This window comes from Acetivibrio cellulolyticus CD2 (genome assembly GCF_000179595.2).
In the GTDB taxonomy this organism is placed as follows: Bacteria; Bacillota; Clostridia; order Acetivibrionales; family Acetivibrionaceae; genus Acetivibrio; species Acetivibrio cellulolyticus.
In genome coordinates, this window is record NZ_JH556659.1 from 732584 (window position 1) to 790254 (window position 57671).

A 57671-nucleotide genomic window follows, 5' to 3' on the forward strand; every position below is an offset into this window, starting at 1 on the left:
GAAATTTTATCAAAAAAGCCATAGGAAACCAAATATTTTTTGATTAAATTTACTCTATATCACCACGTTTGAAGCTGCTTTCCGGTGTGCTTGTTTTTGCTCAATTGAAAGTCCAGTTAATAACCAATAGAGTTCCCTAGTACCCACCTGAATTGTCTCTTTAGAGTTATCTGAAGGCCATTTAAACGTTCCCTTTTCAAGTCGTCGGAAGTATAGCCAAAATCCGTTATGATCCCAATGTAATATTTTTATCATTGTCCTGTTTTTATTGCAAAACACAAAAAGATTCGATGAAAATGGGTCGAGAGAAAAACATTGCTGAACTATTGCTGCCAAACCGTCGATAGAGCGTCTCATATCAGTACTTCCAATAGCAAGATATACTTTTTCTGTTCCACTTATGCTCAACATATTGCCTCCAAGGATTTAACTATAGTTTGCAAAAGTCTTTCGTCATATCCGTTCTCAATTTCAATTATAGCTTTACCTATTCTTATGTTGAGTTTTGATGTCATCATTGGTTCAAACTGAATTGGCATCCAGTTTGTTTTGTTAATTTCTTCCTTGTTTTGATTATCTCTTCTATATTTTCTATATTGGAAATTGAATGCTTTGATTTTCAACCCCTTTTCCCTACACCACTGAGCCTGGGTTTTTCCGCTTTTTTCGAATTCTCTAATTAACTTTTCCCATTCTTTATATAACATAAGACGCCTCCTGGTTTTTGGTGTATTATCTCATGCTAACAAATTGATTAACAGATGGGTTGTATTGTACGCTTACATAGGTATCCACAAATGGCCGATGTATATCTCGACTTTAAGTCAATACTCAAAAATTGCGAAATGAGAACAATACGGCTAATGGCATTTTTATTGGAAAATAAAATTAAAAGTAAAGAGAAATATATATATAAATATGAAGAGGAATTTTTATATGAAGACTCTGAAATTCTAATTAAAAATGGAATTGAGGTTGTTGATTTATTATTACCCTACATTCCTACAGAAAAGGACAAAAGACTACCATCTAGTGATTGGTCTGGAATATATTTTCATAAAAGAGGTCTTGAAAGGGCTTGTGTTCAAATAATTAAGAAAGCCAACGCAGCAATAATTGCCTTAAAACCAGAAACATTTTTGGAACGCTATAAAGAATTCATGGGTAAAGGTAATGATTTATTTAATGAAATTATATTGGATGGATTATATCGATTACCGGAGATATATAGTGATGTAGTAATTACGTATTTATGCAGTGACTTTGATAGCAATATATTTGACAAGACAAGTGGCAATAATGATGAATTATTTCTTACTAAACAGATATTAGGGAAGCATTCTATATACTGTAGTGACAATATTTTTGCTAAGCTAGAAAAGACGGTTTTAAGTTATCTATCACCAAAGGCTAAAGATAGATATCAACGTAGAATTAATTACAATAGAGAAAGAAATGACTCTAAAGTATATTGGAGTTTTTGGGGTGATTTGCAGAAAGAAATTCTAGAAGTTCTTCCATGTAATCGATTAAGCAATAAAGCAAAAGATTTGATACGTGTTTTAAATCGTAAATTCCCTGAAGGAACAACTTTATATAAATATTCAGATGTACATGGTGGATGGGTGAAATCACCTATTGCGGAGAAAAAGCTAAATAACAAAAAGTGGCTTGAGATTTTAACTAACAAAAAGCTTAATAATAAAAATCATTCCCGTTGGGAAGAGGTTCCAGGTGGATTAATTGATAGCTCTATTGAAGAATTTACAAGAAGTTTTAGTGATGTTGTTTCCGAAGAACCGATAAGAATGATAAATCTAGTTCTTTCAAATAAGGATGAAATCTTAGATGTATATATTGATTCCTTATTTAGTGGTGTGGCATATAGTAAGGCTTTGGATAATGTACCGAAAGAGTTGCTAGAAACAATGATTTTAACGTATCCATATGATTATACTTCACACAGAGCAGATTACTTTTGCTCAATTATCGAAAATAGTAAAAATGAGGAATGGCCACAGAAGGTATTGGATATTCTTAAGGATATTGCGATTAACCATAAAAATCCGGAACTCGGTAAACCAAACGTAACGAATAGTGAAGATAAAGAAATGCACAGTTTTGACATGCTACAAAGTAATGCAATAAACTGTGTAAGGGGGAATGCTGCTCAATCGATAGCTAAGCTATTATGGAAAGACAGTGCTCTGTTTGAACAGTTTAAAGATACTATTGAAAAATTGACATTTGATGAAAACCCGGCAGTAAAATTGGCAAGTCTATTCGCATTATGGCCTTCGTATAACATTGAAAGAGACTGGTCGTCAGAAAAGATTTTAAACCTATATGAACAAGATTTTAGGTTAGCAGGTTTCCGTGATACAAAAAATATGCTCTTTTTATTGTATCCTGAATATCATGAACGTATATTAAAAATTATAAAGGATTGTTTCGAGTCCGAAGATAAAGAACTAATTAAAATGGGGGCTTATTGTCTATCGGAAATGTTTATTCTGAAAAATGAATTTGCAGATATAATGGATAATGTGGATACAATGAGTGAAATACAAGCCGAAGCAGTTCTTGATATGGCTATTATCTATTTTAATAAAGATGAATTTAACTCATTAGCTAAAAAAATTATACGTAAATTTAAGACAAGTACTTTAGATTTAGAAATGCCTATCTCAAGATTATTTTATGATAATCTTATTGATTTAGAGAGAGATAGGGATTTTTTAATTGAAATAATGAGTTCGGGTTTAAGCCGCAGAACATTGCATGCATTTGTACATTATCTTGAAGAAGAATCAAAGTCAGTGGTTGATTACAAAGATATTATACTATCTATGAGTTATCATTTAATTAAAGATAGATGTGAAAGAGACGAAGGTATTTGGATAATAGAAGATGAAATTTCTAAGTTGATAATTGGATTATATGATGAGACATGTGAATCGACATTGCCCGAGATTAGAAGTATAGCAGAAGAATGTCTAGATATATGGGATTTGATGTTTGAAAAGCAAATTGGGCCAATAAGACAGTTGAGTAAGAAGTTGATGGAAAGGTAGTTTCAAATTCGTTTATTGAACCGATATGGTCTCGATGGAAGTCTGCTTAAGACCAAGCGGATATTAAGGAGGATATTATGGAATATTTAAAACATGAAGAAATATGCTATTGTACATTATTTGATATTAAACTTTCGCAAGATGAACTTGAGGTGTTTGAAAGCTGTATGCGGTTTGTTAAGGAACATTGTAATCAGGAAGAAATCTATAAATTAACTGGTTGTACAGAAGATGAGTTTTGTGAAGGGCATTCTGAATTAAGGGAACTAATTATAAAATATGTGAGAAGTGAGATTTTACCAGACAGATATAATGAAAATAATGGTTGAGTAGTTCACTTGATTTTGAGTAGTTTGACAGTTAACATGAAGTAATAATTTCATCATTTTGTCACGAAAATAAAAAACAATAGTGGAAAAACAAAAATTATCGGTAAACAACCGGGAATTTTTGCTTTATAAAAAAGGTCCGAAGGGAAACTTCTCGTACACCTATGAAATGTATGACAACGGGACAATAAAGAAAACCACAATTACAGATGAGAAAGGAAATTATGTTGAGAGCCAGTATGATGAGAAGGGTAATATAGATACTATATCCGACTTTTCGAATCCATCGTTGAAATTGGTGGACAATGATTACGACACAAATGGAAGGCTTTCACAGACAAAGGATGGAGAAGGCGGAACTACCATTTTAGGATATGATTCTGGTAACAGAATTGGAACGGTTACAGACCAGATGAATAAAAAAATCCTTCAATTCCACTACGATTCTGTTACCGGAAACTTAGACACTCAAACAGATGCACTCGGTGTTGTGACCAGTTTTAAGGAATACGATGCAAATGGAAGATGGGGCAAAGCAGAGTTTACAAGAACTATAAGTGAAGGAATTACCGAAATTGTATCCACCAGCAACATTTATGACAACATGGGGCGTGTAACTGAGAATACTGATGGAGTGGGTAGAGTTTCAAAAGCATACTACAATGGGATCGGTAAAATAGGAACGTACACAGATAAGTACAAAAATACTTTAAGCTATCAGTACGATTGTCTGGGTAATTTGACACAAGTAGATTATCCCGACAAATCAAGTGAAAAGTATACTCATGAAGATGAGGAATTTTGGGCAAAAGATATTTATTACGGTCATGAATCGTATTGGTGGGTAAAAGAAGGAAATGAACAGATACAACCTAAACATTTAGAAGGCTGAGTAACTTCTTCAAGATGTTACACAAAATGTATTACATCAAAAAGCATTGGCTTCTGACCTAGAAATTCTAAAGGCTATTACTTATTACAACAATAACGATAATTTTATGACTATCGATTCATAATTGCATGTTGTTGAAATTAATTAATCACTCTTTATTCACTATGATAATTCTTTAAGTACAAAAAAACCGCGGTAGGTTATACATTAAGGGATAAAACAACTAGAGAGATTTTATAGTGTGGAGAGACCACTAATCCAAAGGGAAGGTATTCCTGGTAAGAACGTAAATATAGATAATGTATTTCTACTTATGATTGAAAACAAAACGCTTGTCAAGATTGTATTTTATTACATAACCAATTGTAAGTCCTATTATAGCTCCAACATATTTAGCTGAATCAGTTCCAAAAAAGGAATCGAAAGAAATTTCAAAAGCCCAGTATATTAGTGTAGTAAATATGCCCATAAAAGAATATAACAAAAATTTGCCTGTATTTTCCGCATTGCTTTTAGTCTCAAAGTTGAATATATACTTTTTATCGAGGACGTATTTTATTACTAATCCGACTAATGTCCCAAAAAGTATTGCCGTTATAAGAAGCAGGTCAATTTTGAAAATACCTAAAAAACTAAACTCTTCAAAGCCTTTAAGAAATCCTAGAGACGTAAGAAGCATTAGAACCAATCGCTGAGTTGATAAATTACCTATAGTAGATATGCCTGCAAACAGAGCATATTTTATTGTCAGTTTAATCAAATAGTATCCCGCCAATCCTTCATTAATAAATACACAATATGATTTTAGGCTGTGCAAATATATTTGTCAATTAAAATCAAAATTTCGGCAACATTTAGACTATTTGATCTTCGGACACTGTATAGTAAATATCTCAAAAAAAGGCAGTTCACCAGGAACTACCTTTTTGAAAAAGCTTCTATCAGCTTTCTGCCGGGAATTTGGTTATTATACCAAGCAATCTCTGTCTCATCAATCCGAAATCTATGGAATTAATTGCCCCATCATTGTTTACATCAGCGGCTTTTGCACCATATGTATAATCAAAACTTGTTTTCATTCCAAGCAGATATTGGCGGAGTAAACCAAAGTCTATAGAATCAAGAGCACCGCTGCCGTTTATATCACCATAAACAAAACTTGGAGAACTTGGAGTAGGAGTTACAGTGGAATTCTCGTAAATGCTTAGGATTACTTTGGCCCATTGTTCTCTCATTGCGTTATATCCTTCGGTTGATGGGTGTACATTATCACTGGAGATAAGGGTTGGGTTGTTTTGAAAGAAAGTATAGAAATCAGGCCCTTTAATTATCTCGGGATAAGCCAGATATAACTCCTCAATCTTAGCGTTGTATGAAGGAAGGTTTTGGGATATAGCTGTTAGGTTGGACCATGGGATTTTTGCAACTACAGGAACTTTTCCAGCGCTAATTATTGCATTTACAATAGTTACCATGTTCTTGTAATAGTTATCCGCACCGGTTTGATTACCCCAAGCATCATTTGTACCGAATGCAACTCCAACATACTTTCCAGGGAATACAGAGAGCCATGCATCTATACTGGCTGAACCGTGCCTACTCAAAATACTTCCTGTACCGCCGCATTCAACGACAGGAAAGTGAGCTGAGTTAGTAGAATTAACAATTTGTGCAATTGTTCCTTTTCCGTTTCCGTTAAGTGCCGTTCCACCAGCTGTTATTGAATCACCATAGATAATCCAGTCATCTTGTGTTCCAAGGCTGGCATTATGTATATCCATATTTATATTTACGCTGTTGGTAAGTGAATCTGTTATATTAATTCGTATCCAATTATAACCTGTAAAGTCAACTAAATGCTGACGTGAATGATAATTGTTATTTGATACGGTTGCCAAAACAGTCCAGCCAGAAGTAGGAGCACTACTACTGCCACCGGAAGCTGAATTAGCTTCAATAGTATAGTTTTTTGGTTTGTGATATGAGGATGTATTAACTTGTGTGGTATCGTAATCATAGGTATCAGTATTATACCATACTACTATTATCTGCTTGCGTTGATCAACAGGTACACTGGATAGATCGTATGCCAACCAACTGGTACCACCGCCGTACCATGCAGTACCATAGTTATTGTCGTTGGCGTTTGAGGCTACACCAACTGAACCAAAAGCGGGAACGCCTCGACTTATTGGCAGCATTGCAGGAAAACTTGAAGCAGCATAGGTCAGTTTAGATGGGAATAAATAAAATAAAGTACAAAGGACTATTGAAAATGCAAGCAGTATAGATAGCCTCTTTATATTTTGTGACTTGTACATTAAAACCCCTCCGTTAAAAATTATTACTAGTATTGTTTATTAAAATGCAAAGTAATATTTCAGTTATTCCTTAACATCAAATTACTTTGCTTTAAAGTTGTAAGTAATTTGATGTAATATTAATAATATTATACTACTTTTACATTACGCTATCTAGTACAATAATTATTTCTATCAAATATGTAGCTTAGGGCAAGGGAATAAACATATTTGACTAATATTATTTAGTGGATATTTGTAATGTTAAAAGTGTTATGATGATTACAAAAAAGTCAGCCCAATATAAGTTGCCTTAAAAAACTAAGTCGCAAAAAAATAATACCTTAAATATACGCGTATTAATAAAGTTCTTTCATGTGGCACAAAATAATGAAGAATTTTTTAGTAAGTATAATCTTCAATTATTTAAAAAAGCCTGAAGGGTGATTTAATTATGTATATGCTAAGAAGACTATGGATTCCTGAGATGTATCAGGGAAAATATAAGAAAAGGGATTATTTTGAAGGATGGTATTATAAACTGATAAGTAAATCTCAGAGCAATGTACTTGCAATTATACCGGGAGTATCTTATGGTAAGAGCAAAGACAGTTCACATGCGTTTATACAGGTAATTGATGCTATAAACTGCAAAGTGGAATATTACAAATTTGATATTTCTAGCTTCGGATATAGTGAAAACCGTTTTGAGATATTTATTGAAGATAATTTCTTTAGCAGGGAAAGGCTGTGTTTACATTTAAGTAACGACAAAACCTGTATAAATGGTAATCTTGAGTTTAGGAATATTGTTTTGCTGCCCAAAAAACTTATGAGTCCAGGAATAATGGGTCCGTTTTCTTTTGTGCCTTTTATGGAATGCTATCATGGAACTGTGAATATTCATCATGATATTTCGGGATGTATTAATTGTAATGGCGAGCGGGTAGCTTTTGATGAAGGTTACGGATATATAGAAAAGGATTGGGGAAGTTCATTTCCGAAAGAGTGGATATGGCTTCAATGTAATCATTTTAATACGGAGAACACTTCGATTATGTTTTCTATTGCCAGAATTCCATGGATTAAAAGCTTTTTTATTGGATTTATAGCTTTTTTGAGAATAAAAGAAGAAATTTACAGATTTGCTACTTATACAGGTGCTAAGATCGAACTTTTGAAATATAAGGAGCAGCAATTGAAAATTATAATTAAGGATAGAAAAAAATCTCTTTATATTGAGGCGCAACACTCAAAGGGAGGCACTTTGAGAGCACCAAAAAATGGACTTATGGAAAGAAATATTCTTGAAAGCATCTGTGCAAATATAAACATTAAACTCTTTGACAATTATAATAACCTAGTTATTCAAAGTGAGGGATCAAACGCAGGGATGGAAATTGAAGGAGATATTTTGAATTTTATGGACAAAACAAATAAGCTATAGCAAAATGCCACAGCTTATTTGTTAAATGAACACAATCAGGTTTCAATATCATTTTTCTCAGTGGAAGATACCTGCTTTGACTTTTTTATTTTGCTTCTAAAAAACCTTTTGTATATAAAATAACCTGCAAAGAATACTATTGCCAGAAAGAATAGAACCGGAAATGCAGCTGCAATAAACATCAATACATTGGCAAGGAAAGCTACAACCCCACTAAGACTGCCTAAAAAGTTGTTTTTCAATTGACTAAAGTAAGAGGTTTTTGTATGTGAAAGTGATTGGGGAAGTTTTTCATTCATATTAATAGTTATTGTTGATAACTTAACCAAATCAGAGAGCTTGTTTAGAGTTCCGGTTAGTTGTTCAATCTCATGTCGTATTTCTGTTAATCTGCTTTCGGTTTTAAAAATGGTATCAGGGTCTTGGATTTTCTTCAGGTATTCTTCAAGTCTGCTTTCCTCATATCTTAGAAGTCTTAGCCTTGATTCAACATCAAAGAACTGTTCTGTTACATCATCAGTTTTGATATTTTCATCAGTCAAAAGGCCTAAGCCTTTTATATCTTTTAGAACAGTATTGAATTTGTCGGCGTCTACTCTTACAATTATGACTCCGTTTGTAACTAGAAATTCCTTATTATCTACATATTGTTTTACCTTGTTTATCTTTGATTCCTGAACATATCCTACGTTTCCAATTATGAACTCGATTTTACCATAAGCTGCGTCAAAATTATCAACTTCGACTGTTATATTTGCGTTACGGATTATTTTTCTTTGGCTTAATATCGAGTTGTTGACAGCTTTACTAGTTTCACCTGTTCCTGTAAATGCGGTTGAATTATTTGTATCTGCTGTTGAAGCATTTGACTGCTCTCCATCAGCTTTAGTATTTTTGCCTAATTCGACTGACAGGTCCGATTCTTTTGAGAATTCCCTTTTAACGTTAGTATCCTCATACGGAGCTTCTGCTTTTATATTTGCGTTTTTTTCATTTGAACTGCACCCAACCATTGAAATGAGCAGAAGTAAGCCCAAAAGAGTGGAAAAGCACTTTAAAATATTCCTTTTCATTGTAAAAATCAACCTCCTTAAAAAATGACTTGTATTGTATATAGCTAATTTGACGAGAATTTTTATAAAATGTTCCAACTTGTTTGATAATTATAATAATTAGCGACAAGAGAATTTGACTTGTAGAGACACAAATTATCCTTCTAGCAACGAATTACTATACATAATTTCTTTAAATAAAAAGATTTTCTATTTGTATAATGGTTAAATGAAGAAATTAACATTTTCAATCAAGTGGAATACATAGAATGTAATTAAATGTATAGTTTGTTTTTTTGATTGTAATTTTTATTTATTAGTTATTGATTATAAATTATATGAAATAGTATAATAATTCTTTGAGTAACAATTCAGTTATGGGAGGAAATATATGAGATGGTTTTATGATGTTAAGAAAAGAAAAACAATAATAGGAGTTTTTATTTTTGTCTTATTTGTGTGTACCACTTCATTATATGTGAAATTAAACATTATAAGTAATGCAAAGGAATCAAGTACTTCTGATGCTACCCAAACAGCATCTGTACCCGAACTAACAATGACACCACAGGCCCCTGAAGTTACAGAAACACCTACAGTAACACCTTTAGCGACGCCTACGATTATACTTACACTTACACCTACAATTACAGCTACACCCACAACAATACCCACTAATACACCTACGCCTGTAGCAACACTAACATATAAGCCTACTCCTACACCATCTATAAAGAGGCCTACTCCAACACCAAGTTTGAAGTTAACGCCTAAAATAACATTGATAAATAAGACGAGTACACCTAGAAAAACCTCAACACCTAAACCTCTAAGTACTCCATCAAAAGTTGTAAGTAATAAAATTGTCTTAAGATATAAGAATGGTAACACTAGCGCTAATAGTGACAGTATATATCCAATGTTTAAGATTGTTAACAGTGGGAAACAAAGTATCAAGCTATCCAATGTAAAAATCAGATACTATTATACAAAAGAGGAAAATAAAACTGAAACTTTCTGGTGTGATTCCTTTTCAAAGGGTGCTACTAATGTATACGGAAATTTTGTTTCATTAAGTAATAAAAAGAGTACTGCGGACAGATACTTAGAGATAGGTTTTAGCGAAGCAGCGGGCGAACTTAAAGCAGGTGAAAGTGCTGAAGTATCAGTTGGCTTTGCGAAGAATGACTGGAGCGAATATAATCAAAAAAATGACTATTCATATTCTGCTTCAACAACATATTTTGAGTGGAACAAAGTAACACTATATGTGTCTGGTAAATTGGCATTTGGAAGAGAACCGTAAATTTTGATTGAAAATTTGTTCAGCTCTAAGGGTTTTGCTTTTAAATTCATTAAACAAAAATGAAAAAAATGTTTGAACACAGGTATTGTTGGATAGAATATACTAGTGCGAAATAACAGAATTATGTTCGAAACACCAAAGTAAAATTCTACATTTAAAAGGGAGAATGTACAATGAAGGAATATTTGGAAATTGAAAATGTATTTGCCAGAGAAATACTTGATTCAAGGGGAAATCCCACAGTTGAAGTGGAAGTTGTGACAGAGGGTGGATTTTTAGGAAGAGCTGCTGTCCCTTCAGGAGCTTCCACAGGTGCTTTTGAGGCAGTAGAACTCAGAGATGATGACAAAAATAGATACCTTGGGAAAGGGGTATTGAAGGCTGTTGAAAATGTCAACAAGAAGATAGCTCCTGAGGTTGAAGGAATGAACGTTTTTGATCAGGTAGCGATTGACAATTTGATGATTAGCCTTGATGGAACTCCAAATAAATCAAAGCTTGGAGCAAATGCCATATTGGGCGTTTCACTTGCTGTAGCAAAAGCGGCAGCGGAGGCATTAGGTGTAAGCTTGTATCAGTATATTGGTGGAATAAACTCAAAGACGCTCCCTGTACCAATGATGAATATCATTAATGGAGGGAAGCATGCAGATAACAGTGTAAACATTCAGGAATTTATGATAATGCCTGTAGGAGCCAACAGTTTTAGAGCCGCTCTTCAGATGTGTGCGGAAGTTTTTCATAACCTTAAAAAAGTTTTAAAGGACAAAGGTTATAGTACTGCTGTCGGTGATGAAGGCGGATTTGCTCCTAATCTAAAAACAGATGAGGAAGCTATACAGGTTATACTGGAGGCGGTTGAGAAGGCAGGATATAAACCGGGTAATGATTTTAGAATTGCTATAGATGCTGCTGCGACAGAAATGTATCAGGAGGATGGAACATATTTGTTCTGGAAAACGGGAATAAGAAAGACCCGGGAAGAAATGGTGAACTTTTGGGAAGAACTTGCCAACAAATACCCTATAATTTCACTTGAGGATGGTGTTTCCGAAGAGGATTGGGATGGTTGGAAATTACTGACTGAGAAGATAGGAAATAAGATACAGCTTGTAGGTGATGATCTTTTTGTTACCAATACAGCTAGATTAAAAAAGGGTATTGACATGGGTGTAGCAAATTCAATACTTATTAAGGTAAATCAGATTGGTACCCTGACAGAGACTTTAGATGCAATAGAGATGGCCAACAGGGCTGGTTACACAGCAGTTGTATCTCACAGGTCAGGTGAAACTGAAGATTCTACTATTGCAGATATAGCTGTAGCTACTAATGCAGGCCAGATAAAAACTGGCGCTCCATCAAGAAGTGATCGTGTTGCAAAATACAATCAACTGCTGAGAATAGAAGAAGAATTAGGTGGTTCAAGCAAATATTTAGGGATTAATGCGTGGTTTAATTTGAAAAATAAATAATATATTATGAAAATTATTAATGTTAAGCTTGTATTTTGATTTACTGTATGCTAAAATTAGTATGTTAATTTCTTAGGAGGTGTCTTTTAGCATGCAAATAGCGGTTAATATATTACATGTGCTGTTTTGTATCTCATTGATTGTAATAGTATTATTGCAGTCAGGTAAACAAGCAGGGTTGTCAGGGGCAATAGCTGGTGGAGCTGAAACTTTCTTTGGTAAGAATAAGGGAAGAACTATAGACGCACTTTTGGGTAAGTGGACTGCTGTAGCAGCAATAGGATTTCTTATAACTTCAATAGCTTTACAAATTATGATTAATGCCTAATGTTAATAGATAAAACTGTGGAAACCCACAGTTTTATTTTATGTGCTTGAAGGTTTTTTGGTAGGTAATAATTACCTGATAAAGGTTAGTTAGTGGATAATTCTTAGAAAAGGTTGCCTTTATGAAAATGAAAGCGCTAAATAACATATTTCGCACTTATTTTCCTACACTTCTATTCTCAAATTTTAAATTTTAAACTTTTTGAAAGACTTCATTTTTTCTTGTAATTATAGTTTTATTTTAGTAATATATATGTGAGACAACTTTAATTTAGTTGTTCAGTTATACCTATGGAGTCTGAACCTGTGTTTTAACAATGGTTTTATTTTCGTGTTTAATAAGCATATAAATTGGAGGTAATGGTTCCCATGGAAAGAGAGCAAGCACTTGAGGAATTAAAAGGACGGTTAAAGAGTGAGAACTTAATCAAGCATTCTCTCTCGGTTGAAGCTATTATGAAGGAATTGGCTTTCTATTTTAAAGAAGATATTGATAAATGGGGAATGGCTGGATTACTGCATGACATTGATTACGATAAAACAGGTGGAGAACCTTCGAAGCATGGTCTGGTTAGCGCTGAAATTTTGGAAACACTTGAGGTTGAAAGTTCTATTGTCTATGCTATCAAAGCGCACAATGATTATCATGGAATTGAAAGAAAGAGAAAGATTGATAAGGCACTTTACTGCGCTAGTCCCATGTCAGTTTTGATGACTGCATGTATAGCGGCTCTTCCTTCAAAGGAATTGGAAGATTTGACTGTAGAATTTGTTATGGATAGAATAAGTGAAGATGGATTTATCAAAGATACAGAGCTGGATAAAATTAAGTCCTGTGAGCAATTGGGTATATCACTTGAAGAGTTTGTTGAGGCTTCAATAAAAGCTATAAGAAGTATATAGGATAAAATGATATTATAGTGTTTTGTTCTTGATTTATAATTAATTTGAGTATTGTTTCATTTTTATGTTAATAATAAATATATTGAATTGTATAGACCAAGTTTAGTAAGATAAATTATCTTTTATTAATCTTGGTTTTTTTATTAGAATGATCATCGTTATTATTATAATAAGGAGGAAAATGTTGCTATAACACGCAGCAGATATATGTAATATGGCTGACAGAAAAGAACGCATTTTGGAATTTATGAGGGAGGATGCTTATAAACCTTTGTTATTTGGTGAGTTGATAACAGTTCTGGACGTACCTAAAACTGATATAGAACTGTTTAAAAATGTTATGGACGAATTGGAAACAGAGGGGAAAATATTTAAGACTCATAAGGACAGGTATGGAGTACCTGAAAGGATGAACCTTATAGTTGGAAGGCTTCAGGGAAATGAGAGAGGATACGGATTTGTTATTCCCGATGATGAAGATATAAAAGACGTATTTGTCTCGGCAGACTCGCTCAATGGCGCTATGAACAATGATAGAGTTATTGCCAGAATTAATAAAAAAGTAATCGGGGATAAAAGGGCAGAGGGAGAAATTATTAGAATAATTGAGAGAGCCAACAAGACAGTTGTTGGAACTTTTGAAAGCAGTAAGTACTTTGGGTTTGTTGTGCCTGACGATAGAAGAATATCAGCAGATATCTTCATACCAAAGGATGAAGTAAATGGTGCAAAGTCAGGTCAGAAAGTTATTACAGAAATACTTTTATGGCCGGGGAAAAGAAGAAATGCGGAGGGTAAAATAATCGAGATAATAGGTGATAGGAATGAGCCTGGGGCAGATATTCTATCAATAATTAAGTTGCACAACCTCGTAGAGGAGTTTCCGGAAAGTGTTATTAGACAGGCAGAGTCAATAGGTCAGACAGTAACTGAGGAAATGTCTAAAGGGAGACGTGATTTAAGAGGCTTACGCATGGTTACCATTGACGGAGAGGATGCAAAAGACCTTGATGATGCTGTATCTGTTGAGAAACTCAAAAATGGCAACTACAAGCTTGGTGTCCATATTGCTGATGTAAGCCATTATGTTACCGAAGACTCACCCCTTGATAGGGAAGCTTTGAAAAGAGGTACCAGTGTTTATCTGGTTGACAGAGTTATACCTATGTTGCCTAAAGCGCTTTCAAATGGTATTTGCAGCCTCAATCCGCAGATAGACAGGCTTAGCTTTACTGTTATGATGGAGATTGATTCAACAGGTAAAGTGGTAGATCATGAAATATTTGAAAGTGTAATCAATACTAATGAGAGAATGACATACACTAATGTATATAAAATTCTTGTTGAAAAGGACAAAGAGTTGTTAGAACGGTATGATTACCTTATAGATGATTTCAAAGCGATGGAAGAACTGGCAATGATACTTAGAAATAAAAGGATGCAAAGAGGCGCTATTGATTTCGATTTTGAAGAAGCTAAGATTTTGCTTGATGAGAAGGGAAAACCTATTCAAATTAAAAGGTATGAGATAACTATAGCAAATAAAATAATTGAGGAATTCATGCTTGCGTGCAACGAAACGGTTGCAGAGCATTTCTTCTGGGCAAATGTACCTTTTGTATACAGGGTGCATGAAGATCCGGACACCGATAAAATCGAAAATTTCAGTGAATTTGTACACAATCTTGGATATACCTTAAAGGGGATTAATAAAATACACCCAAAGGCACTTCAGGATTTACTTCAGAAAGTTAAAAATACCAGGGAGGAACGCATAATAAGCACTGTTATGCTAAGATCGCTCCAAAAGGCAAAATACACTCATTTGAATCAAGGACATTTTGGATTGGCAGCAAAATATTATTGCCATTTTACATCACCTATAAGGAGATATCCCGACCTGATTATTCATCGTATTATGAAGGAATATTTGAAAGGTCAGATGGATGCAAAAAGAGAAGGAGAATTAATTGATTCACTGCCTGAAATTGCCAGGATGTGTTCTCAGAGGGAAAGAGTTGCCGAAGAGGCTGAGAGAGACACAGAAGACCTTAAAAAAGTAGAATATATGAAGCAATATGAGGGACAGGTTTTCGAAGGTATCATATCTAGCGTTACATCCTTTGGTATGTTTGTAGAGCTTGACAATACTATAGAAGGCCTTATAAGAATGAGCAATATGGAAGACGATTATTATACTTTTAACGATAAGCAGTATTGCCTTATCGGCGAAAGGACGCGTAAAGTTTACAGGATAGGTGATGTTATTAAAGTGGTACTTGCAAGAGCAGATGTTGCAGCTAGAAGGATTGAGTTTACTATTATACAGGGTGAAGATGTGGAAGACGGGGAAATTGACAGAGAAGTTGGAGCAATACCTGAAGAAAAACCAAAGCGTAATCGAAAAGGGAAAGCAGACAAAGATGTTTTGTTGCATATACAGGGAAAAAAGAAAGATAAGCCCAAGAAGAGAATAGAAAAGTCTGGCAAGAAAAAGGAAAAGTCTGAAAAGAAGACAATTAAGTCCGGAAAGAAAAGGGAAAAATCAAGCAGACAGAATAAGGAATAAATGAGATACCTATAAAATATAAAAAAGATGGAGTGAGTAAATATTTTACTTGTAAGTGCTTGCTTATTAGGAATAAATTGCAAGTATAATGGAGGAAACAACTATAATAGCGACATTATTGAGCTTATGACGAAATACAAACTTATACCGGTTTGCCCGGAACAGTTGGGTGGATGTGCCACTCCAAGGTTACCTGCGGAGATACTGGATGGTGAAGGGCAAGATGTGCTTGAAGGAATGGCTAAGGTGATTAGAAAAGATGGAGTTGATATTTCAGGAGAGTTCAAAAAGGGTGCTGAAGAAGTCCTTAAAATTGCACAACTGCTGAATGTTGACCTGGCTATACTAAAAGCGAGAAGTCCTTCTTGCGGAGCAGGAAATATTTATGATGGAACTTTTTCGGGAAAGCTAAAAAAGGGGAATGGTGTTACTGCAGAGATTCTGAAAAGTAATGGGATCAAAGTGATAACTGAAGAAGAAATCAAAACTTCAGAGGTATTTAGGGCTACTTGATTTTAGGACATTACTTTAGAAATTATATAACAAAATCTTATGGGTATTTAGTGTATTTTGTTATATAATTTCCAAAATTAAAGACCCTGGAATTTGAATTTCCAGGGTCTTGGGTGGCTTGATTTATACTATAAAGTTTTTAATTTCTTCGAAGAACTTATCACAATCGTCTAAATGTACATCAACTTTTATAGGTTTGCTTAAATCTAAGCTAAAGATACCCATGATAGATTTTGCATCAACTACATAACGGCCTGAAGTCAAATCGATGTCGAAGTCATATTTATTTACTATATTTACAAAATCCTTAACATCGGTAATTGATTTTAAAGAAATATTAAATGATTTCATGCGAATTCCTCCTTTTTTGTGTTTTCAAATGTCTTTCAATCCTTTATTATATATATTATCTTGTTTATAGTTGCAAGTCAATTGTGATATTGCTAAAATTTTCTTAGTATTTTGTGAGATATGTGAAAACATATTATACAAAGTTATCTTGTATAATATAACTTATATACAAAGGAACATTATTTTGTAATATTTAAATTAGTGATTATAATAAAAATTTGCAAAACAGTAGAAATAAATAATTTATTTAGCCTTGGGGGATATAATGAAAAAAGCTGCATTTTATACATTGGGATGTAAAGTTAATCAATATGAGACGGAAGCAATTTTGGAGATGTTTAGGAATAATGGTTATGAAATAGTTGACTTTGAAGAATTTGCAGATGTCTATGTAATTAATACATGTACGGTTACAAATCTTAGCGACAGAAAGTCAAGACAAATGATTAGAAGAGCTAAAAAAAACAATGAAGACTCAATTGTTGTGGTTGCAGGGTGTTATGCTCAGACGTCTCCGGATGAAGTTTTGAGTATACCTGGAGTAAACCTGGTTATTGGGACAAAAGATAAGGGAAAAATCATTGAAAATATTAAGAGCATTGAAGAAGGAAGGAATAAAGTCAATTTAGTCCAGGATATAATGAAAACAAGAGAGTTTGAAGAGCTGGGTGTTGAAGTATATAAGGAGCGTACAAGAGCATTTATTAAAATTCAGGAGGGATGCAGCCAGTTTTGCTCATATTGCATTATACCTTATGCAAGAGGACCAATTAGAAGCCGTCCGGTTGAATATGTTCTTGACGAAGTAAGAAAGCTTGCTTTGAACGGATATAAGGAAATAGTGCTTACTGGTATACATATTGCCTCTTACGGAAAAGATATTAAAACTACCTCACTTATAGATATTATCAAGAAAGTTCATGAAATTGACGGAGTGGAAAGAGTAAGGCTCGGATCAATTGAACCTACAACTATAACCCATGAATTTGTAAATGAGATAGGTAAATTAGAAAAAGTATGTCCTCATTTCCATATATCGTTACAGAGTGGATGTGACAGCACACTAAAGCGAATGAACAGAAGATATACAACTGAGGAGTACCGATCATCTATAGCGCTTTTAAGAAGTGGTATAAAGGATGTGGCGGTAACAACGGATGTTATGGTAGGTTTCCCTGGAGAAACTGATGAAGAGTTTAATGAGACAGTCAAATTTTTGAATGAGATATCTTTTTCTGCTATGCATGTGTTTAAGTATTCCCAAAGAAAAGGAACACCTGCGGCTGAATTTAGCAACCAGATATCACCAAAAAAGAAGGATGAACGTAGTGAGGTGTTAATTGAGCTGTCTTCAAAGAAAACTAAGGAGTTTAATAAGAGATTTGAAGGAAGAAAAATGGAAGTATTGTTTGAACAGGAAGTAAAGTCAGAAAGTGGATTAATTGAGGGTTTAACACCTAATTATATAAGGGTCCTATGTGAAGGTGAACCAGATTTGAATGGAAAAATACTTAAAGTGAAGTTAAATGAAGCTGTTGAAGACTATATTACGGGGCAAATCGAAAATGATGGTAACAAGTAGAGATAATTGCATATTCAAGTAAGACAAATGAAATTTAGCATAGATAATGCAGATTAATCGAATTTGAAATGTATTGCATAAATTATCCTATTGTATTACTATATATATAGGGGCTTTTTACTTAAATATTCTAAGTAGGTAATTTAAACTATCAATGTCCCATCCTTTTACGCAGGAGAGTGATTAGTTATGGCAAACAGCGAGACCATGATGTTTAATGTGGAGAATGAAAAGGTTAATGAGGCAAGGGAGGTTCTTTTCTCTGTCTTTAAGGCTCTTAAAGAGAAAGGTTATAATCCGATTAATCAAATTGTGGGCTATATTCTTTCAGGTGATCCTACTTATATAACTAATCATAAAGATGCTAGAAGTATTATAAGAAGATTAGAGCGGGATGAACTACTTGAAGAAATTCTTAAGTTTTACTTAGAAGAGAATAGTAAAAAGAGCTCCGTATAAAATATACGGGGTTTTTTAATATTTTTTTAGTTTTGTATTTTTATGCAAAACTTTTTTGGTTTTTTAAGGTATTTGTATAACTTATTTGAATGGTTGGTGTAGATTTTGAAATATGAAATTCTTGGTAATACAGGTATTGAAGTATCCAGGTTGTGCTTTGGAGGGTTGATTATCGGACCTCTTCAAGCAAATCTACCTTTGGATGAGGGAACTAATGTAATATTATCTGCGCTAGATCAGGGTGTAAATTTCATAGATACTGCAGAGCTTTATGGCACATATGGTTATATTAGGGAAGCAATAAAGAAAGCTAAATCCAAACCTGTCATAGCTACAAAATCTTATGCTTATTCCGCTGAAGGCGCCAGAGATAGTCTGGAAAAAGCCAGAAGGGAATTGGATATTGATGTTATAGACATTTTTATGCTTCATGAGCAGGAAAGCAGAATGACTCTTAGAGGACACCGTGAAGCATTGGAATACTATTTTTCCATGAAAGAAAAAGGAATTATAAGGGCTGTTGGAGTGTCGACACATAATGTGGAAGTTGTCGAGGCTTGTGCAGATATGCCTGGAATAGAAGTTATCCACCCTATTATTAATAAAAGTGGAATTGGAATAGGTGATGGGACAATAGTAGAGATGTTGTCTGCGGTTAAAAGAGCTTATGATAATGGTAAAGGTATATACGGAATGAAACCGCTTGGTGGAGGAAATCTATTGAATTCTTACAGTGAGTGTATGGATTTTGTCTTAAATATTCCATATATACACTCGGTAGCTGTTGGAATGCAATCTGTTGAAGAGGTTATAATGAATGTGTGCGTATTTAACAATGAACCAATTCCTGAGAGTATAAGATCTATAGCTGCTGGTAGAAAGAAACACCTACATATAGATTACTGGTGTGAAGGCTGTGGAAAATGTACCGAAATGTGTGGCCAAAATGCTCTCTATATACAGGATAATAAAGCAAAGGTTGCAGATGAAAAATGCCTTTTGTGCGGATATTGTGCAAGTGTATGTCCTTGCTTTGCTATAAAGGTTTGTTGATTAGGAATAATGAAAATATAACACAATCCAAATAATATAAATTAATGTACTTAAGTAATATGGAGGGTTTTATGAGAATAATCGGGATAGACTATGGAGACAGTCGGATAGGAATAGCTGTTAGTGACCCGCTTGGTTGGACAGCACAGGGTATTGAAACAATTAGCTGGAAGAATGATATTGAAGAGCCGATTAAAAGAATTGTAGAGTTAGTAAATCTTTATGAAGCAAAAAAATTGATTGTAGGCTTTCCGAAGAACATGAATGGAACCATTGGACCTAGAGGAGAGAAAACGAACGATTTTATTGAACTTATAACTGCAAGAATTGAAGGTATTCAAATAATCAAGTGGGATGAGCGGCTTAGTACTGTTTCTGCGAATAGGACAATGCACGAACTGGGGGTCAAAAAGTCAAAAAAGAAGCATGTGGTTGACCAGATCGCTGCAGTTTATATTTTACAAGGGTATCTAGATAGCACTGCACTTAAATAATACAACCTTGAGAAGTGATTTTATTAGGCATAGATGAATATTACTTAGGATTTTTCACGTAGCTTTGATGATCCAAAATAAAAGAAATATTTATGCTGTTTTGTATCGGTTTTTTATGTAATTGGGAATATAATAAGATTATTAGATAAAAATAGTACTGATATGTTTTTTTGAGATTTAAATAAAATATATACTTATTACTGTGAAAGTGATGGAATTTTTTATTCTGTATGTTATAATTAATACCTATAATGGCAAACGGGAGGTAAAAAGATATGTCTGAAGAAAGAGATGATATAGTTATTTTGGTAGATGAGAATGGTGAAGAGGTTGAATTTGAACACCTTGATACTATTGAACTTAATGGGAATGAATATGTAGTCCTTCTTCCTGTTGATATGAGCGAAGAAGAAAAGGCTATTGATGAAGTAGTAATACTTAAGATTGAACATGGGGAAGAGGAAGACAGTTTTGTAAGTGTTGATGACGATGATGAACTTGACGCGGTGTTCGAAGAGTTTAGAGTCAGAATGGAAGATGAGTTTGATTTCGAAGAACAATAAAGTGCTTTTATAGAAAATAAGAATAATAAGCAAAAAAGAGACTCCCTGTATCCAGAATATGGGGAGTTTTACATTTTGTTATAAAATTTTCTGAATCCATAGAGGATTTTTTTAAGCTATGTAGAAATATTTAGATTAAACTAAGAATAACGGGGGATTGTAATGATAAAAAAATCAATTCAAAAGGGTAATGCAGTGTTAGTGATGATATTAATTTTATCTCAGGTATTGTTGTTAGGGGGATGTGGTAAAGATAAAACAACAAATGCACGCATTGATAATACGGGAATTGTGGCAACACCCATAAATTCTACTCCTCCTGAGGATAATATTAATTCGGACCAGATAGGTGAAGATACAAGTGCTTCTAAAAAGGGTTTGACGGATGCAAACTTCACTCTTCCTGTGGAAGGTATGAGGCCTTATGCGGTTATGATTGATAATGAAGGGACAAGACCTTTGCCTCAAGGTGGAATTTATCTTGCTCAGATTGTATATGAGATAATAGTTGAAGGTGGTACAACAAGGTTAATGCCCGTTTTTTGGGGCAAGGATCCTACTATGATAGGTCCGGTTAGAAGTTCAAGGCACTATTTTCTGGATTATGTAATGGAGCATGATGCAATATATGTTCATTTTGGATACAGCCCTATGGCGCTACAGGATATAAAGAAGTTCAAAATTAATAATATAAACGGTGTAGCCAATGGCGGAGAAGTATTTTGGGATTTAACCAAGGATAGGAAGAACTGGCAGGATTCTTATACTTCAATGGAAAAAGTAAAAAGCTATGTAGGAAGAGTTAAATATAGAACTGAGACCGATAAAGGGCTTGTTTTCAAATTTTCTGACAAGGATTCCGACTTTGCAGGTGGCAGCAAGGCTGTAAATATCAATATCAGGTATACGTCAAGCTATACATGCGCTTATAAATATGATGAGGTCAAAAAGCTGTATTTGAGATATAGACAAGCAGATCCACATATGGAGAGGATAACAGGTGAGCAGCTTACTGCTAAGAATATTATAATACAAAAAGTGTCAAATCACCTGATTAAAGGAGATAACGCGGGACGGCAGGAGGTAAATACTGTCGGAAGCGGTGACGGGTACTATATTTCAAATGGTAAATACATAGATATTAAGTGGTCTAAGAAATCCAGAACTGAGCAGACAAAATACACTGATAGCAATGAAAATAGTATAATTCTTAATCCGGGTCAGACATGGGTCCAGATTACGCCTGCAAATGGTAAGGTTACTATTGAGTAGGGTTAAAAATTGCATTTTTTTCTTGTAGGAATTATTTTTGAGGGAATAAAATATAAGAAAAGTATTGAAAAAGGCTTATTAGACTCAATAACAATGGTTTTGAATCTAATAAGCTGTTTTGTATAATTACATAATATTACATATTACGTAAAACTTCTATCAATAAATTTGCCTATATGTAAAGAAGTTTCAAAAGTTGTAAATGTATAGCGAATTGCAACTTATAAAGCACGAAAAATAATTTAGTTTCTATAATAAATAAGTTTTTTATTGCTAAAAAGTGATCAATTGGTTATTATATGTATATATAATAAAAAACAAAATAGGTCTTAAATTTTAATGTAAGGTAAAAATATATACTTGTATTTGTTGATATAGGTTACATAAAGTTTGGCATTAAATTACTTAAGCTATAGCTGGAGGATGAATTGAGTATAAAGATAAGCGATAAAATTTTGCAAAATGTAGAAAAACCTTCAAGATATATTGGAAACGAGTGGAATAGTGTTCATAAGAGTCTATCGGAGATTGAGGCGAGATTCGCTTTTTGTTTTCCTGATGTTTATGAAGTAGGCATGTCTCATCTTGGTATGAAGATTTTATATCATCTTCTTAATAAGCGCAAGGACACTTATTGCGAGAGGGTATTTGCTCCATGGGTAGACATGGAAGAGAAGATGAGAGAGAATAATATAGCTCTCTTTTCCCTTGAGTCTCATGATCCAATAAAGGTTTTTGATATTGTCGGTTTTACATTACAGTATGAAATGAGCTATACAAATATCATAAATATGTTGGATTTGGCGCAGATTCCTGTTTTGAGCAGTGATAGGACAAATAAACATCCATTTGTATGTGCTGGAGGACCATGTGCTTATAACCCTGAACCATTGGCAGATTTTATAGACTTTTTCATGATGGGTGAGGGAGAAGAGATAATTAATGAGGTTATGGATGTCTATGTTGATTGGAAACGGCAGAATTTACCAAGAGAGAGGTTCTTGGAATCCATATCTCAAATAGAAGGTATTTATATTCCTTCTTTTTATGAAGTAAAGTATAATGATGATAAAACTATTTTTAGCATCAAACCTATAAATGAGAAGTATCCTGAAAAAATCAGGAAGAGGATTATAAAAGATCTTGATAAGGCTTATTTTCCAGATAAAATAGTTGTCCCATATACTGGCATTGTACATGACAGAATTATGCTTGAATTGTTCAGGGGATGTACCAGAGGATGCAGGTTTTGTCAGGCAGGATATATATACAGGCCTGTAAGAGAAAGGTCTCATCAAAGACTTTTGGAGCATGCCGGAAATTTGGTGAATAACACTGGTTATGAAGAGATTTCTCTTACTTCTTTAAGTACTAGTGACTACAGCTCGCTCAAAGATCTTACTGAGGGTCTTATTGGTGAAATGGAGCAGAGAAAGGTAAACCTTTCATTGCCCTCTTTGAGGATTGATTCTTTTTCTTTGGATCTTATGGAAAAAGCTCAGAAAGTTAGAAAGAGTGGTTTGACGTTTGCTCCTGAAGCTGGAAGCCAGAGACTACGGGATGTAATTAATAAAGGTGTTACAGAACAGGATTTGGTAAACTCGGTAAAAACAGCTTTTAATGGCGGTTGGAGTGGAGTAAAGCTTTACTTTATGCTTGGACTCCCTACTGAGACTTTTGAAGATATTAATGGTATTGCAGATCTTGGATATAAAGTAGTGGATGCTTATATGGGAACCTCGAAGGAAAACAGGGGTAAAGGGCTCAGCATTGCTCTTAGTACATCCTCTTTTGTACCAAAACCTTTTACACCTTTTCAATGGGAGCCTCAGGACGATATTGAAACGCTAAGGGAAAAGCAGAAATTTTTACAGGGTAAAATTAAAAGCAAGTATATAAAATACAGTTGGCATGATCCTGAATTGAGCCTGCTTGAAGCAGTTTTTGCAAGGGGCGACAGGAGAGTAGGCAAAGTCCTTATGGAAGCTTTCAATAAGGGTTGTAAATTTGACAGTTGGGGTGAACATTTTAAGTTTGCCAAATGGATGGAAGCGTTTAATGAATGTGGTATTGAGCCTCATTTCTACGCTAACAGGAAGAGGGAATTTGACGAAGTATTGCCATGGGATCACATTGATATAGGTGTTTCCAAGGATCATTTGGTTAGAGAAAACAAAAAAGCATATAATGAAGAACTTACTCCAAACTGCAGGGTGGACTGCTCTGGATGTGGAGCAACAGTTTTTGGTGGAGGTATTTGTTTTGATTAATATCAGGGCAAGGTTTATAAGGGGAGAAGAAGTAAAATATATTTCTCATCTGGATATGATGAAGATGTTTGAGAGAGCCTTAAGGCGTTCTCGTATACCTATTTACTATTCACAGGGATTTAACCCCCACCCTCAAATTGTATTCGGACTTCCTTTGTCTGTAGGAGTGACAAGTGATGCAGAATATGTGGATTTTGAGCTTAGTGATGATATGGAGCCCAAACAGTTTGTTGAGGCTTTAAATAAACAAATGCCGGAAGGGCTAAAACTTACTGAGGCTAAAGTAAGGACTACAAAGTCCAATATAATGGCGTCTATTTCAAAAGCAACATACGAAGTGTTGGTTACAATAGCACAGAATCCAGAAATAGAGGAAGTTCGGGAGAATATCCTTACTTTTTTGGAAAACAAAGAGATATTTATTAAGAAGGAAAGTAAGGGTAAAGTAAGAAATGTTGATATAAGACCTATGATTCATAAATTCAGTGCACAGAATATTGGAAATAAGGAGATTTCAACAGAAGCGACAAAGGATGTTCAGGATTCTACGAATATTGCTCTTTTAGAGTATATAGATAAACTTAATGGTTTTAATGATTTACTGATAAATAAAGAAGTAAATGTGTATTATGGTTTTTCTTTACTTCTAAGTGCAGGAAGTATGGCAAATCTAAAGCCGGAATTTGTTTTACAGTCATTTGGTGAAGCAGCGGGTTTGGATTTGAATGTTTTAAAGGTACATCGATCAGGTCTTTTTATTGATAAAGGGGATAAAATACTAAACCCTCTTGATAACGCATTATTAGCTATATGAGGTGGTAATATGGTTAGTGAGATAATTGTAGATGTGGGTCTTAACGAGAAAAGAGTGGCACTTTTAGAAGACAAAGAGCTTGTTGAAGTATTTATCGAAAGAAATGATTCTGAAAGGCTAGCGGGGAATATATACAGGGGTAAAGTAAGTAGTGTCCTACCGGGGATGCAGGCTGCTTTTATCGATATCGGGTATGAAAAGAATGCTTTTTTGTACGTTGGAGATGCTGTGTCACAAAAGGAATTCTCCGAAGACGAAGAAGAAATGTACAACGATATGAAAAGCTATAACATTGAAGAGTTATTAAGACCTGGCCAGGAAATAACGGTGCAGGTGACTAAAGAACCTATTGGCACGAAAGGTCCCAGGGTGACTACTCATATTACTCTTCCAGGAAGACAGCTTGTACTCCTTCCTAATGCTGACTATATAGGCATTTCAAGAAGAATAGAAGACGAAGAGGAAAGGGTAAAGCTTAAAAAGATTGCGGAAAAGGTAAAACCTAAAAATATGGGTTTGATCGTCCGAACCGTTTCTGAGGGAAAAAGGGAAGAAGACTTTAAAAATGATATAAACTTTTTGGTTAAGCTATGGGAGAAGATAAAGAAAAGTGAGCAAAGTGGTCCTGTGCCCAGATGTATTCACAGGGATTTGAATATTGTTTACAGAGCTGTGCGTGATATGTTTACCTGGAATATTGACAAGTTTATTATTAATGACAGGCAGGAATATAATAAGGTTCTTGAACTCGTCGAAATGTCATCGCCGGCACTGAAACTTAGAGTGGAATGCTTTAATAAAAATATTGATTTATATGAACACTTCCAGATAGATTCGATGATAGCAAAGGCACTTTCTAAAAAGGTATGGCTAAAGTGCGGAGGGTATCTTATTATCGAGCGGACTGAAGCACTTACTGTTGTAGATGTAAATACAGGAAAGTATGTAGGAAACAATAACCTTGAAGAAACAGTCTTAAGAACAAACATTGATGCTGCCAAAGAAATTGCAAAGCAGCTAAGGCTTAGGGATATTGGCGGCATAATAATAATTGACTTTATTGATATGCACGAGCCCGAGCACCAGAAGCAAATTATTGAGACGCTCCGTCAAGCACTTAAAAAGGATCGCACAAAGACTACAGTTGTTGGAATGACAGGTCTTGGGCTCATAGAGATGACTAGAAAGAAGGTAAGGACTAGCCTCTACTGTATTATGTGATTGCCAGAGTTGTGAAGGAACTGGTAAGGTACTTTCGCCAGAGTCGGTAGCAAGAAATGTTGAGAAAGAGATTAGCAAGTATTTCACAAAAACTATAGCAAACGCGATTCAGGTTGATGTCCATCAGTCGGTTGCCAAGGTATTGCTAGGTGAAAACGGGGATAATCTTAAGAGAATTGAAAGCACGTTTAATAAGAGGATAGTGGTAAAAGGGTCTGAAGAAGTTAAAAATCAAGAAATGAAAATAAAGGAGATTGACATAGACTCTTTATTATGATAGAATTGCGTGGTAGCCGCACGGTGTAGGCTTTAAAATGCAGTGAATGGGTGATTTGAGGAATTTGCGAAGCAAAAGTCCTTAAATTAAGCGGAGTTGAATACCTCCGAATTTTCCGTTGTTACTGCTGCCTTCTCTGGCGAGACTGGGTAGGGAGGTGTATAGTATGTACGCAATTATCGAGACAGGTGGAAAACAGTACAAGGTTCAAGAGGGTGAAGTAGTTTTCATTGAGAAATTGACTCAGGAAGAAGGTTCTTCAGTTACTTTTGACAAGGTTGTAGCAGTTTCAAATGGAGATAAGGTGGATTTTGGAGCTCCTTATATTTCAAAGGTAACTGTTCAGGCTAAAGTGCTGAACCATGGTAAAGATAAGAAGGTCATTATTTTCAAGTATAAGCCTAAAAAAGGCTATAGAAGAAAGAATGGTCACAGACAACCTTATACAAAAGTACAAATTGAAAAGATTAATGCATAAGGTAATGATTGACAGATGATTAATATCAATATAGTAAGAGATGAAAGTGGATTTATATGGCAGTATATAGTGGAAGGACATGCTGAATTTGCCGATCCAGGGAAGGATATAATATGTTCTGCTGTATCGGCTATAGCGTATAATGGTATAAATGCACTTGATGAATTGGTTGGAATAAAGAATTATGGTATTGAGAGTGGATACATGATTTGTTCAGTTCCAACTGATATTCCTGAGGATCTCAAGGAAAAAGTCAGGATAATACTTGAAACCATAGTTGTAGGTTTCAAACAATTACAATTATCCTATGAAGATTATGTGTCGGTGTTAGATGAGGAGGTGTAACCGATGATAAGAGTTGATTTGCAACTTTTTGCGCATAAAAAAGGTATGGGAAGCTCCAGAAACGGCCGTGATAGTGAATCTAAAAGGCTTGGAGTTAAAAAAGGTGATGGACAACCGGTTTTAGCTGGTAACATCATTGTAAGACAAAGAGGAACAAAGATCCATCCAGGTGTTAATGTAGGAATAGGCAGTGATGATACACTGTTTGCATTAACTGAAGGTAAGGTTAAGTTCTCAAGATTGGGTAAGGACAGAAAGCAGGTAAGTGTTGTTACAGCATAAGTGATTAAAAACTTTTAAGAATTTTAATTCTTGAGGTTTTAGAATAGTAGCTTATTAACAGCAAAAAATAAAAATCCCGGTAAATACCGGGATTTTAATTTTATTTATGAGTAATACTATATAGTGAAAAAACCATTGTGACTATGGAGTTGAAATTAATGTTTATTGATAGTGCAAAGATTTATATTAAAGCTGGAGACGGCGGAAATGGCGCAGTATCGTTTCACAGGGAGAAATACATAGCAAAAGGCGGTCCTGATGGAGGAGATGGCGGAAAAGGCGGGGATGTAATATTCATCGCAGATGAAGGCCTTAGGACGCTGCAGGATTTTCGCTATAAAAGGAAGTATAAGGCGGAATCGGGCCAGAACGGAGGAGCAGGGAACTGTTCTGGGCGTGGTGCGGAAGATTTGGTAATAAAAGTTCCTGTCGGTACACTTATAAAGGAAGAGGAGACAGGACGTATTATTGCTGATCTTGTTACTCCTGGAAAGAAAGTTGTCGTAGCAAAAGGTGGAAAAGGCGGTGCAGGCAACCAGCACTTTGCAACTTCTACAAGGCAGGTTCCGAATTTTGCTAAGAGTGGAGACCCGGGAGAAGAGATTTTTGCTATGCTTGAACTAAAGCTTTTGGCTGATGTTGGGCTTATAGGATTTCCAAACGTCGGAAAGTCTACCATTCTTTCTATGGTTTCTGCTGCTGAGCCTAAGATCGCAAACTATCATTTTACAACCATAGAACCAAACCTTGGAGTGGTAAGAATAGATGAAGGTAAAAGTTTTGTCTTGGCGGACATACCGGGATTAATTGAGGGAGCTCATGAAGGAACTGGCTTAGGACATCAGTTCCTAAAACATGTAGAAAGAACCAGAATGCTTATTCATGTGGTTGATATTTCAGGCTCGGAAGGTAGAGATCCTTTAAAAGACTTTGAGATTATTAATAGTGAACTGAAGCAGTATAACCCAAAACTTTTCGAAAAGCCACAGATAATTGCTGCCAATAAGATGGATGTGACCGGGGCTGAAGAAAATCTCAAGGCATTTAATGACAAGTTGGAATCAGAAGGATATAAGATATTTCCTATCTCTGCTGCAACTAGTGAAGGACTTAAAGAGTTATTGTATTATGTTTCTCAAAAACTTGATGAGATACCCGACACTATTTTATCAGATGATACAGAGGAAGAAGTAGTTTATACAGCAGGGGAAGAAGAACCATTTCAAATTCATAAGGAAGATGAGGCTTTTGTTGTTGAAGGAAACTGGGTTCGTAAATTAGTCAATTCGACTAACTTTAATAACTATGAATCCCTCCAGTATTTCCAGAGAACAATCAAAAGAAAAGGTATTGTTGAAGCTCTAGAGAATATGGGAGTTAATGAAGGTGATACGGTAAAGATGTACGACCTTGAATTTGAGTACTATAGGTAACTTCTTTTATGCTATACCTTAGTAGGGCAGCAGAATATTTGCTAAGTGAATATGGGCAAAAAGAACTACTGGACAAACATACTTTTTGTGTTGTAAAATATATATATAACAAACTGTATTATAAAACGGAGGGGCAATAGTAAGGGTTATGGAGTGCATTAAATGTGAAAATTGTAAAACCGGCAGTGCAGCATATTTTTGTCCAATGAAAAATGATTTTGTACTGAATGAGGAAGCAACATCACAAGTTATTGAGAAGAGCAGAACAGGATGGAAAAAAGGTCAACCTAATTATGAAGTTCATAGAAGGAAAAGCCGAAAGGAAGTTGAAGTGTGAATGTATGAGGGGATAGATGATTCTATCCCTATTATTTATTGTGAAAGTATAGTAATATATTAAGAACTATTTTGATAAATTATTATACTGTAATATTTTAAAGGAGAATGAATTAAATGCTAACAGGTAAACAACGTAGTTATTTGAGAAGTCTGGCCAACAATATTGATCCAATATTTCAGGTTGGTAAAGGCGGAATTAATGATAATATGGTAAAACAGTTTAATGATGCACTTGAAGCCAGAGAGCTTATTAAAGTTTCGGTGCTTAAGAATTCAGTGGATGATACCAGGGAAGTGTGTAATGAGGCAGCTAATCTTACTGATTCTGAGGTAGTTCAGGTTATTGGAAATAAATTTGTATTATACAAAGAGTCAAAAGAGAATAAAGTTTTAGTACTACCATAAGAAAAAGAGTTTTAATCTCTTTTTCTTATCAAACTTTCAAGTATTTCACTATATATTTGATGTGAATATTTCTTCCAGTTTTCGCAGATAGTACGGCAATCACTTTTTGTGCCAACAGATATTTCTAAATCTATAAGTGAAAAATTGTCTTCACGGACCTGACATTTAACAATAAATTCACTTTCACTTTCTGGTGTGTAGTCTGCTTTCACCAGAGTTTCGGTTTTTATTCTTTTTCTTATATCAGTAATGCTTCTATCAATGCAGTTTTTAATTCCAATTGGTATGTGATTTGTAAAGTAACTCAATGTTTGTTTGCCTGAAGCTGTTATGGAATAATAAGTTTTATTGTCTACAACTTCAGATGACAGATATTCAACATCGCATAACTCATTTAGAAACTGTTGAAAAATAAAATAGTTCATAAATTGATTTTCAAGGATTATTTTTGTAATTTGCAAATTGCTTATTGGCATATTTGCTATATCAATAATATAAAGAAGAATGAGCTTGTTTTCAGCAAGTTCTTTATTGTTTAGCGCACTCATAGTTTACCTCCACCATTCCAAAAATCTACTGGTAATTATTATACCACAGTTTGATTGTTATTAGCTATATTGCCCATGATACTTTTGGAAAAACCTATCCTTTTAAATTTTTACCGGGTGTGCTAATATATATCATAATACTTGAATTGTCATTTAAATGAGGAGTTGGGAATTTGGAGTTTATTAGTGAAATTGAAAATAAATTAAAAGAAATGGGTGCCTCATTAGTTGGATTTTCCAATGTGAGCGATAATCTTCCAGAAAATTTAAAAAAGTTGAATTATGCTATAACAATTGGAATAAGACTCTCTGATTTTATTATTGATGAGATAACAGATAAACCGACCTTTACGTATTTTCATCATTACAGGACTGTAAATGCTCTAATTGATCAGATTACACTTCGAGGACTTCTTATGATACAGGAAAGAGGTTATAAGGTTTTAGCTGTTCCTGCTTCTCAAACTGTCAATGATTCTGAAGATAAATATTCAGGTATTTTTCCTCATAAAACAGCAGCGGTAAAAGCTGGTTTGGGATGGATCGGTAAAAACGGACTTTTTATAAGTTCGCAGTATGGGCCAAGAGTTAGATTAGGAACTATACTGACAGATATGGAGTTACCCTGCAGCAACTCTATTGTTGCTGGACGATGTGATGATTGTAATAGGTGCGTTAAAAGCTGCCCTGCTATGGCTTTAAGCGGCAACTGTTGGTCTGAAGGGTGTAGTAGGGGAGATATCATTGATGCAAAGGCATGCAGCGATTATATGAACTCAAAGTTTAAACATATCGGCAGGGGTTCTGTATGTGGTATATGTATGAAGGTTTGCCCTGGCAGATACCAACAATAAAGATATTTGATATAAAAGAGTTATTGGATTTTATTTAGAGTAATGCATAGGAGATAACACTAAATGAAAAAGGTTCTTTTAATAAATGATAGTAAGCTCCAAAATCAGATCATGAAAGATATGCTAAGCTCGTTTGATTACGAGGTTTGCATTACGGATGAATATAATGCAATAGTTACTGTTCATGACTTTCGTCCGGATTTAATAATTGCCAATTATATTATGAAGGAGACTACTGGTGATCAACTTTTGTCAGTTATAAAGATACAGTACCCTGAAATAAAATGTGTCATATCATCCAGTAATTCTATTGATATTAATGAATTTAACAGAAAGAAAATTAATGCTATAATTAGAACTCCAATAGATAAGAACGAGTTAAAAATGGCTTTAGAGAGTATTGATCCGGATATTTCTAAAAAAGTGGATGATGCTGATAATTATGAAGTAAAAAAATATTGCAGTAAATGTGGGCGCTTTATAGATTTTAATTTGAATGCGGAGAATTTTTTCTGCCAGTATTGTGGTCGACCAATATAGATGGTTGTTGGTAGATTATACGAATAACTGAAATGTTTCTTCGGATTTGTGTATAATTTAATAGTAGAAGCAAAAAATAGGTGAATATCTTGGCAGATTTTACAATATAACAATATAGCCATAAAAACTCACTTGATTTTTTATGTAATATGATTTAGGCTTATATTTGGTTATTTAAATATTAAATTTATTTGTGAGGGGTTTTTGGTATGAATGTTTCACTCGAAAGGATTAAAACCAATCCATTTGCGGATATAAAAAAACAATTTAATTTGTTTGATTTTATCTACATTATTTTTTTTGCAGGAGCTATTTTATGTAAGGCTGTGTTTATGCAGTTCCAGGCGCATATTAGTTTTAGGCCGCTTTTTTCTAAAATTAATATGTTTATGACCCTGTCAAGCATAGGCTTTGTTTTGATACTTTTTTCTATTTTGTTTATTTTTTATTCAAGGAATAAAGTCTTATTTCTTATAGCCAACATATTTTTATCAGTGTTTTTGTTTGCAGATGCAATGTATTTTCGTTATTACAACACAATCATTTCAGTTCCTGTAATATCTAATGCCAGATACTTAGGCGAAGTCGGGGGCAGTGCTGTCAGTTTGCTAAGAAAAAGTGATATTTTATATTTTTTTGATTTGCCTCTGTTTTTATTGTACCCGATAATTTTTAGGAAGAAAGCGCTTAAGAGTTCAATTTTCAGTAGATTGATAATTTCGATAGTTGCATTTGCCTTAGGTGTTACAAGTTTTGCAATTGCCAGAAATCAAAATGATTCGTCCGTTTACGATAATAACTATATGGTAAAGAATTTAGGTATCGGATACTTTCACTACTTTGATACAAAGAGGTTTTTAGCTGAAAACTTAAGGGATAAGAGCTTAAGTAGTCAGGAAAAACAGGATATAAAAGAACATCTGGAAAGAAAGAGCGAAAATTCAAGTGGTAGTAATTACAATGGCATAGCAAAGGGGAAGAATTTAATTGTTGTGCAGGTTGAAGCATTACAGCAGTTTGTTGTTGGATTGAAGATAAATGGAAAAGAAGTAACTCCTAACTTAAACAAGTTGGTTGGTGAAAGTGCATACTTCAATAATATTTATGTACAAGTTGCAGGAGGTAACACTTCTGACGCTGAATTTATGACAAACAACTCATTATATGCGGCAAAGGAAGGTACTGCATATTTTAGATTTGCAACAAATGACTATTATTCATTGCCAAAAGCACTGAAGGATTCGGGTTATAGTTCTTATGCTGCACACGCCTATACGCCTAGCTTTTGGAATAGAACTGAAATGTATAAAGCGATTGGTTTTGATAAGTTCATAAGTTCTAATGATTTTGTAATGGATGAATATATTGGTTGGGGTGGATGGGCATTAAGTGATGATTCATTTTATAGACAGACCTTAGGCGCTATTGACAAAAGCAAGCCATTTTATTCGTTTCTTATAACTCTTTCAAGTCACCATCCATATTCATATTTTGATGATAAGAAAACATTTGATGTTGGAGCGTATGATAAAACTTACCTCGGCAACTACTTGAAAGCTCAAAATTATGCTGATGCTGCTCTTGGGCGTTTTATTGAGAAACTTAAGGAGCAGGGGCTTTATGACAACAGCCTGCTGGTGATTTATGGGGATCACTATGGACTTCCTAAAGCACAGGCAGGGGAAGACTTGATCAAGCTGCTTAATGTAAGTAATAGTAAGCTGGATTGGGGAAAACTTCAAAAGGTGCCGGTGTTTATGCATTGCTCAGGATTGAAAAGCGGGGTTGTTGAAAAAACAGGCGGACAGGTTGATATATATCCTACAATAATGAACCTCATGGGACTAGATCACTATTATGGACTTGGAAAGGATTTATTTAATTGTAACGAAGGATATGCAGTTTTAAGAAACAGTTCGGTTGTAACTGGCGATTTCTTTTATTTCAGTGATGAGAACAAAGTATATGATTTTAAAAGCGGTCAGCAATTGAATAAAGCGTCTTATGATAAAAAAATTGGCGAATATCAGGAAGACTTGAGAATATCTGATTTAATTCTGGAAAAGAATGCTTATGGGAAAATGAAATTCGATAGATAGGTAAAAGTCTGCAAGCCCTTTAAGAGTTTGCAGACTTTTTTGATTTGAGGGATTTGATAAGTAAATGTCCCTGATATTTTATTGAAAAATGCAAACAAGGTGAAATTTACATTTGAAATTTATATATAAATAAATATAATTGAATTATGGGAACCTATGAATGAGAAGAAAAATACCAATAGCTTTATAATAGAATTAGTTAAAAACTAAATTCATAATTCACAGCATTAAGCTGGTGGTGTGGAGCATATCGTTATTACTTGATAAACATTTTTATTAAGTCATTTCATTGGATGAAGGCTACTCTAAATATTCGTTTTTCTTCTATATAGGTTCTGCATTACATAAGTAAAAAATAGCCTTTTTAAAATATCATGTTTCTAGAAAATAATGTATAGAAAGAGGATTTTGGATTGGTTATTATTTCTAATTCTTATAGACGAATGGAGCGATATTAATGACTTCAATATTTAAAGCAAACATTGCAAAAAGTGCAGCAGTAACTGTATTAGCGTTGTCTATATTTTTAACCGGATGTTCAAATAGTCCAAAAGTAGAGAATACTAAAACTCCGGAAGCATCATCTCAACCTTCTGCAATATCAGATGGAAACATAGCTTCTTCTCCAACACCTGCTAAGGTCGAACCTACTCCAGCACCTTCGATTGACCTTCAGGTTGTAAAGCCGGATGAATCAGGTAAGATAATGGTTGTAATGTTCCACAATTTTGTAGAGTCTTTTGAACCATCTAAATATGACAAAGGTGAATATACCACTACATTTGATGCATTCAGGAAGCTTTTACCCAGCCTTTATGAAGAAGGTTACAGGCTAATTAGCATGACTGACTATCTGAGTAATAACATCTCGGTGCCGGCAGGGTGTATACCGATGGTATTTACTTTTGATGATGGTACGCAAGGCCAGTTCAACCTCGTAAATGAAAGTGGCAATCTTGTGGTAAACAAGAACTCAGCAGTAGGTATTATTGAGGAATTTAACAAGACACATCCTGATTTTGGTGTTAGCGGTACTTTCTATGTAAACCTTGGAGATAATACTTTTAATGGAGAAGGTACTTTAGCACAAAGATTAAAATACCTTACTGACAAAGGTTTTGAAATTGGCAATCATACTTATACGCATATAAACCTCAAAGAGGCAAAAGATGCTAATCAGATTCAAAAGGAAATTGGCCTTAACCAAAAGACTATGTATGAACTAATACCGGAGTACAAGATGAATACTTTTTCATTGCCATACGGAGCACCTTCAAAAAATCTAAAAGAATATGTACAAAAAGGTGAGTACGAAGGAACAAAATATGAGAACTTCGGAATAATGGAAGTGGGATGGGATCCAACATATTCGCCTGTAAGCAAATCGTTTAATCCGCTTTCGATTCATCGGGTGAGAGCTTCGGGAATTAATCCTGTAGATGCTGATCTGGCCTGGTGGATTAAAAATCTTTCAAGGGAAGGTCAGTATATTAGCGATGGCAACTCTGATACAGTAACTGTACCTAAGTCCAAGGAAGAAAATGTAGATAATAGTAAGCTCCAAGGGAAAAAAATTGTGGTATATTAGTAATGAATATATAATAATACAGACTATTATGTAGCACTGACCTAAAAAGTCAGTGCTATTTTTCGTGATCAATAAGTACAACATACAAGTTGTCAACATCCCTTTATTAATTTGCTATAACATAATATTTACTAATTATAATAATACATGTTTGTTTTAATTTGCATAATTTACTATATTATAATATAATTAATGTGTATTTCTATTTGTACATTGTTTTATAACAGTATATTGATAGGGAGTGTTTTGAATGACTAAGGTTTGTTCTAGCTTTGATTCCAGTAAAGCCAAAAGAAAAGAACTGACGGATGCAGAGGTAAAAAGAAAAGCAGTAAAGTTGGTTATTTCTCATATGAAAAAGAAGATATCTCAAGAATTTATTGGCTCTGAACATGTGAACGAGTGGATAGGAGATATGGATAAACTGTTGGATAGTTCTGAATTTAACCTTTCGGAGTATATTCAAATGAGAAGAAGCTTGAATGATGTGATTGAGAGAACCATGGATGAAAGCATGCGTTTTAAGCTTAGAGACTCATGGTGTAGTTTTGGTCGCGCACTCGATAAAAAAGTAAAACTATAGGTATTTTAATTTGCAGGTATTTAAACAAGCTCCGTAAAGGGGCTTTGTTTATGTGCAGCTATATGAGTGTGGAAGATTGGTATTCAATTAATGGAGATATGATTCATTGATTGCAACTTAGTGTTTTAAAAGGAAATATTATACATTTAGAGGGAAATGATATATTATATCTTTGGGGCAGAAAATTGCTCTATAACAACATTAAGTTAAGTGAGGTAATAGGCTATGTTTTTAAAGAGGAAAGAGAAAAACACGCATAATGATGTAGTAGCAAAAATAAGAGGAGAAATAATACAAAGTCTTAAGAAAAAGGGAATTAGTTTTTCTGAGATTGATGTGGATTTTAGGCAGGAAAATGTAAGTTTAAAGCTATCAATAAATGAAAAATAGTTTTACTTTGACCATAGAGGATTTTACGCTGCCTTTTCACAAATTTATTAAATAAAAAATAGCTATGACATAATAAATATCAATATGCCATAGCTATTTTAAACCATTCATTACTTCAAATTTTGCGACTTTATAAACTCTCTGCCGCTTTGGATAGCAGCAAGTACTCTTTCTTTAGCAGGACCTCCAGGAAGATTCCTTCCTGATACGCAGGTTTCAAGACTTATTTCTTTATAGACATCTTCACCTATTAAATCAGAAAAGCCCTTAAACTCTTCCATAGTAAGCTCATCAATAGCTTTGTTGTTTCCTATGCAATAAAGCACCATTTTGCCTATTATTTCATGGGCATTTCTAAACGGAATACCTTTTTTTACTAGATAGTCTGCTATGTCGGTGGCATTGGTAAAACCACCTTGTGCCGCCTTGTACATATTTTCTCTTCTTACCTTCATTGTTGCTATCATATTAGTGAAAACAGGTAAACAAAGTTTAACTGTATCAACCGAATCAAAAATGGATTCCTTGTCTTCCTGCATATCCTTGTTGTATGCTAAAGGCAGTGATTTCATAACAGTCAAAAGCCCAATAAGACTTCCATAGACTCTTCCTGTTTTGCCCCTTACAAGCTCTGCTACATCAGGATTTTTTTTCTGAGGCATTATGCTACTGCCGGTACTGTAAGCATCATCCATCTCAACAAACGCGAATTCATGTGAGGACCACATGATAAGCTCTTCACTGAATCTACTGAGGTGCATCATAATAATTGAGAGACATGATGCAAGTTCAATGGCAAAATCTCTATCACTAACTCCATCAAGACTGTTTTCAGTTATATCGTCAAATCCAAGTTCATCTGCAACCATATGCCTGTCAAGAGGATATGTGGTTGATGCAAGTGCCCCAGAGCCGAGCGGCATCACATTAATCCTCTTGTAACAGTCATCGAGTCTACATAAATCGCGCTTGAACATCTGAAAGTATGCCATCATATGATGGGCGAGGGTAATAGGTTGAGCCCTCTGAAGATGGGTATACCCAGGTAGTATTACATCCAGGTTTTTTTCAGATATATCCATCAGCGTATTTTCCAGTGAAACAAGTATTTTTTTAATTTCAATTACTTCGTCCTTAAGATACATTCTGATATCGAGGGCAACCTGATCATTACGGCTTCTGCCGGTATGAAGCCTTTTCCCTACATCGCCGATTCTTGTAATCAGGATCTTTTCTATATTCATATGTATATCTTCAGCGTCTATTTCAAACTCCACCTGACCGTTTTCAATATCCTTTAAAATTTCTTTTAAAGTAGCCTGAATCAAATCAGAGTCTTCCTGAGAAATTATTTTGCATTTTCCAAGCATCTTCGCATGAGCAATACTGCCAAGTATATCCTGCTTATACATGCGGCTGTCAAACCTTATTGATGAATTAAAATCATCAACCGATTTGTCAGTGCTTTTTTCAAATCTACCGCCCCAGAGCTTCATTTTATCACCTTACTTGTTCTTATTTTTTTCTTTCATAAGAGCACTAACTTTCATAGGTAATCCGAAGAGATTGATAAATCCTTCAGCATCTTTTTGGTTGTAAACAGCGTCTCTTCCAAAAGTTGAAAGCTCTTCGCTGTAAAGTGAGTAATCGGATTTTGCACCTGCACTCATAAGATTACCTTTATAAAGCTTCATTCTTACTGTACCTGTCACATTTTCCTGTGTAACATCAACAAAAGCAGATAATGCTTCACGAAGAGGTGTATACCATTGTCCAAAGTATACTAATTCAGCAAATCTTTGAGAAACAATATCTTTGTAGTGAAGTGTATCTCTGTCAAGGCACAATAACTCAAGTTCTCTGTGAGCAGCATAAAGTATAGTACCGCCAGGAGTTTCATAAACGCCTCTCGATTTCATACCAACAAGTCTGTTCTCAACCATGTCAACAATTCCTACACCATTTTCTCCACCAATTTTGTTTAACACAGCGATTAACTCAACTGGGCCATATTCAACACCATTAACCTTTTTAGGAATACCTTTTTCAAAGTATATTTCAACATAAGTAGGCTTGTCTGGAGCCTTCTCAGGGGATACCATAAGTTTTAACAGCTTATCGTATTGCGGTTCGTTCCATGGATCTTCAAGGTCTGAACCTTCGTGGCTCAAGTGCCATAAGTTTCTGTCCATACTGTAGTTGTCTTTTTTGGAAACAGGAATTGGAATATTTCTTGCTTCAGCATATTCAATTGCATCTTCTCTTGATTTGATATCCCATATTCTCCAAGGTGCAATTATCTTAAGGTGTGGTGCCAATGCTTTAACTGTAAGCTCAAATCTAACCTGGTCATTTCCTTTACCTGTTGCACCGTGACAAATGGCAGTTGCGCCTTCTCTTTCAGCTATTTCAACCATTCTTTTTGCTATTATAGGTCTTGCAAAGGATGTACCTAAAAGGTATTTACCCTCGTAGATAGCCCCAGCCTTTAGTGTTGGGAAAATAAAATCCTTAACAAAAACTTCATTTAAGTCTTCAATATAAATTTTGCTTGCACCTGTTTTAATAGCTTTTTCGTTTAATGGATCAAGTTCTTCTCCTTGACCAACATCAGCTGCCATCGCAATAACTTCATAGTCATAGTTTTCTTTAAGCCAGGGAATAATTATCGATGTATCCAATCCTCCTGAATATGCCAGGATTACTTTTTCCTTTTGACTCATATTAATACCTCCTCAAATATGTTAGAATATTTAATAAATATGATTATATATTTTTCTAATAAATATAATGGAATATATTATACAATAAGATGTATAAATATGCAACAAAACATATAATTATTCATATAACAATTGTTTTATATTTTTTTATGGGATGTGGGCAAATGATAATATTAGGAATCGATCCTGGGTTTGCAATAACCGGTTATGGTGTAGTAAAATATGAGGGGAACAAATTTTCGGTTGTTGATTATGGAGCAATTACGACTGAGAGTTCTATGGAGTTTCCGAAGAGGCTGTTGTATCTTCACGATTCTCTTAAGGAATTGATCAGCAGGCATAAACCTGATGCTATTTCAATAGAGGAATTGTTCTTCAATAAAAATATTAAAACGGCACTTACTGTTGGACATGGAAGGGGAGTAGCGGTATTAGCGGCTGCAGAGAGTGGTATAGATGTTTATGAATATACACCTCTTCAGGTAAAACAGTCAGTGGTTGGTTACGGAAGGGCAGAAAAAGCGCAGGTTCAGCAAATGATAAAGGTTATCCTAAACCTTCCTAAAATACCAAAGCCAGATGATGTGGCAGATGCATTGGCTATTGCAATATGCCATGGGCATTCTCACAGGATGGCTGGACTAACTAAATATTGAATTTTTCTTATAGCTTTGTGTTATGAAGTTATACTATAAGAAAAAGCGGGAATTAACCCAGTAGGTTTATGGGTGGTAATATCAGAAGTCTCATTACGAAAAAACGGAGGGAAAACTATTGTTTGCATACATTAGAGGAAAACTTGAATACAAGCATAATGAATATATTGTTGTTGAAGCGAATGGAGTGGGATATAAGATTTACACTTCCTTATCAACAATTCAAAACGTTGAATCGATAGGAAGTGAAGTAAAGATATATACACACCTTTATGTGCGTGAAGATATTATGAGCCTTTACGGTTTTTTGACTCAAGAGGAGATGGGAATGTTTGAGCTGCTTTTGGGGGTTTCAGGCGTTGGGCCTAAGGCTGCTATTTCTGTAATATCTTCTATGTCGCCATCTAAATTTGGCCTTTCGGTTATTACTGATGACTATAAGTCACTTACGAAAGCTCAGGGAATTGGCAACAAAATGGCGCAGAGGATAATTCTCGAGCTTAAGGATAAGATAGATAAAACAGATATGGTTACTTCTTTTAATGGCAAGGATGGAGCTATACCTGCAAATAATGACAACTCAAGAGTTTCAGAAGCAATAAGTGCGCTGGTTGTTTTGGGTTATACTGCTACTGAAGCTAGTAAGGCTGTAGCTTCAGTATATTCAGATGATATGGATCTGGAATGTATTATAAAGAGTGCGCTTAAAGGGCTTGCCAGAAGTTAAGGTTTCTATTTGATTTTCCTTTAGAGAAGCAGGTAAAGGTAGTTTTGTTCGGATTTAAGGAATTTTGCGGAGCAAAAATCCTAAAATCGAGAGGGGCTAAATGCCCCCGAGATTTTGATTAAGTTTTGGAGGAAAATAATATGGAAGATAGACTTATAGGTTGTAATGTAAATGAAGAAGATGTTGATGAATCAAGTCTTAGACCAAGAAGGCTAAATGAATATATTGGCCAGAAAAAAGTTAAGGAAAATCTGGTCGTATTTATAGAAGCAGCAAAGAAGAGGAAGGAAGCCCTAGACCATGTATTGCTATACGGTCCTCCAGGATTGGGAAAAACAACGCTTGCCAGTATAATAGCTTCAGAGCTTGGAGTAAATATAAGGATTACATCCGGTCCGGCAATTGAAAAGCCTGGGGATCTTGCTGCAATATTGACCAACCTGGGAAATTATGATGTACTGTTTATAGATGAAATACACAGACTTAATAGGAGTGTTGAAGAAATATTATATCCGGCTATGGAGGATTATGCCCTGGACATTATCATCGGCAAGGGGCCAAGTGCAAGATCTATAAGACTGGATTTGCCCAAGTTTACCCTGATAGGGGCTACTACAAGGGCAGGACTTTTAACTTCTCCACTTAGAGATAGGTTTGGAGTTATAAACAAACTTGAAATGTATACTCCGAAAGAGCTAAAGGCTATAGTAGAAAGGTCTGCAGGAATATTATCCATAGGAATAGAAGAAGATGCGTCCGAAGAGATAGCAAGACGCTCAAGAGGTACTCCTAGAATTGCAAACAGAATTTTAAAAAGGGTGAGGGATTTTGCTCAGGTAAAAGGAGAAGGGCTGATTACAAAAGAGATTGCAAGTATGAGCCTTGATGCTCTTGAGATTGATCCTATTGGTTTGGACGGTGTGGATAGGAGTTTGCTTATGAGTATTATAGATAAATTTGCTGGAGGGCCTGTAGGCTTGGATACCTTAGCTGCTACTACAGGAGAGGAAACAAATACAATTGAAGATGTATATGAGCCATATCTGCTTCAACTTGGTTTTATCAATAAAACTCCAAGAGGAAGAGTCGCAACAAAACTTGCATATGATCACTTTGGCTTAAGATATGAATAAGTAGGAAGGTGTAAATATTATGAAACTGTTACTTCATATGTGCTGCGGGCCTTGTGCAGTTTATCCTGTAAGTGTAATACGTGAAGAAGGTATAGAATTTGAAGGCCTGTTTTTTAATCCTAATATTCATCCCAAGGAGGAGTTACTAAGAAGAAAGGAAAATGTAGAGAAGCTAGCTGCTATTAAGGATATAAAAGTAAATTACAATGATGAATTCAGGCAAAAAGATTGGGAGAATTATGACAACACCAATATTAGCAGATGCAATATGTGCTATACTACAAGAATTGAGGAAGCAGCAAAAACAGCTGCAATAAAAGGGTTTAATGCTTTTTCTACCACACTTTTGGTGAGTCCTTACCAAAATCATGATTTAATCAAGATGTTAGGTGAAAAATATGCTTTAGAGTATGGTGTTGAATTCTATTACAAAGATTTTAGACCGGGTTTCCGAAAGGGGCAACAGGAAGCAAAAGATATTGGATTATATCGCCAGAAATACTGTGGATGTATCATATCTCTTTCTGAGTCAAACGGTAATAAAAAATAGGGACCTGATGGTATTTTTGTAACTACTGGGACACAGCAACTAAAGCTGTTTTTTAAATATAGATATTTAGAGCAAAAATCATTGATTTTTTTCCCAATATATGATACCTTATATATGGGAGATTATAGTTTTTTTCACTGTTTTGATTATGGGTAAGGGAGTTAAAATGTATGTTGTTTCCGTTTATTAAAAACAATTATCTAAGCATCGATGTAGGCTTTAGAAATATTAAAGTGGTGGAGGTCGCAGTTAATAGGAGCAATGAGGTTTATATAAAAAATTTTGGTATTGCTTCTACTCCACTAAATTGTATCAAAAATGGTGTTATAAAAAACGTAGATGCAGTTTCAAGTGAGATCAGTAGGATAATTAGAGAGAACAATATGAAGGTAAAAAAGTCCAAGATTGTTATGTCGGGGACTAGTATAATATCCCGTGTTTTTTTAGTTGATAAGGTTTCTGACCAAGATCTGGATGCTGTGGTCAACAGTGCAATAGGTAAAAATATGCCTATAAATCTTGAAGAACATAAAATTGACTATAAGGTTTTGCAAGAATTAAAGGAAAATGGCCAGGATAAGCTTAAAATATTTGTTACTGCCGTGAGAAAGAATATAATAAACAGTTACATAGATGTTCTTTTCGAATTGGGTTTGAAGCCTATTTCAGTTGATATACCAGCCAATAGTACAGCAAAATTTTTTAACAGAGATATAAAGGTTAATATAGATAATGTAAAATTTGTTAATCCAAATAAGGGATTAAATAAGGATGCTTTTGCTGTTATTGACTTTGGTTCTGAAACTACAATAATTAATATATTGAGAAATAGAATTCTAGAGTTTAACAAGGTTATACTAACTGGTAGCTCTAATATGGATGAGGCCATTTCGACAGCAGCTAAAAAGTCTATAATGGATGCTGAAAGATTGAAAAAAATGTATGGTATATCTATGCCGCCTGCTTTCGATGGATCAGAGGAGCATATTAAGGTTTATAAAACATTGAAAGATATGGTTGACAAGCTTATAAACCAGATTTATATGTGTTTGACTTTCTATGAAGCAAGGTGTTATGGGGTTAAGGTTGGCAAGATATTTATCATAGGTGGAGGATCGCTGCTTAAAGGCTTAAGTGACTATATGGAACAGGCGCTCCAAATTCCGGTTTATCCCGTAGGACTACTTGATATTGATGGAATTGATATAAACAGAAATCTCAATAGTGAAAAGCTGAACTTTTTGGTTAACGCTGTAGGAATTACATTATAATTCATTAGTTTTTAATGCAAATATTTTTCTTATAGAATAGTAGAAGAAAGCTTAAATTTATGAGCTTTCTTTTATTTTTTGAGAAATTTCAGTGCAAATGTTCAAAATCGATAGACTAAATGCCTTTGTTTTTTTGTATCATTAAGTAATCCCTAGGTTACATTAAATATGTTAAGATTTTTTACTTTTATTACAATTCTATTACAAATTTATTACTTTCCGCTTATTATGACAGGAAAACAGCAGTATATGTCGAAGATACTATTTATAGATAGTATTTTGTCTAAGTACTATTTTGTAGCTCCATAATATTACTAAAGAGAAATTTATCGAGGTGTCAGCTATGAAAAAATTGGTCTGTATTTATTTAATGCTATTTACTTTTCTTATTACCGGTATTAGTACATATGCACAAGACTTATTGCTGAAGTATGATGGTTCGACACATAGTTATAAAGGGAATATATTCAAACTGATGGTAAATGGAGAGACTGTTACTTCAGATATTCCCCCTATAATTATTAATGGCCGTTCTTTGGTTCCGGTTAGGGCAGTGTTTGAGAAGCTTGGGGCGACTGTATCCTGGGATTCAAAAAGCCAGAAAGTTACCGTGGCGTACAGCGGTAATAATGTTGAACTCAAGATAAATGATAGTTATGCTCTGATAAATGGTATCAAGAGTAAAATGGAGGTTCCTGCCAAAGTAATTAATGATAGGACAATGGTACCCTTGCGCTTTGTTGGGGAACAGTTAAATATGGAAGTTGCTTGGGACGCCAATAAGGGTGAGATTGCTGTTAATAGCAAAAAAACATCTGAATTGTCCAGACTGAATAATATAAATTATATTAAGGGAAAAAGTGGGCAAAGTGTTACTATAGATTTGGATAAATTCCAAAATTATAGAATAATGAGGTTACCTTCACCTGACAGGGTTATAGTTGATTTTACTAATACAAAGGTTGTGAGTGAAAAACAAAGTATTGTCGTAAACGAGGAACTCTTAAAAACTGTCAAATGCAGTCAATTTGAAGGTAACACTGCACGCGTGGTTTTGGAATTGGAAGGTCAGCCCCAGTATCAGGTAACGGAAAATAAAAATCAATTATTGCTTAACATACAAAAGGGAGTACCTTCAACAAGCTCGGGTAATACTGGAACTCAGCTGCCTGCAGATGGAGTTGTTGTTCCTGCTGATAATCAATTGAGTGTTAAGCACATTGATAAAACCGAATATGAAGCAGTAGTAATCGGGGTTAAGGACTGTACTGGTTACAAAGCATTTAAACTTTCTACCCCTGATAGAATTGTAATTGATTTACCAAAAGCAATAGCTTCAAAGGAGCAGCAAACTATAGATATAGATAGTGCATTGATTAAGTCAGTTAGATATGCTGGAAAAGACGCAGACGGTGCAAGAGTTGTTATAGATACAAAGACGGCTCTTCAGTATAAGCTGGTTGAAAGTAACGGGTCTCTTATAGCATATGTTGCAAAGAGTATTGATTTAATTTCATCTACAACATCAAGAGGTGAAGTAGATAGGGCAGAAGAAAATAAACTTAGCGTAAGTTATAAGAATGAAGAAAACCATGAAAAAGTAAAAATGTCTTTAAATGACTACTCTGGTTACAACATTATAAAGCAGTTGGAACTTAATCGTATTGTTATTGATTTTCCTAATTCATCTGCACCAAGTATCGAACAGAAAATAAATATAAAAAGCAGTCAGATAGAGAATATAAGGTATGCTGGTGTGAATAATTCATCGTCGAGAGTAATTATTCAGCTAATTGCTCAGTGCCAATATGTTGTTGTTGAAGAAGCTGGAGCGCTTACAATAAATATAATTCCAAGCGTTACGGGGGACGTTTCCCAAACCGATGACGACCAAACTAGTGCAACCACCAAAGTAACTCCAAAACCAACAGTAGTTGTTACACCAAAATCAACAATGACTGTTACACCAACACCAACAGCTATAGTAACTGCAAAACCAATCAACACAGGTAGTGAAGATTCAATAAAAATTGAATATAACTATAGTGAGGGCACTGAAAAGGTTATAATATGGGCAAAAGATTGTAAAAGCTATAATATATGGAGGATTACAGGACCTGACAGAATTGTTCTGGATATCCCTAATTATAAAGCAGGCAAGGAACAGAAGTTAGATATATCCAGCAGTAATATTAGTTCAATAAGGTCAGCGCAATTTGAGGAGACTACTGCGCGAGTTGTAATTGATGTAATCGGTCAACCACAATACAAAGCTGTCAAGTCAGATGAGCAGATTGTACTTACAATAGAAAAACCTTTATATAAAAATATTACTTACAGCAATAGCGGCGACAGAGTATACTTCACACTGAATGGAGCTAAACTTACTGAAGGTGGAGAGGAACTTAAAAAGTTATATACTGATAAGTATGATTATGACAACAGACTGTACACTGTAACATTTCCAAGTGAGCTTGCAGATTTAGGAAGTGGCATTATAGATATAAACGACAATATTGTTAATGATGTTAATGTAGAAACTAATGCTGACACGAAACAAACCACTTTAGTGTTCAGTACAAAGGAAAGATTCAATTATGAAATAATAACGAGGGCTTCTGAAAATAACACTACAATAACTCTTTTAAAGGAAATATCAAATAAAGACCAACTTGTTGTTATAGATGCTGGTCATGGTGGTAGTGACCCTGGTGCCTCATATGGGGGAGTATACGAGAAGGATCTGAACCTTGATATTGCAAAAAGGCTTAATAAACTGCTTGAGAGCAAGGGTATCAAGACATATATGACGAGAGAGGATGATAGTTTTGTAGGCCTTTATGAAAGAGCATATATAGCAAACAATATGAATGCAACTCTATTCATAAGTATTCATAACAATGCTTATCATTCGAAGTATAAAGGCACTGAGACTTTATATTATCCGTCAAGTGCAGATAGTACAGGTTTTTCCGGCAAGAGGTTTGCAGAGTTGATTCAAAATGAAATGGTAAATGATTTAGGCACATATGATAGAGGAATTGTTGAAAGACCGAATCTAGTGGTGCTAAAAGCAACGAAGATGCCTGCAGCACTTGCGGAGGTTGCATTCTTAACAAATAGCGGAGATTTGGCAAAACTAAAGTCTGAAGAATTCAGACAAAAAGCGGCACAAGCGCTTTGTGATGCAATACTTCAATCTCTTGAGGAAGTTAAATAGATTAGAAGCAAATAAGGCTAGAGGGTGAAATTATAGCCGAAGTTATATATTTAGCATTCCTATGTTAATTTTAAAGAGCTAGGGTCAGAGAGTGGTCAAACGCCACTCTCTTTTTATGAAGTCGTAATTCCTATAGTGTTCGAGTTCTAGGACATAATGTGCATAACAAATACTGGCATTAATTGCTGTTTTGTGCTATTATTATATATTGTAAATAACGGGGACAAAATGAATTTAAATTAATAGATAGATAAAATGAAAGGTTGTGTTAAAATGGCTGTACTTGTAACTGGTGGAGCAGGCTATATTGGAAGTCATACTGTTGCAGAGCTTCTAGAAAGGAATGAAGAAGTAATAATTGTTGATAATCTTGAAAAGGGTCATAAGCCTGCTGTTCTTGGAGGAAAACTTATAGTTGGAGACCTGAGGGACAAGGAATTTATAAAAAATGTATTTCTGCAAAATGATATAGAAGCAGTTATACACTTTGCTGCTTATATTGAAGTTGGTGAAAGTGTTACAGACCCACTAAAATATTATAATAACAATGTTGCGGTTACTTTAAATTTACTTACCGCTATGAAGGAAGCGGGAGTAAAAAAAGTAGTATTTTCTTCAACTGCTGCTACTTATGGTGAACCTGAAAATATTCCAATACTTGAGACAGATAGGACATTCCCAACGAATCCATATGGAGAAACAAAGCTGTCTGTTGAAAAAGCTTTAAAATGGTCTGATGGGGCATATGGTATCAAGCATGTTATATTAAGGTATTTTAATGCCTGTGGAGCGCATATAAGCGGTAATATTGGAGAAGATCATAGTCCCGAATCACATCTTATACCGCTGATTATTCAGGCTGCTATGGGTAAAAGGGACTCAATCAAGATGTTTGGAAATGACTATAATACTCCCGATGGAACTTGCGTAAGGGATTATATACATGTATCAGATCTGGCACAGGCACATTATCTTGCTTTACAGAAACTCAGGAATGAAGATAAAAGTGATATATACAACCTTGGAAATGGAAAAGGTTTTTCGGTTAAGGAAGTAGTTGATGTAGTAAGGAAGGTTACTGGTAAGAGTATCACTGCTGTTGATGCGCCGAGACGTCCTGGCGACCCTGCTATATTGGTAGCATCTTCAGAAAAAATCAAGAAGGAATTGAACTGGAAGCCTAGGATGAATGATCTGGAGACAATAGTAAGTACGGCATGGGAATGGCATAGTAAACATCCAAATGGATATAATGACAAGTAAACGAGCAGATTATATGAATTATTAGAAAAAATTACCTAAAGAATTATAAAATTCTTCATATCTGTCTATACTTACAGTAAAATTAAAATTTTACAGTGAGGAGCATCAGATATGAAGAATTTTTTATGCTTTTTGTTAATTTCAGGAGTATTACTCTTTTCAGGGTGCCAGAACCCTTTAGAAGGAATTGATGATGTACAAACGCGCTTACAAAGTATAAAGACATCAAGCGAACAACAAAATACAGCAAATGCAGATAAAGACGAAGTTACTGTGCACAATGCAAATATAACCGAAAGTAATTCTGATATAAGCGAAGACAATTCAAATAGAAATGTTGAAGTCAGAACAAATATCAAACAAACGCCTAATACTCAAGAGAGCAGAGATATAAATAATAACGCCAGCAGCGGGAAAACAACAGTTGGCACATTGTCTGTAACTGCTTATTATAAAGATGCTGATGGTTCTTTAATACCTGTTACAAGGGATATAGCAAAAGAAGAAGGTATTGCTAAAGCGGCACTAAGATCTATGATTGACAATGAAGTAAATAGAGAAGCGTTAAAATCAATAGGTTTATATCCGATACTTCCAGAAGGTACTGAGATATTGGGCATAAGTATAAAAGAAGGTATTGCTGTAATTGATTTTAACAGCAAGTTGTTGAATTATAAGACTGAACTGGAAGAGCGGAACATTTTTGCAGGTATAGTGTATTCGCTTACCGAGTTTAAAACAATAAAAGGTGTTAGGATTCTGATAAACGGTTATGAGAAAGAAAAACTTAAGTACTCGGGAAACATTTCCGGTAACCTTGGAAGAGATAATATCCTTATAAATTCCGAAAAATTAAATGCTGAAAGTAAGATTATGAAACTTGACATATATTTGTTTAAATATTTGAATGATAAGTACGAATATATACTGCCTGTTTCAATGGAATATATAGGTGTAAATGAAGATATGCTTCCTGAGGAAATTGTTAGATCATTATCAAGAAAGCCGGAAACTGATCGCCTATTTACTCAAATGCCAGAAAATGTTGAGCTTGTTGACTGTAGTATAAAGGATAAATTGCTTACTTTGGATTTCAACAAAAAAATTAAAGATTATGGTGGAAATGCAAGAGAAGAGGGACTATTAAAACAGATTCTTTATTCAATGAAGCAAATAAACGGAGTAGAGAAAGTTAGAATTCTAATAGAAGGTGAAAAAGATGACCTTCCTGAAGGCACAGATATCTCAAAGGATTTATTATTACCTGCGAAAATAAACAAAGCAAACTAAAAAACTTTAGCAATAATTACATAAATAAGTTGAAATCATTATTTGTTTTAGATAGTATATTACTTAGAATAAAAAATGTAAACGAAGGGTTGGGGACCATATTGAGAATTGACGGAAGGGAAAAGTCGAACCTTAGGAAAGTAAAGATTACGAGGAATTACATAAAACATGCAGAGGGTTCTGTCTTAATTGAGATGGGGGATACAAAAGTTATTTGCACTGCATCGGTTGATGATAAGGTTCCGCCTTTTAAGAAGAATTCAGGAGAAGGCTGGGTTACTGCAGAATACTCTATGCTTCCGAGATCTACAGGGGTTAGAAATCAGAGGGATATTAGCAAATTAAAGCTCAATGGAAGAAGTCAGGAAATACAAAGGCTTATCGGAAGAGCATTGAGATCTGTAGTAAATTTCCATGCTTTAGGCGAAAGGGCTATAATAATCGACTGTGACGTTATACAGGCCGATGGGGGAACTAGAACTGCTTCTATAACAGGAGCTTTTGTTGCCATGGTAGATGCCTGCAAAAAGCTTGTTGAAGATGGGGTCATTGAAAAAATACCCATAACTGATATGGTTGCAGCTGTTAGTGTTGGAATTATCGGTGATGAAGAAATGCTTGATTTGTGTTATGGAGAGGATTCCAATGCTGTTGTGGATATGAATGTAGTTATGACATCCTCAGGCGAATTTATTGAAGTTCAGGCTACTGGAGAGCAGTCTCCATTTCGAAGGGACCAGCTAAATAAGTTGCTTGACCTTGCAGAGGTTGGGATAAAAGAACTGATCAGTATACAGAAAGATGTTTTGGGTCAGGTGTCAAATGAAATTGGGAGAGTCACAAAAGATGAAAAAGTTTATAGTAGCGACAAAGAATAAGGGTAAACTAAGGGAAATAGAAGAAATATTAAGTGGTATGAACCTTGAAGTTGTTTCGATGGAACAGGTTGGTATAGATGAAGATATAGAAGAGTATGGCAGCACTTTTGAAGAAAACGCTCTCATTAAAGCTCGTGAAGTACATAAGATTACGGGTGAACTTGTTATGGCTGATGATTCTGGTCTTGAGGTAGATGCTTTAAGCGGTGCTCCAGGCATTTATTCTTCAAGGTTTGCGGGTGAAGGTGCAAGTGATGCGGACAGAAATAACAAACTGCTTGAATTATTAAAGGATGTACCCTTTGAAAATAGAAAAGCGAGATTTGTTTGTGCCATAGCTGTTATACTTCCAGATGGAAATCACTTTACGGTGAGGGGAACTTTTGAAGGGTTTATCGGAATTGAGCCTGTTGGAGCAAATGGTTTTGGATATGATCCTCTTTTCTTTTTGCCTGAGTACAATAAAACTGCAGCACAACTGGAGGCTGCAAAAAAGCATGAAATAAGTCATAGAGGCAAGGCACTTAATCTAATGCTTGCTGAGTTGAGAGAACGGTTAATACAATAGGATAATAATCCTAAAAAAATATTTAAAAATAGTGTTGACAAAATGTAATGATGTTTGTATAATATAAAAAGTCGGCGGTGCGGTTAACGCATACAATACGACTTTAATGCGGGTGTAGTTCAATGGTAGAACATCAGCCTTCCAAGCTGATTGCGTGGGTTCGATTCCCATCACCCGCTCCAAAAAAACTTTATATATCTGCCTGTAGCTCAGTTGGATAGAGCAACGGACTTCTAATCCGTTGGCCGGACGTTCGAGTCGTCTCAGGCAGGCCACTTAAAAGCCCAGAATAGTAAATGTTCTGGGCTTTTGTTATATCTTGAATTTAGTTTACGTAAAAATATTAATCCCGCCATGTAATTCCGTTCCGGTTATATACTTTAGTAACCAAATCCTATAATTAGAAAAACTCAAAAAACATGACAAACTGCTGAAAAGTTGTGACAAACTGCTATGCATTATCATGATATAATTTCCGTGTATAATGATGCAATGCTACTACATTTTTCGTGCAAAAATTTTCATTCTAAAATCAGGCTTTAGCTAAATCATGTAATTGGATACATTAGTACACAAGTAAAACATAAATAAAAATTCAGGGGGGCTATATGAATTTCAATACAAGTTGACAAAATTCACAAATCTTATGTTAATTCAAAATTTTGTACGTGGGGGGATTACTATAATATGAAGAGAAGATTAGATATTAATAAAATTATTTTTTTTGTATTTACTATAATAATGGCAATATATTGTTTTTGTGGAATTAGTTATGCAGAAGATATTTCTGTCAAGGTTTCTATAAATGGAGATGCATCATACACAAATGATAGAAGTGTATCTGTGGCATATAGTATTTCAGGAGGTACCGGGCCATATACAATTTCAATGTCTCAAGGTGAAAATGTGGTCCAAATAAATGATAGTGGTGCTAGCGGTAAATATTTATTCACATTGACAGATTCAAATGGTTATAAAACAATTGTGGTGGATGTTGCCGACTCGAAAAGTACCCTGGGTTCCGGTTCCGACTCAATTACTCTTGATAATGAAGCACCTGTCACAACTGCATCGATTTCCGGATATAATGGAAAACATGATGACTGGTATGGCTCACAAGTGTTTGTAAGTCTGAATGCAAAAGATAGTGGTTGCGGTGTAGATAGTACGTATTACAAATTTGATAGTGAAACCAACTGGAATTATTATTATGGAGGATTTACAACTCAACTAAGTGAAGGGAAGCATAAACTCTACTACTATTCTAAGGACAGTTTGTTTAATGAAGAGTACGAAAAGAGTACATCAATTAATATCGACAAGACTCCTCCTCAAATAACAGCGATAACTCCAAAAGGTGCTGTTCTTTCTGAACCGACATGTACTGTAGAAGTTACGGTAGGTGATGTTGCCTCAGGTTTATATTCTGTCAATATTGGAGAAGCAGCAGGATGGCTTTCAAACGGAAGGTATGTAAGAACTGTACAGCTTGTACCTGGTAATAATACTATAAAGGTAAAGGCAGTTGACAATGTGGGTAATACTTCTACTGATTCTACTACCGTAGTTTATGATCCAAAACCTGAAATTCAAATTAATCGCCCGGTTGATAATGCTACAGTGTACACTGAAAAAGTTAATTTAGGATGTTCTCTGAGTGATCTGGGCGGAAATCTGGCATCTTATACAGTTATTAACGGTTCCTACACTAAAACGGTACCTATTACATCAGGATACGCTTATACTGTTAGTGAAGATATTCCACTGACAAGAGGAAAAAATGAAATCAAAATCATTGCAACTGACAGCAATTCAAGTACAAGCGAGAAAAAGATAACCGTTATCTGGAAAAAAAGATGGACTGTAATTGCTTATATGGCAGGAGATAATACTTTATCGGGCAATTTGATGTCTGACATTGAAGAAATGAGGGGAGCTGGTGACAGTGCCAATTATGATGTTATAGCGGCATATGATGGAAGTGGCAAAGCTGATTCTGCGTGCTATAAAGTAACCTCACAGAGCCTGAGTTCCTCTAAAATACCATTGAGGAATGTATTTGCAAATCCCGTTAGTGATAACGAGTTGAATACTGGAGATATGGAAACACTTAGTGATTTTATAAAATACTCAATTACAAATTATCCTTCTGATCAATACTTCCTTTTATTAAGTTCACACGGATACGGCTGGCAATCAATCTGTCAGGACGATACCCAAGGTACGGGCTTTCATCTGCAAAAACTGAAAGTTGCACTTTCAGGTTATAAGTTTGATGTTACACTTATGGATGCTTGTCTGATGTCTATGATTGAAGTTTCTTATCAGTTAAACGGTATTACAGACTATCTGGTTGCCTCCGAAAATAACATAGCGGGTGGAGGTAATGATTTTACTACACTTCTGAGGAACCTTGGCAATAATTATTCTTCAGGAAGTAATTCAGATGATAGGAACTTTGCATCAAATATTGTTGATATTTATAGAAATCAATATCAATCTGAGACACAGAAACAGAGAAGCCTTATTGCTATGGATATAAGTAAATTATCGAATGTGACTACTCCTATTGATAATTTAGCAAGCTGTCTTTTAAATAAAGATTTCTATTCAAAACACTATAAAGAAATTAATAAAGCAAAGGAAGAGGCATTGAGGATTCCTTCACTATGGGATTTATCAACTACACCCCCATCTTTACCCCAGGCATCCGAATTTGGAGATGTATTCAGTTTTGCTTATAAGTTAAAAAACAGCATTAGTGATCCTGATTTGGTCAGCAGGGCACAAAGTGTAATGGACAGCATAGATGCCAGAAATAGTACATTGATAATAAATGAGTGGCATAATATACCGACTACTGTTCCTGCACCGGTTACAGAAAACTTGCCGCACGGGTTATCGATTTATCTTCCTATGTATCCTGAAAATTATGACCTCAGATATAATGATCTTGATATGTCAAAGCAGCATTTATTATGGCCGGCATTTATTAAAAAAGACATAACTCCACCTGAGTTTGTTTCCCAATTCAATCCAGGCACAAATACAAATTTATCAAATTTGTGCAAACTTGAGTACAGGGTTAGAGATACATATTCAACGGCTAATTGTACCATTCGTGCTTCCATAGTGGATTCTTCCAACAAAGAGAGAAGTGTGATCAAAAACTGGGAGAGTGTAACTCAAAATCCCGATATCTCATCTCCTTTGCATGAAATAACCTTTTATGCTACCGAATTAATTGGGGGCAGCAGATATTTGCTTCCAAACGGCAGCTATAAGCTTGTTGTACAAATAAAGGATGCTGGTGATAACGAATATAAAGAGTCTTATGATTTCGAAGTCAAGATACCTAAAAAGGATCTTCTATGTACCGTTGAAACTCCGAAAAATAGTTTGAATCAATCCATTTCGGTTCCTGATGCGGATATAGCTTTTATATTTGTCAACCCTTCATCACCTTTGAACAATTTAATTGTAGCTAAAGGAAAAAGCAATAGTAATATGCAGATACCTAAAGTAACTACATTTTCATTAAGCGTGAGTAAAAAGGGTTACGAAAGCATATCAAGAGATATAACTGTACAGGATACATCGACAGGTATTCTGAGTACTAGCTTTAGACCGATACTTCCTGGTGAAGCAGGATTTGTAGAGGATTTTAAAAATGTTGACAGCGATAGCGATGGTATACCTGATTTTTGGGAATATAAGTATTGGAAGTCGTGGAAGAATACTCCTGCAAGTTGCGACTTAAGCAAAAACGACAGTGCTGATGATTTGGATAAGCTGTATTCAAATCCTCAAAGGAGGACCAAACTTGGTGATGGATTAACCAATAAGGAAGAATATGATCTTCAGACTTACTTTGCAGATCTGGATCCAGGTCAGATTGATCTTTTAATGGAAGTTGATTATATAGAGACCAGACCACTTGCTGTAAATGGCACTACGCGCAATTATGTACCCAAAGCTGAGGCCATCAATACAATGAAAGATTCTATTGAAAAAGAGGGTATTAAAGTTCATTTCAGTTCTGAGGGTAAGAAAATTGTTGTTTCAAATTATACAGACAAACCAGAGGCTTCTGTGGATGAACTGAAAAGCCTGCTTTCTCAGAATCTTGGAACATATACCTATAGCAATTCGGACAAGGATACAGATATTATTCATGCCATATTTGCACCCGGATGGACTAAAATTACGGGATTATCCAATACTGATTCAAAAAGTATGGCGGGATTATATTTGGGAGAAGAAAAAGGATTGTTCGTCTTTGATCTACAAACCAAATGTATTGTCAACAACAGAGTAGAAGTAATCACTGCGGAAGCTGATAAAAAGATGGCTTTAGATAAGCATGAAGGTTACATACTTGCTCACGAAATTGGACATGCACTATCATTAAACGATAGGGATACGGGAGTAAATGATGAAATAATGTATCGGCAGTTGTCTGATAAAACACTATCTATTAGCGGAATCAGGAAATTTACTGATAAAGATATTGAAGATATGAAATTTGCACCATTATTCGGACTTTCAGGGTATTTTGCAGATATGGTTAAATACAAGCCGATAGTTTTCTATAAAGAATTATTGCCATATCGTGGAGTAGGTCCATATACCATAGATGTTTATATTCAGGACCTTGATTCTCATCAGGCTGGTAATAACGGTCGAAAATTGTACTATACTACAGATGATGTTGAAGGTACTGGCAGTATAACATGGCATTCTGTAAATATGACCTATACAGATGATCCGGATGTTTACGGTGATGAGTTTGACTATAGTGCTTCCATACCGGATATGCCTGAAGGAACAGTTATACACTATTATATTGAAGCTACAGATGAAGACGGTAACAGAACAACATCTCCGGAAAGTGACCTGACATCGGGGCCGCCTGCTGAGTTATACTCATTTACAGTTGATAAAACAGGTCCTGAGTTTACAATACTTTCTGCAAAGCCAAATCCATTTTCTCCAGGCAACGATGGTGTGAAAGACTCTATAGTTATTGAAACAGCAGTGTTTGATAAAACGGACCTTGTTGATAATCTTTTGTTTGAAATAGTTGATTCCAATGGAGTTACTATAACAAAATGGGGGCCTGAGGATGATTTTCCTGCAAAGGGAACTAAAAGAATAGTCTGGAATGGAGACGGGGCAACTGATGGTAAATACACTTTCAGAGTGACAGGTTCGGATCAGGCTTATAATAATGGGTCCAAGACCTTTGAAATAATCGTAGACAAAACAGCACCAACAATTACAAAAACATCAATATCTGCTAATACAATCAATATTGATACCGAGTCAATAGAAATTAAGGGAGAAGTATCAGAAAGCTTATCTTCTTCAGTTCTTTTGAACATATTTATTGAGGGTGGAAATGTTGTGAAGCAGGTCAGTGTTAATAACCCAACACCTGGTTCAGCAGCTACATTTACACTTAAACTACTGAAAGAAGAGTTTAAAGATGATGGAGACTTTACTGTCAAAATAATGGCTGAAGATGAGGCGGGCAATAAGAGCCAGATAGTGAACGCCGGAACACTCAAAGTAGACAGAAATTCTCCCCAGATGAAAAGTCTTTATGTGGACAAAAAAAGATTTGTTCCGGAAACTCCACTAAGCCAGAGCACTACTGTTTACTATGAATTGACAGAGCCTGCATATGTTGATATAACAATTAAAGATGTAGCAGGAAATGTAGTTTTAAGGAATAACAGCACCGGGATATTGAAGGATAAAGGTTCTTTTGCATGGGATGGAAAAAATGATAAAGGACAATATGTATCAGATGGTTCTTATATGTTCCATTTTGTTGTCAATGATGCTGCCGGAAATAAGGTTGAAGACGGGATCGGAGTTATAAAAAATCAGATAACGGCAAATATCGGTTTCCCCGAAAATAATGCTGTTATTGGTGGAATAGTAAGTATCAAGGGTACTGCACTTGATCCAATAATAAACGACAAAATTGATTTTAATAGCTACTCACTTTGGTATACAACCGGAAAAGTTGATGTACCGACAAACCCTCTTAATCTGTCAACTAACTGGAAACCAATATCTGTACCTGCTGCTTACAGGAGTCCTGCGAACCTTAACGATGCACTTTGCAATATTTCAGTAAGATCAATTCTGAGTTCACAGCTTGGGCTTTGGGATACAACTGGATTGAGTGGAGATTATACAATACTTTTAGTAGCATCAGATACAACAACAAACTGGTCGGCAGCAATAAGCCATGTAACAATAGATCAGACTATTTCCAAGACAGACAGTCCAGTATTGGTGAATTTTGGAACGACACCTTCGGGAAGCTTTGACATTACAAAAGCAGAAGATTTTTTAATGTTGGAATATGATCTAACTATTAAAAATGCTGACATATCAATTGATATTTTTAAAGCTAAGGATGTGTCAACCGGAACTTATGACAAGAACGTATTTCACAAGGATTACAAAAATCAGACTGTAGGAAACGGTAAAACTATTTTGTGGTTAGATGAATCAGGCTGGAAAAACATTGAGGGCGGTGACTATTTTATAGAGATAACCGCAACAGATATTGACGGTATGGGAGTATCAAAAGTCAATGCAAATCTGAAAGTCAGCAAGGGATTTGTTGAGCCGATAAAGATAAAATCCTTCGTAATATCCGATCCGGTAGCTTCACCGGTTATTACTCCGGGGAAAAAGGTTACAATGTCTTATACAATGTCACGTGCTGCTAAATCCGGAAGTATAAAGATATACGACAATAAAGGTATTGAACTGGATAGCTTGATTTTAAGTGCCAATGCGGGTGCAAATATTGTTACATGGACGCCTTCAACTGCAGGTTTGTATATATGCAAAATTCAGGTAACAGCTGAAGACGGTTCAGAAGATACAGCATCAATTTCGATTCCTGTATCAACATCTTTTGCGACTGGAACTGCAAAAAT

The 57671-nt window shown here is 35.0% G+C and carries 51 protein-coding genes, 2 tRNA genes and 2 pseudogenes (1 of these 55 cut by a window edge); 46 read left to right on the forward strand and 9 right to left on the reverse strand.

What is annotated here, in order from left to right; all coding sequences use genetic code 11:
* Window positions 1-54: 54 nt before the first annotated feature.
* Window positions 55-411: an IS66 family insertion sequence element accessory protein TnpB gene (tnpB, locus tag ACECE_RS0223125; RefSeq protein ID WP_026073830.1), complete on the reverse strand. Its 357-nt coding sequence runs from the start codon at window positions 409-411 to the stop codon at window positions 55-57.
* A complete protein-coding gene (tnpA, locus tag ACECE_RS0223130) occupies window positions 405-707 on the reverse strand; it encodes an IS66 family insertion sequence element accessory protein TnpA (RefSeq protein WP_010245199.1) in 303 nt (100 codons plus the stop codon). Before tnpA ends, tnpB begins: the two co-directional genes overlap by 7 nt.
* Window positions 708-875: 168 nt before the next feature.
* Between tnpA and ACECE_RS0223135 the strand changes: the two genes are divergently transcribed.
* The 4 genes and pseudogenes from ACECE_RS0223135 to ACECE_RS32720 form a co-directional block, all read left to right on the forward strand.
* Window positions 876-3074 (forward strand): hypothetical protein, encoded by a 2199-nt coding sequence (locus ACECE_RS0223135; RefSeq protein ID WP_205410219.1) that lies wholly within the window; start codon window positions 876-878, stop codon window positions 3072-3074.
* 77 nt (window positions 3075-3151) lie between these two features.
* Window positions 3152-3403: a hypothetical protein gene (locus tag ACECE_RS0223140; protein WP_010251589.1), complete on the forward strand. Its 252-nt coding sequence runs from the start codon at window positions 3152-3154 to the stop codon at window positions 3401-3403.
* A gap of 82 nt (window positions 3404-3485) precedes the next feature.
* Window positions 3486-4295: a hypothetical protein gene (locus tag ACECE_RS0223145; protein WP_010251591.1), complete on the forward strand. Its 810-nt coding sequence runs from the start codon at window positions 3486-3488 to the stop codon at window positions 4293-4295.
* Between the two features lie 19 nt (window positions 4296-4314).
* Window positions 4315-4419 (forward strand): annotated as a pseudogene (locus ACECE_RS32720) (hypothetical protein); the annotation flags it as partial.
* 183 nt (window positions 4420-4602) lie between these two features.
* Here ACECE_RS32720 and ACECE_RS0223150 read toward each other — a convergent pair.
* Both ACECE_RS0223150 and ACECE_RS0223155 read right to left on the reverse strand, forming a co-directional pair.
* Window positions 4603-5055, reverse strand: coding sequence for a GtrA family protein (locus ACECE_RS0223150; protein ID WP_010251593.1), 453 nt, complete (start codon window positions 5053-5055; stop codon window positions 4603-4605).
* 181 nt (window positions 5056-5236) lie between these two features.
* Window positions 5237-6616 (reverse strand): dockerin type I domain-containing protein, encoded by a 1380-nt coding sequence (locus ACECE_RS0223155; RefSeq protein WP_010251596.1) that lies wholly within the window; start codon window positions 6614-6616, stop codon window positions 5237-5239.
* A gap of 433 nt (window positions 6617-7049) precedes the next feature.
* Between ACECE_RS0223155 and ACECE_RS0223160 the strand changes: the two genes are divergently transcribed.
* Window positions 7050-8042, forward strand: a complete 993-nt coding sequence (locus ACECE_RS0223160) for a tocopherol cyclase family protein (protein WP_010251598.1) — start codon at window positions 7050-7052, stop codon at window positions 8040-8042.
* A 35-nt stretch (window positions 8043-8077) separates the two neighbouring features.
* Here ACECE_RS0223160 and ACECE_RS0223165 read toward each other — a convergent pair whose 3' ends face one another.
* Complete coding sequence (locus ACECE_RS0223165; RefSeq protein WP_010251602.1) at window positions 8078-9115, reverse strand: DUF4349 domain-containing protein; 1038 nt, start codon at window positions 9113-9115, stop codon at window positions 8078-8080.
* A 370-nt stretch (window positions 9116-9485) separates the two neighbouring features.
* Here ACECE_RS0223165 and ACECE_RS0223170 point away from each other — a divergent pair, with 370 nt between their 5' ends.
* The 6 genes from ACECE_RS0223170 to ACECE_RS0223195 all read left to right on the forward strand — a co-directional run bounded on the left by ACECE_RS0223170 (window position 9486) and on the right by ACECE_RS0223195 (window position 16187).
* A complete protein-coding gene (locus tag ACECE_RS0223170; protein ID WP_010251603.1) occupies window positions 9486-10400 on the forward strand; it encodes a cellulose binding domain-containing protein in 915 nt (304 codons plus the stop codon).
* A 173-nt stretch (window positions 10401-10573) separates the two neighbouring features.
* Window positions 10574-11875 carry a phosphopyruvate hydratase gene (gene eno, locus ACECE_RS0223175; protein ID WP_010251606.1) on the forward strand — a complete coding sequence of 434 codons (1302 nt, stop codon included), beginning with the start codon at window positions 10574-10576 and terminating at the stop codon, window positions 11873-11875.
* Between the two features lie 91 nt (window positions 11876-11966).
* Window positions 11967-12203 carry a preprotein translocase subunit SecG gene (gene secG / locus ACECE_RS0223180; RefSeq protein WP_010251611.1) on the forward strand — a complete coding sequence of 79 codons (237 nt, stop codon included), beginning with the start codon at window positions 11967-11969 and terminating at the stop codon, window positions 12201-12203.
* Window positions 12204-12571: 368 nt separating this feature from the next.
* Window positions 12572-13105 carry an HDIG domain-containing metalloprotein gene (locus tag ACECE_RS0223185; protein WP_010251614.1) on the forward strand — a complete coding sequence of 178 codons (534 nt, stop codon included), beginning with the start codon at window positions 12572-12574 and terminating at the stop codon, window positions 13103-13105.
* Window positions 13106-13319: 214 nt separating this feature from the next.
* Window positions 13320-15674, forward strand: a complete 2355-nt coding sequence (rnr, locus tag ACECE_RS0223190; protein WP_010251617.1) for a ribonuclease R — start codon at window positions 13320-13322, stop codon at window positions 15672-15674.
* A gap of 42 nt (window positions 15675-15716) precedes the next feature.
* On the forward strand, window positions 15717-16187 hold the full coding sequence (locus tag ACECE_RS0223195; RefSeq protein ID WP_026073972.1) for a DUF523 domain-containing protein: 471 nt from the start codon (window positions 15717-15719) through the stop codon (window positions 16185-16187).
* A gap of 123 nt (window positions 16188-16310) precedes the next feature.
* On the opposite strand, the gene ACECE_RS0223200 is transcribed toward ACECE_RS0223195, so the two are convergent.
* A complete protein-coding gene (locus ACECE_RS0223200) occupies window positions 16311-16538 on the reverse strand; it encodes an HPr family phosphocarrier protein (RefSeq protein ID WP_010251622.1) in 228 nt (75 codons plus the stop codon).
* Window positions 16539-16803: 265 nt separating this feature from the next.
* On the opposite strand from ACECE_RS0223200, the gene mtaB reads away from it, so the two are divergent.
* The 16 genes and pseudogenes from mtaB (at window position 16804) to yhbY (ending at window position 29825) form a co-directional block, all read left to right on the forward strand.
* Window positions 16804-18120, forward strand: coding sequence for a tRNA (N(6)-L-threonylcarbamoyladenosine(37)-C(2))-methylthiotransferase MtaB (mtaB, locus tag ACECE_RS0223205; protein ID WP_010251624.1), 1317 nt, complete (start codon window positions 16804-16806; stop codon window positions 18118-18120).
* Between the two features lie 189 nt (window positions 18121-18309).
* Window positions 18310-18579 (forward strand): IreB family regulatory phosphoprotein, encoded by a 270-nt coding sequence (locus tag ACECE_RS0223210; protein ID WP_010251627.1) that lies wholly within the window; start codon window positions 18310-18312, stop codon window positions 18577-18579.
* A gap of 105 nt (window positions 18580-18684) precedes the next feature.
* Window positions 18685-19632, forward strand: coding sequence for an aldo/keto reductase (locus tag ACECE_RS0223215; protein WP_010251630.1), 948 nt, complete (start codon window positions 18685-18687; stop codon window positions 19630-19632).
* Between the two features lie 71 nt (window positions 19633-19703).
* Window positions 19704-20126, forward strand: a complete 423-nt coding sequence (gene ruvX, locus ACECE_RS0223220; protein ID WP_010251633.1) for a Holliday junction resolvase RuvX — start codon at window positions 19704-19706, stop codon at window positions 20124-20126.
* A 275-nt stretch (window positions 20127-20401) separates the two neighbouring features.
* On the forward strand, window positions 20402-20689 hold the full coding sequence (locus ACECE_RS0223225; protein WP_010251637.1) for a DUF1292 domain-containing protein: 288 nt from the start codon (window positions 20402-20404) through the stop codon (window positions 20687-20689).
* A 162-nt stretch (window positions 20690-20851) separates the two neighbouring features.
* Complete coding sequence (locus ACECE_RS0223230; RefSeq protein ID WP_010251639.1) at window positions 20852-21961, forward strand: DUF3048 domain-containing protein; 1110 nt, start codon at window positions 20852-20854, stop codon at window positions 21959-21961.
* A 428-nt stretch (window positions 21962-22389) separates the two neighbouring features.
* Window positions 22390-24231 (forward strand): TIGR03960 family B12-binding radical SAM protein, encoded by a 1842-nt coding sequence (locus ACECE_RS0223235; protein WP_010251642.1) that lies wholly within the window; start codon window positions 22390-22392, stop codon window positions 24229-24231.
* Window positions 24224-25045, forward strand: coding sequence for a TIGR03936 family radical SAM-associated protein (locus tag ACECE_RS0223240; RefSeq protein WP_010251644.1), 822 nt, complete (start codon window positions 24224-24226; stop codon window positions 25043-25045). Before ACECE_RS0223235 ends, ACECE_RS0223240 begins: the two co-directional genes overlap by 8 nt.
* 9 nt (window positions 25046-25054) lie before the next feature.
* Complete coding sequence (locus tag ACECE_RS28720; protein ID WP_010251647.1) at window positions 25055-26266, forward strand: Rne/Rng family ribonuclease; 1212 nt, start codon at window positions 25055-25057, stop codon at window positions 26264-26266.
* 61 nt (window positions 26267-26327) lie between these two features.
* A pseudogene (locus ACECE_RS32205) lies at window positions 26328-26543 on the forward strand (KH domain-containing protein); the annotation flags it as partial.
* A 166-nt stretch (window positions 26544-26709) separates the two neighbouring features.
* The gene (gene rplU, locus ACECE_RS0223250) at window positions 26710-27021 is read left to right on the forward strand and encodes a 50S ribosomal protein L21 (protein WP_010251650.1); all 312 of its coding nucleotides are present in this window, start codon (window positions 26710-26712) and stop codon (window positions 27019-27021) included.
* A gap of 15 nt (window positions 27022-27036) precedes the next feature.
* Window positions 27037-27366 carry a ribosomal-processing cysteine protease Prp gene (locus ACECE_RS0223255; protein WP_010251653.1) on the forward strand — a complete coding sequence of 110 codons (330 nt, stop codon included), beginning with the start codon at window positions 27037-27039 and terminating at the stop codon, window positions 27364-27366.
* 3 nt (window positions 27367-27369) lie between these two features.
* A complete protein-coding gene (rpmA, locus tag ACECE_RS0223260) occupies window positions 27370-27648 on the forward strand; it encodes a 50S ribosomal protein L27 (protein ID WP_010251656.1) in 279 nt (92 codons plus the stop codon).
* Window positions 27649-27806: 158 nt separating this feature from the next.
* Window positions 27807-29081 carry a GTPase ObgE gene (gene obgE, locus ACECE_RS0223265; RefSeq protein WP_010251659.1) on the forward strand — a complete coding sequence of 425 codons (1275 nt, stop codon included), beginning with the start codon at window positions 27807-27809 and terminating at the stop codon, window positions 29079-29081.
* 148 nt (window positions 29082-29229) lie between these two features.
* Window positions 29230-29418 carry a hypothetical protein gene (locus ACECE_RS0223270; protein WP_010251661.1) on the forward strand — a complete coding sequence of 63 codons (189 nt, stop codon included), beginning with the start codon at window positions 29230-29232 and terminating at the stop codon, window positions 29416-29418.
* Between the two features lie 116 nt (window positions 29419-29534).
* Window positions 29535-29825, forward strand: a complete 291-nt coding sequence (yhbY, locus tag ACECE_RS0223275; RefSeq protein ID WP_010251664.1) for a ribosome assembly RNA-binding protein YhbY — start codon at window positions 29535-29537, stop codon at window positions 29823-29825.
* A gap of 11 nt (window positions 29826-29836) precedes the next feature.
* On the opposite strand, the gene ACECE_RS0223280 is transcribed toward yhbY, so the two are convergent.
* Window positions 29837-30373 carry a DUF4364 family protein gene (locus ACECE_RS0223280; RefSeq protein ID WP_010251668.1) on the reverse strand — a complete coding sequence of 179 codons (537 nt, stop codon included), beginning with the start codon at window positions 30371-30373 and terminating at the stop codon, window positions 29837-29839.
* Window positions 30374-30546: 173 nt separating this feature from the next.
* Here ACECE_RS0223280 and ACECE_RS0223285 point away from each other — a divergent pair, with 173 nt between their 5' ends.
* The 6 genes from ACECE_RS0223285 (at window position 30547) to ACECE_RS30510 (ending at window position 36427) form a co-directional block, all read left to right on the forward strand.
* Window positions 30547-31227, forward strand: coding sequence for a 4Fe-4S double cluster binding domain-containing protein (locus ACECE_RS0223285; RefSeq protein WP_010251671.1), 681 nt, complete (start codon window positions 30547-30549; stop codon window positions 31225-31227).
* A 63-nt stretch (window positions 31228-31290) separates the two neighbouring features.
* Window positions 31291-31767, forward strand: a complete 477-nt coding sequence (locus ACECE_RS0223290) for a response regulator (protein ID WP_010251673.1) — start codon at window positions 31291-31293, stop codon at window positions 31765-31767.
* Between the two features lie 209 nt (window positions 31768-31976).
* Window positions 31977-33866, forward strand: a complete 1890-nt coding sequence (locus tag ACECE_RS0223295) for an LTA synthase family protein (RefSeq protein WP_010251677.1) — start codon at window positions 31977-31979, stop codon at window positions 33864-33866.
* A 457-nt stretch (window positions 33867-34323) separates the two neighbouring features.
* Window positions 34324-35454 (forward strand): polysaccharide deacetylase family protein, encoded by a 1131-nt coding sequence (locus ACECE_RS0223300; protein WP_010251679.1) that lies wholly within the window; start codon window positions 34324-34326, stop codon window positions 35452-35454.
* Between the two features lie 250 nt (window positions 35455-35704).
* A complete protein-coding gene (locus ACECE_RS0223305) occupies window positions 35705-36037 on the forward strand; it encodes a hypothetical protein (protein WP_010251680.1) in 333 nt (110 codons plus the stop codon).
* A 225-nt stretch (window positions 36038-36262) separates the two neighbouring features.
* The gene (locus tag ACECE_RS30510) at window positions 36263-36427 is read left to right on the forward strand and encodes a metal-dependent phosphohydrolase (protein ID WP_085946266.1); all 165 of its coding nucleotides are present in this window, start codon (window positions 36263-36265) and stop codon (window positions 36425-36427) included.
* Between the two features lie 110 nt (window positions 36428-36537).
* Here the strand turns inward: ACECE_RS30510 and argH are convergent, their stop codons facing one another.
* Together argH and ACECE_RS0223320 are read right to left on the reverse strand one after the other, a co-directional pair.
* On the reverse strand, window positions 36538-37923 hold the full coding sequence (argH, locus tag ACECE_RS0223315; protein ID WP_010251682.1) for an argininosuccinate lyase: 1386 nt from the start codon (window positions 37921-37923) through the stop codon (window positions 36538-36540).
* Window positions 37924-37932: 9 nt separating this feature from the next.
* The gene (locus tag ACECE_RS0223320; protein ID WP_010251683.1) at window positions 37933-39150 is read right to left on the reverse strand and encodes an argininosuccinate synthase; all 1218 of its coding nucleotides are present in this window, start codon (window positions 39148-39150) and stop codon (window positions 37933-37935) included.
* Between the two features lie 164 nt (window positions 39151-39314).
* Between ACECE_RS0223320 and ruvC the strand changes: the two genes are divergently transcribed.
* The 13 genes from ruvC to ACECE_RS0223385 all read left to right on the forward strand — a co-directional run.
* Entirely contained in the window at window positions 39315-39806 is a 492-nt protein-coding gene (gene ruvC / locus ACECE_RS0223325; protein WP_010251685.1) for a crossover junction endodeoxyribonuclease RuvC, read from the forward strand.
* 118 nt (window positions 39807-39924) lie between these two features.
* On the forward strand, window positions 39925-40533 hold the full coding sequence (ruvA, locus tag ACECE_RS0223330) for a Holliday junction branch migration protein RuvA (RefSeq protein ID WP_010251688.1): 609 nt from the start codon (window positions 39925-39927) through the stop codon (window positions 40531-40533).
* A 140-nt stretch (window positions 40534-40673) separates the two neighbouring features.
* A complete protein-coding gene (gene ruvB, locus ACECE_RS0223335) occupies window positions 40674-41666 on the forward strand; it encodes a Holliday junction branch migration DNA helicase RuvB (protein ID WP_010251691.1) in 993 nt (330 codons plus the stop codon).
* Window positions 41667-41685: 19 nt separating this feature from the next.
* The gene (locus ACECE_RS0223340; RefSeq protein WP_010251692.1) at window positions 41686-42216 is read left to right on the forward strand and encodes an epoxyqueuosine reductase QueH; all 531 of its coding nucleotides are present in this window, start codon (window positions 41686-41688) and stop codon (window positions 42214-42216) included.
* 170 nt (window positions 42217-42386) lie between these two features.
* Window positions 42387-43487: a type IV pilus assembly protein PilM gene (pilM, locus tag ACECE_RS0223345; RefSeq protein ID WP_010251695.1), complete on the forward strand. Its 1101-nt coding sequence runs from the start codon at window positions 42387-42389 to the stop codon at window positions 43485-43487.
* A 343-nt stretch (window positions 43488-43830) separates the two neighbouring features.
* Window positions 43831-46707, forward strand: a complete 2877-nt coding sequence (locus ACECE_RS0223350) for an N-acetylmuramoyl-L-alanine amidase (RefSeq protein WP_010251697.1) — start codon at window positions 43831-43833, stop codon at window positions 46705-46707.
* A 273-nt stretch (window positions 46708-46980) separates the two neighbouring features.
* A complete protein-coding gene (galE, locus tag ACECE_RS0223355; RefSeq protein ID WP_010251700.1) occupies window positions 46981-47970 on the forward strand; it encodes a UDP-glucose 4-epimerase GalE in 990 nt (329 codons plus the stop codon).
* Between the two features lie 111 nt (window positions 47971-48081).
* Entirely contained in the window at window positions 48082-49260 is a 1179-nt protein-coding gene (locus ACECE_RS0223360) for a GerMN domain-containing protein (RefSeq protein WP_010251704.1), read from the forward strand.
* 98 nt (window positions 49261-49358) lie between these two features.
* Window positions 49359-50138, forward strand: a complete 780-nt coding sequence (gene rph, locus ACECE_RS0223365) for a ribonuclease PH (RefSeq protein WP_026073973.1) — start codon at window positions 49359-49361, stop codon at window positions 50136-50138.
* The gene (locus tag ACECE_RS0223370) at window positions 50107-50706 is read left to right on the forward strand and encodes an XTP/dITP diphosphatase (protein WP_010251708.1); all 600 of its coding nucleotides are present in this window, start codon (window positions 50107-50109) and stop codon (window positions 50704-50706) included. The genes rph and ACECE_RS0223370 overlap by 32 nt, the downstream gene beginning before the upstream one ends.
* Before the next feature lie 108 nt (window positions 50707-50814).
* Window positions 50815-50888: transfer RNA gene (locus ACECE_RS0223375), tRNA-Gly, on the forward strand.
* A gap of 16 nt (window positions 50889-50904) precedes the next feature.
* Window positions 50905-50981: transfer RNA gene (locus tag ACECE_RS0223380), tRNA-Arg, on the forward strand.
* A 412-nt stretch (window positions 50982-51393) separates the two neighbouring features.
* A protein-coding gene (locus tag ACECE_RS0223385; RefSeq protein WP_010251710.1) for a clostripain-related cysteine peptidase crosses the window boundary here: on the forward strand, window positions 51394-57671 show its 5' portion. The gene runs 4354 nt beyond the window's last position; only the first 6278 of its 10632 coding nucleotides appear in the window; it begins with the start codon at window positions 51394-51396; the stop codon falls past the right edge of the window.

Bases quoted from the DNA above. Each gene is read 5' to 3' on its own strand.
- tnpB (WP_026073830.1), bottom strand. From the start codon at position 411: ATGTTGAGCATAAGTGGAACAGAAAAAGTATATCTTGCTATTGGAAGT.
- tnpA (WP_010245199.1), bottom strand. From the start codon at position 707: ATGTTATATAAAGAATGGGAAAAGTTAATTAGAGAATTCGAAAAAAGC.
- ACECE_RS0223140 (WP_010251589.1), top strand. From the start codon at position 3,152: ATGGAATATTTAAAACATGAAGAAATATGCTATTGTACATTATTTGAT.
- ACECE_RS0223155 (WP_010251596.1), bottom strand. From the start codon at position 6,616: ATGTACAAGTCACAAAATATAAAGAGGCTATCTATACTGCTTGCATTT.
- ACECE_RS0223160 (WP_010251598.1), top strand. From the start codon at position 7,050: ATGTATATGCTAAGAAGACTATGGATTCCTGAGATGTATCAGGGAAAA.
- ACECE_RS0223165 (WP_010251602.1), bottom strand. From the start codon at position 9,115: ATGAAAAGGAATATTTTAAAGTGCTTTTCCACTCTTTTGGGCTTACTT.
- ACECE_RS0223170 (WP_010251603.1), top strand. From the start codon at position 9,486: ATGAGATGGTTTTATGATGTTAAGAAAAGAAAAACAATAATAGGAGTT.
- eno (WP_010251606.1), top strand. From the start codon at position 10,574: ATGAAGGAATATTTGGAAATTGAAAATGTATTTGCCAGAGAAATACTT.
- secG (WP_010251611.1), top strand. From the start codon at position 11,967: ATGCAAATAGCGGTTAATATATTACATGTGCTGTTTTGTATCTCATTG.
- ACECE_RS0223185 (WP_010251614.1), top strand. From the start codon at position 12,572: ATGGAAAGAGAGCAAGCACTTGAGGAATTAAAAGGACGGTTAAAGAGT.
- rnr (WP_010251617.1), top strand. From the start codon at position 13,320: ATGGCTGACAGAAAAGAACGCATTTTGGAATTTATGAGGGAGGATGCT.
- ACECE_RS0223200 (WP_010251622.1), bottom strand. From the start codon at position 16,538: ATGAAATCATTTAATATTTCTTTAAAATCAATTACCGATGTTAAGGAT.
- mtaB (WP_010251624.1), top strand. From the start codon at position 16,804: ATGAAAAAAGCTGCATTTTATACATTGGGATGTAAAGTTAATCAATAT.
- ACECE_RS0223210 (WP_010251627.1), top strand. From the start codon at position 18,310: ATGGCAAACAGCGAGACCATGATGTTTAATGTGGAGAATGAAAAGGTT.
- ruvX (WP_010251633.1), top strand. From the start codon at position 19,704: ATGAGAATAATCGGGATAGACTATGGAGACAGTCGGATAGGAATAGCT.
- ACECE_RS0223225 (WP_010251637.1), top strand. From the start codon at position 20,402: ATGTCTGAAGAAAGAGATGATATAGTTATTTTGGTAGATGAGAATGGT.
- ACECE_RS0223230 (WP_010251639.1), top strand. From the start codon at position 20,852: ATGATAAAAAAATCAATTCAAAAGGGTAATGCAGTGTTAGTGATGATA.
- ACECE_RS28720 (WP_010251647.1), top strand. From the start codon at position 25,055: ATGGTTAGTGAGATAATTGTAGATGTGGGTCTTAACGAGAAAAGAGTG.
- rplU (WP_010251650.1), top strand. From the start codon at position 26,710: ATGTACGCAATTATCGAGACAGGTGGAAAACAGTACAAGGTTCAAGAG.
- ACECE_RS0223255 (WP_010251653.1), top strand. From the start codon at position 27,037: ATGATTAATATCAATATAGTAAGAGATGAAAGTGGATTTATATGGCAG.
- rpmA (WP_010251656.1), top strand. From the start codon at position 27,370: ATGATAAGAGTTGATTTGCAACTTTTTGCGCATAAAAAAGGTATGGGA.
- obgE (WP_010251659.1), top strand. From the start codon at position 27,807: ATGTTTATTGATAGTGCAAAGATTTATATTAAAGCTGGAGACGGCGGA.
- ACECE_RS0223270 (WP_010251661.1), top strand. From the start codon at position 29,230: ATGGAGTGCATTAAATGTGAAAATTGTAAAACCGGCAGTGCAGCATAT.
- yhbY (WP_010251664.1), top strand. From the start codon at position 29,535: ATGCTAACAGGTAAACAACGTAGTTATTTGAGAAGTCTGGCCAACAAT.
- ACECE_RS0223280 (WP_010251668.1), bottom strand. From the start codon at position 30,373: ATGAGTGCGCTAAACAATAAAGAACTTGCTGAAAACAAGCTCATTCTT.
- ACECE_RS0223290 (WP_010251673.1), top strand. From the start codon at position 31,291: ATGAAAAAGGTTCTTTTAATAAATGATAGTAAGCTCCAAAATCAGATC.
- ACECE_RS0223295 (WP_010251677.1), top strand. From the start codon at position 31,977: ATGAATGTTTCACTCGAAAGGATTAAAACCAATCCATTTGCGGATATA.
- ACECE_RS0223300 (WP_010251679.1), top strand. From the start codon at position 34,324: ATGACTTCAATATTTAAAGCAAACATTGCAAAAAGTGCAGCAGTAACT.
- ACECE_RS0223305 (WP_010251680.1), top strand. From the start codon at position 35,705: ATGACTAAGGTTTGTTCTAGCTTTGATTCCAGTAAAGCCAAAAGAAAA.
- ACECE_RS30510 (WP_085946266.1), top strand. From the start codon at position 36,263: ATGTTTTTAAAGAGGAAAGAGAAAAACACGCATAATGATGTAGTAGCA.
- argH (WP_010251682.1), bottom strand. From the start codon at position 37,923: ATGAAGCTCTGGGGCGGTAGATTTGAAAAAAGCACTGACAAATCGGTT.
- ACECE_RS0223320 (WP_010251683.1), bottom strand. From the start codon at position 39,150: ATGAGTCAAAAGGAAAAAGTAATCCTGGCATATTCAGGAGGATTGGAT.
- ruvC (WP_010251685.1), top strand. From the start codon at position 39,315: ATGATAATATTAGGAATCGATCCTGGGTTTGCAATAACCGGTTATGGT.
- ruvB (WP_010251691.1), top strand. From the start codon at position 40,674: ATGGAAGATAGACTTATAGGTTGTAATGTAAATGAAGAAGATGTTGAT.
- ACECE_RS0223340 (WP_010251692.1), top strand. From the start codon at position 41,686: ATGAAACTGTTACTTCATATGTGCTGCGGGCCTTGTGCAGTTTATCCT.
- pilM (WP_010251695.1), top strand. From the start codon at position 42,387: ATGTTGTTTCCGTTTATTAAAAACAATTATCTAAGCATCGATGTAGGC.
- ACECE_RS0223350 (WP_010251697.1), top strand. From the start codon at position 43,831: ATGAAAAAATTGGTCTGTATTTATTTAATGCTATTTACTTTTCTTATT.
- galE (WP_010251700.1), top strand. From the start codon at position 46,981: ATGGCTGTACTTGTAACTGGTGGAGCAGGCTATATTGGAAGTCATACT.
- ACECE_RS0223360 (WP_010251704.1), top strand. From the start codon at position 48,082: ATGAAGAATTTTTTATGCTTTTTGTTAATTTCAGGAGTATTACTCTTT.
- ACECE_RS0223370 (WP_010251708.1), top strand. From the start codon at position 50,107: ATGAAAAAGTTTATAGTAGCGACAAAGAATAAGGGTAAACTAAGGGAA.